We start from the raw sequence: 46,934 nt of genomic DNA on the forward strand, positions 1-46,934 counted from the left end.
ACCTTTATTTTATGATGAAATTAAAGCAAAAAAATTATATAATGAGCGTTTAAGCAAGTATGAACAAAAGGCAAATTTTATTTTAAATATAGAAAATAAAAATATAGATGAGCTTTTAAGCGAGATTAAAAAGGTGATAAAATGAGAGTATTAACAGGCCTTCAGCCAAGTGGCGATTTGCATATAGGTAATTATTTTGGTGCGATTAAGCAAATGGTAGATGCACAAGAAAAAAGCCAAATGTTTATGTTTATTGCTAATTATCATGCCATGACTTCTTCTCAAGATGGAGAAAAACTTAAACAAAATTCCTTAAAAGCTGCTGCGGCTTTTTTAAGCCTTGGTATAGATCCTCAAAAAAGCGTTTTTTGGTTGCAAAGTGATGTTAAGGAAGTTATGGAGCTTTATTGGATTTTATCGCAATTTACTCCTATGGGTTTATTAGAGCGTGCACATAGTTACAAGGATAAAGTTGCTAAGGGACTTAGTGCTTCACATGGGCTTTTTTCTTATCCTGTTTTAATGGCGGCAGATATTTTACTTTTTGATACACGAATTGTCCCTGTAGGAAAAGATCAAATCCAGCATGTTGAAATCGCACGCGATATTGCTTTAAAAATTAATAATGAATGGGGTGAAATTTTTACCCTTCCAGAAGCGAGAGTTAATGAAGAAGTAGCTGTGGTTGTGGGTACTGATGGAGCAAAAATGAGTAAATCTTATCAAAATACTATAGATATTTTTAGCAGTGAAAAAACCTTAAAAAAACAAATTTCTTCCATAGTTACAGATAGTACCGCTTTAGAAGATCCAAAAGATCATGAAAACTGCAATATTTTTAAAATCGCAAAGCTTTTTTTAGATGAATCAGGGCAAAAAGAATTACAAATACGCTATGAAAAAGGTGGTGAGGGTTATGGACATTTTAAAATATATTTAAACGAGCTTGTAAATGCTTATTTTAAAGAAGCAAGAGAAAAATATAATGAGCTTTTAGAAAAGCCTTCGCATTTGAAAGAAATTTTGGATTTTGGTGCGACAAAAGCAAGAAAAATCGCCCAAGAAAAAATGCAAAAAATTTATGAAAAAATCGGACTTTAAGGAGTAGAAAATGCTAGATTTAAAAAATTTGCAAAATAATTTTGATGAAGTGGCTAAAAAGTTAAAAAATAAAAAAGTTGATGAAAATATCTTAAAAAAACTTGCTGAACTTTTTGCAAGTTTAAAAAAAGAAAAAATAGCCTTGGAAGAATTTCAAGCTTTTCAAAATAAATTCAGTAAAGAGCTTGCTACAGCCGAAGATAAAGAAAGTTTAAAAGCAAAATTAAGCGAAAATAAAAGCAAAATTAATGAGCAAAGCGCTAAAGTAAATGCTTTAGAAAATGAGCTTGAGGAAATCGCTCATGCCATCCCAAATATCCCTGATGAATGTGTGCCTGTGGGTGAAGATGAAAATGAAAATGTGGAGCTTAAAAAAGTTTTAAATCCACCTAGCTTTGATTTTACTCCAAAAGAACATTTTGAATTAGGCGAGAGTTTAAATTGGCTTGATTTTATGCGTGGGGTAAAAATTTCACAAAGTCGTTTTTGTGTGCTTAAAAATGAAGGAGCTTTATTAAGCCGTGCTTTGGTAAATTATATGATAGATTTTAATAGAAGTCGTGGATTTGAATTTGTTAATGTACCTTTTTTGGTAAATGGTGCTACTATGTTTGGGACGGGTCAGTTGCCAAAATTTAAAGAAGATATGTATAAGGTAGATGATGAGGATTTGTATTTGATCTCAACTTCTGAAATTCCAGTAACCAATCTTTACAGCGGAGAAATTTTAGCGAGTGAAACTTTACCGATAAAAATGACTTGTTATAGTGCTTGTTTTAGAAAAGAAGCAGGCAGTGCAGGGCGTGATACAAGGGGTATTATAAGACAACACCAGTTTGAAAAAGTAGAGCTTGTAAGTATCACTAAACCTGAGCAAAGTGATAGTGTGTTTAATGAAATGCTTGAGTGTGCAAGTGATTTGCTGAGTTCTTTAGGTTTAGCGCATAGACATTTGATGCTTTGCACTGGAGATTTGGGTTTTAGTGCAGCAAAAACTGTAGATCTTGAAGTGTGGCTTCCAGGACAAAATAAATATCGTGAGATCAGCTCGGTTTCAAATTGTCGTGATTTTCAAGCAAGACGCGCTAAAATTCGCTATAAAAACGAACAAGGAAAAAATGAACTCGTCCACACTCTTAATGGCTCATCTTTGGCAGTAGGAAGAACCTTGGTAGCGATTATGGAAAATTATCAAGATAAAGAAGGAAAAATTCATATTCCTGATGTTTTGAAAAAATATTTTTAAAGAGTATAGATGGCTGAACAAGAAGATATAATACTAGAAAAACCCGAAGATGGCTTAAATCAACCAAGACTTGATGAGAGTTTAGAGGGATTTAAGGGGCAAGAGGGGCAAGCTCCAGAAGATGAAGAATTTGCATCATTGCCAGAAGAATTACCTCAAGAAAATAGTGATAGTGGTTTTAAATTTACAAGAGAAAGTGCGCCTGAAGATGTATCAACTTTTGAAGAAGTTGAAAGTCAAGAGCCTACGCCTTGGTATAAAGATCGTAAGTTTATGTCTCTTGTGGGTTTATCTTTGGGGATTATTTGTATTTTAGTTTTTACACTTTTTTATTTAACTTTTAGTGAAGGAAAAATTAAACCAGATATTATAGCTTCTAAGCCTTTAGAACAACCTGTTGTTATGCCTGATGAATCATATAAATACAATGATATGCAAAGAATTGATGGTATGATCCAAAAAGCAAATGCTTTATATTTAAAGGGTGAGGTTGAACAGGCTTTAAAAGTTTATGAGCAAGTTGCCGTATATAACGAATCTTTATCTAATTATAATTTAGGCGTTTCTCAAATGAATGAGAATAAATTCCAAGAAGCTTTTGAAAGCTTCAAGAAAGCTATAGCCAATGGAGAAAATCAAAGTGTAGCTGCTATCAATGCTGCTGTTTGTGCTTTAAAGCTTAATGATAAGGAAAAATTTAGATATTATATTGATTTAGCTCAAGTGTATCTTCCAAAAGAAGGAAAATCAAAATTATATGATTATTATTTAAGCTTGATTAATTATTACAAAGGATATTACCCTGAGGCCTTACAAATGTTACAAAGAACAGATGTGGAGCCGTATTCTGATGTTGCAAAGTATTTGTCTGCTAAAATTTATGCAAAAATGGACTTTGATTCCAAGGCTATACAGCAATTAAATTCTCAAGGCAATTTTGAATCTAGTTTATCTTTAGGTCTTTTATACGCTAGAATAGGAGAATATGCTAAAGCTAAAGTCGCTTTAAGTACAGCGATGAAAATTGAAAGAGATTTTAATCAGAGTTTGGCGGCTTTAACATTGGTTGATATTAAAACAGGAAATTATCAAGATATGTTAGCGCGCTTGCAAAATTCTTATGATAACGATAAAGATAGATATAAGATTTTAGATACTTATAAAATTCAAGTTCGTTTAAATAAGGATCTTTTTAATATAGCAGTTGCTCAAAATTCTTTTTCAAAAGATTTGCTAAAAAAACAAAAAGATCAATTCGATTTGCTTTTTTATTTTGCACCTTATCAGGTTTTTGATAGTAAGCAGGCTGCTTTATATATTAAAAAAGCTAATGTTACAGATTTCGTTGATGATAGTACTGATGTGGGAATTTATCTTAATATAAGCAAGGCTCTTTCATCTACCAATGTAAAAATTGCCAATATTATTAACTATGCATTAAATCAGAAGTTACGCCTTGCTAACCAAGAATTTCAAAAACTTATCAAGGATTATCCAGAACATAGTATTTTACATTATAATTTGGCTTTAACTTATGCCCAAATGCAAAATTATGAACTTGCTTATAAGCATTTTTCAAGTTCATATCATCTTAATCCTAAAAATTACTTAGCAGGTGCTTTTGCTATGTTTTGTGCAAAATTAATTGATATTGATACAACTAAACTTTACAATGAAATTCTTGATAATATAGCTGCTGATTCTAATTTTAAAGCTAATATGCAAAAAAGTATGTTATTTTTAGTTAATAATAATTATATTTCTATGCTTCCTTATTTAGATGAAACAAAAAAAGATACGCCTTTGAGTTTGATTTTTGAAGCTATTGTTGCTAAAAATAATAACCTTAATAATCAAGTAGATGTGAAAATTGCTAAATTGCGTTCAGAGTTGCCTGAAGATATTTTGGCAAATATTTTGTATTTTAATTCTTTAAATTCAAATTTAAATATTAAAGAATATGCTCAAAATGCTCAAATTCATTTTAAAAATTTAAAACTTGATTATCGTAGTGTTTTTGGTGGGCCAAATATAGCTAGGGAATTTTATGTTAATTTAATGCATATTGCAGGGCTTTTAAATTTAGAAAGACAGAAATTTAAAGAGTTGATTAATGTTTCAGGAGCAAAAGATGAGGGTATTTTACAAACTTTAGCTTATTTGGATATTTTTGCACAGCAATACGAGGAGGCTTATGCGCTTTATAATTCTTTGATTGATGATTATGGAGCTAAAGATACTAAAACTTTATTTTTAGCAGCCGTAGCAGCCGTAGGTGCAAATAATCCAAATTCAGCTATAGCGCTTTTGCAGCTTTCTAAACTTACAGATAAAAATAACAAAGAGAGTAAAGCAGCTCTTGGTATGTTGTATCAAGAAGTAAAGAACTATGAAGCTGCGATATCTCAGTATAAAACTTTACCTAATAATTTTAAGAGTGAATTTTTTACTTTTGATATTAATAACAACTAAAAATGCTTAGAAATTTCTAAGCATTTTTAGTTAAGCTTGAAGATCTAGAGTTTTTCCGCCTAGTTCATCGATGCGATCGCTAACTTTTTTAAGTGCCGCATCTATTGTATCTTGACTGATTTGAGGAAGTTCTCCACCCCACATTTTTTCTGCTTGCTCAAATCCTTTTTTCATACCTTCAAGACCTTTTTTTAATTTTTCAACATCATCGCCACCGCCTTTAATAACAAAATCCGCGATGCGATTGGCTGTATTTTCCACTCCAAAAAAACCATCTTCACTTACAAGTTGTTGAAGTTCATCTGTATTCATATCAAGTGGATTTTTGCCACTGTAGCCTAAGGATGCAAAATCAATATTTGTAAGTATAGATTTCGCAGTATCTAAATTGGCACCATTTAAAAGACTATCTAGTCCAGTTTGGGCATTGCTCGAACCTATTACAGCATTCATTGTTTGCTGTTGAAACTGAACTAGGTAAATTTGTGTAATGCCTTTTCCACCAAGTGCATTTAATTTTTCAAGGGTATTTTTATCTACATCCTTGCTAGAATTAGCACTTTGAACATTTTTGTCTTTTGTGTTTTCCTTAGCATCATCTGCCTTCTTATTGCTAACTTGTGTTTGTGCCATGCTAGCGATATTTGAAAAAGTATTCACTTGCATATTTGCTCCTTTGTGTGAGGCTTTAATTTATATCGACTTTTGACTTAAAAAATTTATAAGGACATTAAATTCCTTATTTTCAAAGGAATTTAATGTTTTATTGTAGATAATAAGCAATTTGCTCTTTATTGAGAATGCGGATAAGATTGCTAGTACCTTCTACTCCTGTTGGAAAGCCTGCAGTTAGAAGATAGCATTTATCTTCATCCATAAAACCTTTTTCAACACTTGATCTTACAGAGTCTTTTAATAATTCTGTAAGTTCATTACTTTTGTTAACCAAGATCGCAGGATTAACTCCCCAAACTATACTTAAAGAGTTTAAGGTTTTTTCAGAATGCCCTACTGCTATGATTTCTATATTTGGACGATATCTCGCAATCTTAATAGCAGATTTTCCGCTACTTGTTAAAGAAAAAATAGCATCAGCGTTAAGATCTGTTGCAAGATGAGCTGAAGAACGCATGATTTTATCTGTATTGTCTAAATCATTAAAATCATTAAATTTGTTATATGGATAGCGTTTTTCTGTTTCTATTATAGTTTGGCACATTATATCAACAGCGTTTGCAGGATCTATACCAACGGCACTTTCTTCACTTAGCATTACTGCATCTGTTCCATCTAAAACAGCATTTGCAATATCTGAAATTTCAGCTCTTGTGGCGGTTTTGCTTTTGGCTAATGAAAAAAGCATCTGAGTCGCAGTAATAACAGGCTTAGAGGCATTGTTTGCTTTTTGTATGATTTCTTTTTGGATATTAGGAACTTTATAATAAGGTACCTCAATACCTAAGTCTCCTCTTGCAACCATTATACCATCGCTAGATTTAATAATCTCATCAATATTTTCTACTGCATCAAATTTTTCAATTTTTGCAAAAATAGATATTTTTGCGTTATTTTGTGCTAAAATTTCACGAACTTCATCAATATCGTGCGCATTTTGTACGAAAGATATTGCTAAAAAATCTACTTCATTTTTTATACCCCAAAGTAAATCATTTTTATCTTTTTGTGTAATAACATCAATATTGATTTTAGTATTCGGAAAATTAATACCTTTATTTGAGTTTAAAAAACCATCATTTTCTATAATGGTTTCAATTTTTTGATCATCTATGTTTTCTACTTTAGCACGAATTGATCCATCATATAGATAAATATATTCATCAATTTTTAACATATCTAAAATAGATTTTTGATTAATACTGATTTTATAATGATTTTGAGCAATCTTCTCCCCTAAAATTGTTTCACGATAAAAATCAAGTCTATCACCCTTTTTTAATTCAAATGGTTCTTTAAGTTCACCTGTACGAATTTTAGGACCACTAATGTCTTGTAAAATTCCAATACGAGTATGCAATTCTTTAGCTACTCTTCTTATGGTATCTAAGTTTTTTTTATGATACTCATGTGTTCCATGAGAAAAGTTTAAACGGAAAACATTTACACCATTGATAATCATTTGGCGTAGAATTTCTTCCTTTTCACTTGCTGGACCTACTGTGGCTACAATTTTTGTTTTTTTAAGCATGGTAAACTCCTTTTGAAATTATTGTAGCTAAAAATAGAAACAAAATGATTACAATAATTCTGAAGAAAATTTATCTTCGTTAAATTCCATTCCTAGGTAATTACATATAAGCTTTGCATCTCTTTCAGCATTTCCTAAACAACTTGTTGCCCCAGGACTTGGAGTCATATTGAAAATAATACCAGGGGTTTCTGTGATGCTTGCTTCACCTAGCATTAATTCTCCTTTAGTTTTATCAATAACTTGTGGTCTTACGCCTCCAAAACCTTTCGCATAATAAATATCGCTTGCTTTAAGACTTGGGACTATTTTTTTGGCATCTTTAACAAATAAGCTTTTATCAATAAAAGGTAGTTCAAAAAGATAATTATAAAAGATGTAATTTCTAATTGTTGCATCTTTAAACATATTAAAAGTTACTTTTAAAACAGTTTTATCAAGTTTTAGTGCTTCAAAAAATTCTGGAACTGATTTTAGACCATGATAACGTTCTAGTTTTGGAATAACAAGTGCAGTAGGTCCAAAGCGAGTGTTCATATCAGCAAGCAAATCAGGATCTCCATGAAGGGCTGCAAATGGAAGTTTAGGATTTTGCACCATATAAACTTTGCCATTTAAAAGTTTTTGTTTGGTTAAATAAAAACTTCCTGCAACAGGCCAACAAGACTTATCCATACCTAAGTTCATTTTATGTGCTAAATATAAAGAGTGCGCCCCAGCATTGACAACTACGCTTTTGGCGTGGTATTCTTGATGATTTGAGGTTTTTAATATAAAAATATCATCTTTTTTTTCTATGTGAATAATTTCTTGATTAAAGGCAACGAAAGTATTTTTATTTTGTTTTTGGGCTTGTTCTATTAGATTTATACTCATTTTCCCAAAATCTACAGTTGTAAAAACCTCGCCGCTTTCAACACCCATGGCACAGATATTTTCAGGTCTATCTTGATTGCAATCTTCTCCTAAAACAACCTTGGGTTCAATTTGTTTGATTTTTGCTTTATCGAAAAATTTTATATAAGGATAAAGTTCTTTAAATTCTTCATAGCGTTTTTTCATATAATCACATTCTATATCTCCAACAGCTAGAGCCATTTTTTGATGAGAAAACATGAAATTATTTTGCGCATTTTGCATGAGTCCATATTTAACTATCATATCAGCTGTTCTTTTTACTTTTCGCGCTTTTTCTAAAGTATAATTGGTTTCAATATCTCCACAATGAATGGTTTGAGAATTACTCGTTCCCTTAGAATTTAATGTTGCAGCTGTATTATATTTTTCTATCAAAGCAATATTTTTAATATTTGTATATCTTGCAAGCTCGTAAAATAATGCTGCTCCCGAAATTCCAGCTCCGATGACAAGCACATCAAATTCTTGTTGACCCATTGTTTTTCCTTTTTTTATTTTAATAAACTTTTTTCTAAATAAAGTTTAATTGAATTTGTTTTACAAAAAGTTAAATTTCATTAAGGTTTGATATCAATGAGAATTTTTGTAACATTTTTAATAAAGTAAATTGGGATTTTCTTTTATAATCTTTTTCATTCCTCGAAAGATTAAAAGTTTATCATAAATTGCGTGATCGAAATAATTTGCTAAAAATTGTCCATCTCCACCAGTGAAATAAAGCTTTTTATTTTGAGCGGCATCTTTTATCAGTAGGTAAATTCCTTTAAAAACACCATAACTTAAAGCATCCATAGTTTTTTGCGGGAATGCATCAAGACTAACTTGAGTGTTAAATTCACTTTTTAATCGTGGTGAAATATGGCTATAATTTTTTTTATAATTTGCAATACCTGGTAAGATAAAACCACCAAGATGTATAGAATTAGAAATAATATCAATTGTAATAGCACTACCTGCATCTACAACAACCCCATCTTCAATAGTATAACAAGCTGCTATGCGATCGATTCCTAATCCTTGATAAATTGTATCAAATAAAAAATAAGGTTCAAGATTGATAAAATTTTTTTGATTTTTTAAATGTTCTTTGAGATGTTCATTGACATTGATATAAAAAATTTTTTGTTCATTTTTAAATTCTAAAAACTGATCTATACTAAGAGTAAAATATTTGTTATCATCTAGGAAATTAGCATTTGAATTCCCAATATCACAGAGCAACATAGATATTAAATCCTTTCATTTCTAGATGATTTTTTGCTTTAGAGCAAAGAGAAGCCATGCTAAAAAAATATTTGTTATTTATGTTAATTTGCTGTGCTAGATTTTCTAAAAATAAGGCATCTTTCATTAAAAATTTTGTTTTTCCTGTATACATAAAAAGAATGTTATTTTGATCTTTAGCACAAATATAACTTTTTTTTCTAGTCAACATACTTAAGTCATAGGGCTTTAAATTTAATTTTAAAGACTTTATTGTTTGTTCTAAAATTTTTATCATAACAAATCTAAAATTTTATCTCCGTAGTAAAATTTACCATTCTCCATGAAAGAAATTTTATCAACAGCTTCTGAAAGTTTAAATATTTGTGCATTATCTAAATTTAGATTCATTTTGATAAGATAGCCTGTTTTTTCAAAAATATATAAATAATTATTGTATATATTACTTTTTACAAAAATAGCAAATTCAAATTTTTTTTCCGCAATTTTTCTTAAGTTATAATCAGTTTTAATAATAGTGCCATCTTTTTCTAGTATAAAAATACCATCATCGCTAAGTGCAACATCTTTTATGTCAGCATCAAGATAAAGAGTTCTAGCGGGGCTTACAATAATGATTTTTTTAGCTGTTGCTGCTATAAGTTTATCTCCGATTACGCTTAGATGGATTACATTGTTGAAAAAATTTTCTGCCGAAATAACCACGTCTTTAATGACTTGAAGATTGTTTCTTGAAAGAATTAAAATTTTGCCATCTAGCGTTGGATATACGATGATATTGTCTAAAAATATAGGATTAGCGGTACGACTGTCTTGAGCTGGAGCTGAGGTTAGGGTTTGACTAAATTTAATACCCAAAGAACGATTTGCAAGAACTATAGTATTATTTGCAAGTACAAGGGCTAAATCATCTCCATTAGAAGCTACTCCTACAACACTAGCGTCAAATTGAAAATTATAAATTTCATTATAAGAATTGTCAAAAATTTTTAAATTTCCATTATTATCTGCAGTAAAATATTCCCCATCTTGATAAGCTAGAAGCATATAATTTTTAGGAAGTTTAAACTTGTCTATGGAAATATTATTTTTTAAGATAGCTGTATTATTGCTAAGTTTTGCAGAAACTAGATTCCAATCAACGATTTTACTTTTTAAATTGCTATTATGACTTAAATCTCCATCGGTTTGTTTTGGTTCAAAATATTGTCTTTTGGTGCCACAAGCACATAGAAATATTAAACAAAATAGTGTTAAAAATATTTTTTTCATTGTGTAATGCCTTGATAATGTTTGAGATTTTTAGCTATTTGATTTAAACTTGAATTTTCTTTTATCTGAGAAAGTAAAACATTAGCTTCTTCGATTTTATTTTGCTCTAAAAATTTGTAAGCTTCTAATAATTTATCATAATTTTTTAAAAATATCGATTTATCCCCTAAAGATAATGCGATAATATTTTTAAGTAAAGTGTTTGTTTGAGTATTACTGTAAATTTGTTTTAGTTCATTTTGGAGAGCTGTATTATTAAAATCATTAATATTTTCTTTTAGTAAAAAGATAGCGTAAAGATTGGTATTTTTATTTTTAAGTTGTTCTAAAAGATTTTTATTGCTAGGATCTTGTATTAGATTGGCATAAATTTCATTTGCTTCTTTTGTTTTATAATCGTTTATTTTTGAGATTATAAAATTTCCAGCAAACCAAGCAACTAAAATTATCACAACAGCAGATATATAAAATTTATACTTGCGTATAAATCTCTCTCCTTTGATAAAATTTTCTATAAATTGTTCTTCTGTGTTAAGTTCATTTTTAACAGCTTTTAAATTATCTTTTAGTCCCAAAATTTATCCTTGAAAAAATATTTTTATTTTTGTATAGAAAAATTATGATATTGTATCATATAAATTGCAAAATATCCTAAACAATTTAAAGCTTTTTATGATATAATTTTCAAAATTTTAACTTTTTTATTAAGGTTTAAGAAATGCAAATAGATGAGAAATTATTAAGCAAGCTTGAAAAATTAAGTGCTTTACAAATAACAAAAAACAGAAATGAAACCATTGCACAGTTAAGTGAAATTGTGAATTTTGTTGCAAAATTAAACGAACTTGATTTAGATTCCCAAGAGATTACTGTGAGTACTATAAAAGGTGGAGCTCCTTTGAGGATTGATGAAATAAGAAATAGCAATGTTATTGATGAGGTTTTAGATTGTGCTCCAAAAAAACAAGAACATTTTTTTGTTGTTCCTAAAATCATAGAATGATTAACTTAGCATTTAGTGCTTATTTGTAGAATAAATTTAAAACAAAAAAAATCAGAGAGTGATTGAAATGAATTTTTATTGGTTTGATGCTTTTATTTTAGGATTTACCTTGCTTTTAGGGCTTAAGGGTATTATCAATGGTTTGATAAAAGAAATTTTTGGACTTTTGGGTATTATTGGTGGTGTTTTTATTGCTTCAAAATATGCAACTCAAGCAGCTGAATTTATACAAAGTGCTTTTTATAAGATAGAAAATCAAAGCTTAGCTGGATTTGCTGGATTTTTGGCCATATTAATTATTTTTTGGATAGTTTGTTTATTGGTGGGTAATTTTCTTTCTAAGTTGATTAAATTAAGTGGCCTAGGTTTTTTAGATCGTATTGGTGGCTTTATATTTGGTGGAGCAAAAATCTTTTTAATTTTTGCAATTTTGGTTTTTTGTGTAGCAAGAATCGATTTTTTAAATGATAAATTAGATAATTTTGCTAAAAATAGCTATACTTTAAATTTACTTAAAGAAACGGGATCTTTTATTATGAATCAACCTTTAACAGAAAATAGTCTAGATCATGCTAATGAAAAGTTGCAAGATATTGTAAGTGATTTAAACAATACTCAAAAAGGGGAGTGATATGCTGATAGAAAATGTGGAATATGATGTTTTACTTGAGAGATTTAAAAAAATATTAAGACAAGGCGGACTTAAATATACTAAGCAAAGAGAAGTGCTTTTAAAAACTCTTTATCACAGTGATACTCATTACACACCCGAAAGTTTATATATGGAAATCAAACAAGCTGAACCTGATTTAAATGTAGGAATTGCAACTGTTTATCGTACTTTAAATTTGCTTGAAGAAGCAGAAATGGTAACTTCCATTTCTTTTGGTTCGGCAGGTAAAAAATACGAGCTTGCCAATAAACCTCACCATGATCATATGATATGTAAAAATTGCGGAAAAATTATAGAATTTGAAAATCCTATTATAGAAAGACAGCAAGCCTTGATTGCAAAAGAACATGGTTTTAAACTTACAGGGCATTTGATGCAGCTTTATGGTGTTTGTGGTGATTGTAATAATCAAAAAGCAAAGGTAAAAATATAAATGTTTGATAATATTTTAGAGCAGCAAAGAATAGAAAAAGCTAAAGAGTTAAAAAATTTAGGGATTAATCCTTATCCTCATTTTTTAGAAAAGGAAATGTCTTTAAAGACTTTTAAGGATAAATTTTCTTATATTTTAGAGCAAGTTGAAAAAAGAGATGAAAGTGTCAATGCTGTTGTTGCAGGACGTTTGAAACTTTTGCGTATAGCTGGGAAATCAATTTTTGCAAACATTGAAGATGAGGATACAAATTTACAAATTTATTTTAGTAAAGATAGCGTAGGCGAAGAGCTTTATACGATTTTAAAAAAGAATTTAGAGGTGGGTGATATTGTTTTGGTTAAAGGTTTTCCTTTTGTAACTAAAACAGGTGAATTTAGTTTGCATGCAAGCGAAGTAAAACTCGCTACAAAAGCTATTGTTCCTTTACCTGAAAAATATCATGGATTAACAGATATTGAGCAAAGATATCGTAAACGTTATGTTGATATGATAATGAATGTCGAAGTTAGAAAAGATTTTTTAGTGCGTTCTAAAGTGGTGAGTTTAATCCGTCATTTTTTTGAAAATAAAGGCTTTTTAGAAGTAGAAACTCCTATGATGCATCCGATTGCAGGTGGAGCAAACGCTAAGCCTTTTGTAACTTTTCATAATTCTTTAGGCGTAGAAAGATTTTTAAGAATTGCTCCAGAACTTTATCTTAAAAGACTTATAGTAGGTGGTTTTGAGGCGGTTTTTGAAATCAATCGTTGTTTTAGAAACGAAGGTATGGATTTAACTCATAATCCCGAATTTACAACTATAGAATTTTATTGGGCCTATCATAATTATAAAGATTTAATGGATTTAACCGAAGAACTTTTTGCTTTACTTTTGGATAAACTTAATTTAGGAAAAACAATAGAATTTGATGGAAAAATGATAAATTTTTCTAAACCTTTTGAAAGAATAACCTATAAAGACGCACTTTGTAAGTATGGTGGTTTAGATAGGGATTTAATCGAAGATAAGGAAAAAATTCTTACTAAATTAAAAGCAGATGGTTTTGAAGCGAATGAAAAGCTTGAACTTGGACATTTGCAAGCTGAACTTTTTGACAATTATGTGGAAGAAAAATTGATCAATCCTACTTTTGTGATTGATTTTCCTATTTCCATAAGTCCTTTATCAAGACGTAGCGATGAGGATTCTCAGATTGCTGAGAGATTTGAGTTGTTTATTTGCGGAAGAGAATTGGCAAATGGTTTTAATGAGCTTAATGATCCTCTTGATCAATATGAGAGATTTTTAAAACAAATTGAAGCTAAAAATGCAGGCGATGAAGAGGCTTGCGAAATGGATGAAGATTTTGTAAATGCTTTGGGTTATGGAATGCCTCCAACGGCAGGGCAGGGTATAGGCATAGATAGACTTGTTATGCTTTTGACAAATAAAAAATCTATTCGAGATGTGATATTGTTTCCTGCAATGCGTCCATTAAAATCAGAACTAAAGGAGAAAGAATGAGTTTAGAAATGTTTGATAAAGAAATTTTTGATTTAACAAACAAAGAGTTAGAGCGTCAATGCGAAGGTCTTGAAATGATAGCGAGTGAAAATTTCACTTTACCTGAAGTAATGGAAGTTATGGGAAGTATCTTGACGAACAAATACGCAGAAGGTTATCCAGGTAAAAGATATTATGGTGGTTGTGAATTTGTTGATGAGATTGAAACTCTAGCTATTGAAAGATGTAAAAAACTTTTTAATTGTAAATTTGCTAATGTTCAGCCTAATTCAGGTTCTCAAGCTAATCAAGGTGTTTATGCGGCTTTGATTAATCCAGGTGATAAAATTTTAGGAATGGATTTAAGTCATGGTGGACATTTAACTCATGGTGCAAAAGTAAGTTCTTCGGGTAAAATGTACGAAAGTTGTTTTTACGGCGTAGAACTTGATGGAAGAATTGATTATGAAAAAGTAAGAGAAATTGCTAAAAAAGAAAAGCCAAAATTAATAGTTTGTGGAGCTAGTGCTTATGCAAGAGTGATTGATTTTGCTAAATTTAGAGAAATCGCTGATGAAGTAGGCGCCTATCTTTTTGCTGATATAGCACATATTGCAGGTCTTGTTGTAGCAGGCGAACATCCAAGTCCTTTTCCACACGCTCATGTAGTAAGTTCAACTACGCATAAAACTTTGCGTGGCCCAAGAGGTGGTATTATTATGACAAATGATGAAGAGCTTGCTAAAAAAATTAATTCTGCCATTTTTCCAGGTATTCAAGGTGGTCCTTTGATGCATGTAATTGCTGCAAAAGCAGTAGGATTTAAATTTAATCTTAGCGATGAGTGGAAAGTTTATGCAAAACAAGTAAGAACCAATGCTCAAGTTTTAGCTAATGTTTTAATGGATAGAAAATTTAAACTTGTTAGCGATGGAACGGATAATCACCTTGTTTTAATGAGTTTTTTAGATCGTGAGTTTAGCGGAAAAGATGCAGATTTAGCTCTTGGAAATGCAGGTATTACTGCAAATAAAAATACCGTTCCAGGAGAGATTAGAAGTCCTTTTATCACAAGTGGATTAAGACTTGGAACTCCAGCCCTTACTGCCAGAGGTTTTAAAGAAAAAGAAATGGAAATTGTGTCAAATTATATTGCAGATATTTTAGATGATGTTAATAATGAAAAATTACAAAAGAATATTAAACAAGAATTAAAAAAACTTGCAAGTAATTTTATTATTTATGAAAGGGCTATGTTTTGATTTCACCAATGGATATGTCGCTAATTAAAATAATTGGCGATCATTATTATATAAGACGCGATAAAATTGTAAATAAAATTACACATAGAGGTCGCTTATTTTTTGATAAATTTGAAAGAGTTGATGCTCCTTTAAATTTAAATGTCATGAGAGAACACGCTGCTAAAAAAATTGTTGTCGCTCATGATTTAATAACAAAAGATAATAAAGTAGAAAATATTGTCTTTGATTATAATGGTTTTAATGCTGAAAGATTTTATCACCGTGCACAACTTATTTTAAGAGAAGAAGGTTTTATAAATTTCACAGCCTATAAGACTAAAACTCCAGGACATTTACATCTTTATATTCACAAAGGACACACGGCGTTAAACGAAGGTTATTCTTTAGCGTCTAAACTTTCAATGATGTTTGCAAGTAAAATGCCAGTAGAATGGAAGGTGTTTCCTAGTATGGATGTACCTAGGGAATTTAATATTTTAATATTGCCTTATGAGGTTTATCAAAAAGAACGAGGAAGTTCTTGGTCTAAGCATATGTAAGAAAGGACAAATTATGGAAAATCAAAAAAATGAATTTGATGATATTATTTTAGAAAAAAGTAATAAAAGTGAAAAAGTAAAAAAAATTCTTTTACGAGTTATTGCTTTAGTTATTTTGTTTTTAGCTATCATGATAGTTATGAAGCTTATTAATGGTAGTGGTGATGAAAATACGCAAAATCAAAGTGTATTGCCAAGTGAACCTATAGCAACTCAAGACAATAACAATGATACTTCTTTTGAAAGTATGCCAATTACAGATAATACTTCAGCAGAAGATCAATTTGAGGCATTAAGAAAACAATTTCAAGATGAACAAAATACAACTCAAAATACAACAGCCTCTAGTTCAAATAACAATGATAGTACAAATTTTGCTATGCCTGATCAAGAAGTTCCAGCAGAACCAACAGCAACTACTTCGGAAAATACCGCTCCGCAAGCAAGTGCTCCCAAACAAGAAGTAAAACAAACTGTAAAACCTAAAGAAGAAGCAAAAAAACAAATAGCTGTAAAAAAAGAAAAAGAAAGTGCAAAACAAACCCCTAAAAAAGAACAAAATGCAAATGATTTATTTAAAAATGTTGATGCTAAACCTGTACATCCAAGTGGTTTAGCATCGGGTATTTATGTGCAAATTTTCTCAGTAAGTAATTTGGATCAAAAATCAAAAGAACTTGCTTCTGTAAAGCAAAAAGGTTATGATTATAAACTTTATAAAACTACAGTTGGAGGTAAAGAAATTACCAAGGTTTTAATAGGGCCATTTGAAAAGGCAGATATTGCAGCAGAACTTGCTAAAATCCGTAAGGATATTGCAAAAGATGCTTTTTCTTTTACTTTAAAATGAAATTTTTAGCAGTTATAGGCGATCCTATTTCTCACTCTAAATCGCCTAGAATGCATAATAATGCTATTAAAGCCTTAGGGCTTGATAGCATTTATACACGCTATCATTTAAGAAATGCTAACTGTTTAAGAGAAGATTTTTTTAAATTAGGACTTAGTGGAGCTAATATTACTTTGCCTTTTAAGGAAAAAGCTTTAGATATTGCTGATGTGAAGGATGATTTTGCTAGAAATATTGGCTCTGCAAATACTTTATGCTTAAAAGAAGATAAAATTTACGCTTATAATACTGATGCTTTAGGTTTTTTAGAAGCTATTAAGGATTTTGATAATATAAAAAAAGCTTTGATTTTGGGTGCTGGAGGTACAGCTTTGGCGCTTGCTTATGCATTAAAACAAAAAGGCGTAGAAGTGTATATAGCTAATCGTGGTAAAGAAAGATTTAAAGATTTTTTAGCTTATCCAACTTATCTTTATAAAAACTTGCAAGATTTTGACTTTGATTTGGTTATAAATTCAACTTCTGCTGGATTAAAAGATGAAAATTTACCTTGTGATAGAGAGCTTTTAGATAGAATTTTACCTAAAGCTAAATTTGCTTTTGAGGTAATTTATGGCAGAGAAACACCTTTTTATAGATTATGTAAAGAGTATCATTTAAAAATTAAAGATGGACTTGATATGCTTTTATGGCAAGGAGTTTTTGCTTTTGAACTTTTTTTTGAAATACAAGATAAAAGAGAGATGATAAAAAATGCAATGCAACAGGCATTGATTTTAAAGTAGAATGATAGTTATTTTTCTTGTATAAGAAAATCTTATTTTTTGTGTGAGAAAGTTTAATTTTCCCACAAGTTTTATCATTCAAATATTTCTACCCCATCTTGATTTTTACTTTGATTATTTTGATTTGTTGAAGATGGATTTGTAGGAATATTTTGTGTAGGCGTGTTTTCAATTGTATTATTTTGATTAGAATTTGTTTGAGGTAAGCTTTCTTCAAAGGTAGCATCGCCATCAAAACTATTAAAACCACTGTTTGTATTAGGTATAGTTTTGCCTATGTCTGTTGCTTTTGGTAGATTGTTATAAAGTGTATTTAATGTATTTTTATAAAAAGCTAAAAAACTTTTATCAATTTCAAAAGCAGGTTGCTCTAAACCTTTATTGAGTTGAGTTGGTACGGTAGAGATAGTAGTTTTAAACATATTAACCCCATCATCATTTTTAATAGGATAGTTAAGCGCAACTAAAGAATCTAGTTTAGTGCTACTTGAAAGATTGGTTGAATTTTGTGGATTGTGTGCATCTATAAAATCTATTTTACCTTTAAAATTTATACCTAAATTGGATTTTACATAATCTCCACTCATAAAATTGCTTGTTTTTTGTGCATTTTTTTCTTCCGTATAAATACTGATTGAACTTTTAAGAGTGTAGTCTGGATTAGTAGTAACTATTTTATAGCCTTTTAGTTGAGCGATGGTTTTGATCTGCTCTTCTAAATTTTGTTTTAAAAGATCAATTTCTTTTTCTATGCGAATTTTAAGCACTGAATTTTCAAAATAATCAGAATAATTGTTATTTTGTTCTATATTAATAGGCTCAAGAGCAATGCTTACTCCAGAATCAATAGGTTCAACCTTTGTTGGAACTTGGGGTTTAAAATTTGGCATAGAAACATTGACAAAATTACTGCTTGTACCCCCACAAGCTGCTAAAATTAACATACTACTAGCAAGTAAAATATATTTTTTCATTTTTTACCTTTATTTAATGTGTTTGTGTTAATTATAGCAGGTTAAAGTTTTTTTGTTATATTTTTATAAAAGAAAATTAGGAAAGATATATGGAATTTTGGCAGCATATTTATTCAAATTTTAATGTTATAGCTTTTAGCATCTTTGGTTTAAAGGTGCATTGGTATGGCATTATGTATGTTATAGCTTTGCTTTTGGCTTTGCTTTTGGCTAAATTTTTTGTAAGAAAATTTCAACTAGACATTAATGAAAAACATTTGGATAGTTATTTTATATGGGTTGAAATAGGGGTTATTTTAGGTGCAAGGCTTGGATATATTTTGATTTATGATGCAAATACTATGTATTATATTACTCATCCTTGGCAAATTTTTAATCCTTATATTAATGGTGAATTTGTAGGTATTCGAGGTATGAGTTATCATGGAGCAATTATAGGATTTTTGATAGCTACTTTATTGTTTTGTAAAAAATATAAAGCAAATCCTTGGATTTTTCTTGATTTGGTTGCTTTAAGTGTTCCATTGGCTTATGTTTTTGGTCGTATAGGAAATTTTTTAAATCAAGAGCTTTTTGGTCGCATTACAAATGTGCCTTGGGGAATTTATGTTGATGGAGTATTGCGCCATCCATCGCAACTTTATGAAGCATTTTTAGAAGGTATTGTTGTTTTTATTATAGTTTATTTAGCAAGATTTAAGCAAAGTTTTCAAGGGGAATTGATTCTTGTGTATGCTGGTGCTTATTCATTGGCAAGATTTATATGTGAATTTTATCGCGAGCCTGATTTTGGTATAGGTTTTGTTTTATGGGGTATGAGTATGGGGCAAATTTTAAGTTTTATAATGTTTATAACAGCTTTGTTAGTTTATATTTGTATAAAGTTTAAAAAAGTAAATATTTAATCTATCTTAAAGACTTTTGTAATATAATGAAATGGATTTTTTTAATTTCTTTTTACAAAGGAGTAAAGATGCGTGAGCTTATCGAAGGTTATTTGGGTAAGAGCATTGAGGGCAAAAAAAGTAAAATGCCTGCGAAATTAGACTTTATCCAAAGCGCCTCAGGGCTTTTTTTAGGTCTTTTTATGTGGGTGCATATGCTTTTTGTTTCTACAATTTTAGTCAGTGAGGATTTTTTTAATTCTGTGGTACATTTTTTAGAATTAAAATTTGTTTACGATAATCCTGTTATGAGTTATCTTACTTCATTTTTAGCCGCCTGTGTTTTAGTGGTTTTTTTCGTTCATGCTTTACTTGCAATGAGAAAATTTCCTATTAATTACCGTCAGTATCAAATACTAAGAACACACAGTAAAAAAATGAATCACAGCGATACTTCGTTATGGTGGGTTCAAGCTTTTACAGGTTTTATTATGTTTTTCTTAGGTTCTGCTCATCTTATTTTTATTGTAACCAATGCAGATAAAATCAGCGGCGATATGTCAGGAGATAGGGTTGTAAGTCATTTTATGTGGCTTTTTTATGCTGTTCTTTTAGTCTGTGTTGAACTTCATGGAAGTATAGGGCTTTATAGACTTTGTGTTAAATGGGGTTGGTTTGAAGGAAAAAATGTAAAAGAAAGTCGCAAAAAGCTTAAAACTGCTAAATGGATAATCAGTATTTTCTTCCTAGTTTTAGGTGTGTTAAGTCTTGCAGCATTTATAAAAATAGGTTATGAAAACTACCAAAATCAAACCCAAACTACTGCGATGATAAAAAACTACAATGGAGCAAATTATGAATATACAATATAGTGATGCTTTAGTAATAGGTGGAGGATTAGCAGGTCTTAGAGCGGCTATTGAAGTAGCAAAGAGTGGCCAAAGTGTAACACTTTTAAGTATTTGTCCAGTGAAGCGTTCTCACTCTGCAGCGGTGCAAGGAGGTATGCAGGCAAGTTTAGCAAATGGGGCAAAAGGTGAGGGTGATAATGAAGATCTTCACTTCGCAGATACAGTAAAAGGAAGTGATTGGGGCTGTGATCAAGAAGTAGCAAGAATGTTTGCTCAAACTGCGCCAAAAGCAGTGCGTGAGCTTGCGGCTTGGGGTGTGCCTTGGACTAGAGTTACTAAAGGTCCAAGAACTGTTGTAATCAATGCACAAAAAACTGTGATTGAAGAAAAAGAAGAAGCGCACGGGCTTATTAATGCTAGAGATTTTGGTGGAACTAAAAAATGGAGAACTTGCTATATCGCAGATGCAACAGGGCATTGTATGCTTTATGGTGTAGCAAATGAAGCTATTAAACATCAAGTAAAAATTATTGATAGAATGGAAGCAGTAAGAATTATCCATGATGGTAAAAAATGCTTAGGTGTGATTGCTAGAGATTTAACCAATGGACAACTCATTGCTTATATCGCAAGAGGAACTATGATAGCAACAGGGGGCTATGGTAGAATTTATAAACAAACTACAAATGCGGTAATTTGTGAAGGAACAGGTGCTGCTATCGCTCTTGAAACGGGACTTTGTAGACTTTCAAATATGGAAGCAGTGCAATTTCACCCAACTCCTATTGTACCAAGCGGTATTTTGCTTACTGAGGGCTGTCGTGGTGATGGTGGAATTTTACGTGACGTGGATGGATATCGTTTTATGCCTGATTATGAACCAGAGAAAAAAGAACTTGCAAGCCGTGATGTGGTAAGTCGTAGAATGATGGAGCATATTCGCAAAGGTAAAGGTGTAAAAAGTCCTTATGGGGATCATTTATGGCTTGATATTTCTATATTGGGTCGTGCTCATGTGGAAAAAAATCTCCGCGATGTACAAGATATTTGCAAAACTTTCAATGGTATTGATCCAGCAGATGAAGGTCCAAAAGGTTGGGCGCCAGTTCTTCCAATGCAGCATTATTCTATGGGTGGAATTAGAACTAAACCAACAGGTGAAAGTCAATGGTTAAACGGACTTTTTGCTTGTGGAGAAGCAGCTTGCTGGGATATGCACGGATTTAATCGTTTAGGTGGAAATTCATGTGCTGAAACTGTTGTAGCAGGTATGATAGTGGGAGATTATTTTGCAGATTATTGTAAAAATAATGGTGAAGTAATTGACACAAATGTAGTAAAAGACTTCTTAACTAAAGAGTATCAATATTTAAAATCTTTAGTAGATAAAGAAGGTAAATATAATGTTTTTGAAATTAAAAATAGAATGAAAGAAATTATGTGGGATAAGGTGGCCATCTTTAGAACAGGTGAAGGTTTGAAAGAAGCAGTAGATGAACTTGAAAAACTTTATAAAGATTCTCAAGATGTTAAAGTACATTGTAAAGAACTTGATTGTGCAAATCCAGAGCTTGAAGAAGCGTATAGAGTGCCAAGAATGTTAAAAATAGCACTTTGCGTAGCTTATGGAGCGCTTTTAAGAACAGAAAGTCGTGGGGCGCATTATAGGGAAGATTATCCAAAAAGAGATGATTTAAATTGGATGAAAAGAACCAATACTTTTTGGGTAGAAGGCGAAACCTTACCACGCATAGAATATGAAGAGCTTGATATTATGAAAATGGAAATTCCACCAGCATTCCGTGGATATGGAGCTAAAGGAAATATTATAGAAAATCCTTTAAGTGAAAAACGCCAAGCTGAAGTGGATGCAATACGTGAAAAAATGGAAGCTGAAGGCAAAGGTCGTTATGAAATTCAAAACGCTTTAATGCCTTATGAATTACAAGCTAAATATAAAGCACCAAACCAAAGAATAGGAGTTGATTATGAGTAGAAAATTGACAATAAAGGCATTTAAATATAATCCTTTAAGCAAAATTTCTAAACCACATTTTGTGACTTATGAGCTTGAAGAAACTCCTTTTATGACGGTTTTTGTATGTTTGACTTTGATCCGTGAAAAAATGGATGCGGATCTGAGTTTTGACTTTGTTTGTCGTGCAGGGATTTGCGGATCTTGTGCAATGATGATTAATGGAGTGCCAAAACTTGCTTGTAAAACTTTAACTAAAGATTATCCTGATGGAGTGATAGAGCTTATGCCTATGCCTGCATTTAGACATATTAAAGATTTAAGCGTGAATACAGGAGAGTGGTTTGAAGACATGTGTAAACGCGTTGAAAGCTGGGTGCATAACGAAAAAGAAACTGATATTTCTAAACTTGAAGAACGTATTGAGCCGGAGGTTGCGGATGAAACTTTTGAACTTGATCGTTGTATAGAGTGTGGAATTTGTGTAGCTTCTTGTGCAACTAAACTTATGCGTCCAAATTTCATAGCTGCTACAGGACTTTTAAGAACAGCTAGATATTTACAAGATCCGCATGACCATAGAAGTGTGGAAGATTTTTATGAATTAGTGGGCGATGATGATGGTGTTTTTGGTTGTATGTCATTGCTTGCTTGCGAAGATAATTGTCCTAAAGAATTACCTTTACAAAGTAAAATCGCTTACATGAGAAGACAACTTGTCGCTCAAAGAAATAAATAAATCTTTCCCCTTTTTAAGGGGAAGATTATGAAAGAATTATTCCAAAAAATTTGGCAAAATGAACTTCAATTTTTAAATTTTGATGCTAAATTTCAAGATAAAAGCAAACTTGATACGGCCGAGTGTGCGATTATTTTAAGTGTCAATAAAGACAATTATGAAAGATATTTTCTCTTAAAAGAATTTCAAGAGCTTTGCAAAAAAATTGATTTAAGAGTGGATATTTTTAGTATACAAAATGCTCAAATTTGTATTTTAAATTTTTTTAAATCAGGTTTTATTTCAAAGCAAGATTTGCTTAAGGCTCTAAAAATTTTAGAAAAAATTTCAAAAAATACCGAAATGCTTGATTTTATTTCACAAGAAAAAGTTCAAAGTATAGATCAAAAAGCTTTATTTCAAAATGATTTTAAAGAATTAAACACCATTAATTTAGAGCTTCAAAAGCTAAGTTTTGATGAAAATTTAAAATCAAGACTTCAAAAAACTTTGGAAAAATTTCAAAATTTAGAGTTTAATATAGCCATCACTGGCGTGATGAATGCAGGAAAATCAAGTCTTTTAAATGCTCTTTTAAAAGAAGATTTTTTAGGGGTTTCAAACATACCTGAAACAGCTAATTTAACAGTATTAAGCTATGGTAAGAGTGAAGAAGCAAAGATATATTTTTGGGATAAAAAAGAATGGCAAAATATACTTGAAAGTTCGCACTTTAATGCAGATTTAAAAGAATTTATTGACAAGCTGGATAAGAGTGTAAATATAGAGGATTTTATCAAGGATAAACCTTTAATACAAAATATCGCACTTTGTGAACTTAAAAATTTCAGTTCAGCTAAAAATAAAATTTCAGCTTTAATTAAAAAAATAGAAATTAAAAGTCATTTAGATTTTTTAAAAAATAATATTTCCATAGTTGATACTCCAGGGCTTGATGATGTTGTAGTCCAAAGAGAAATTGTTACAAATGAGTATCTTAGAGAAAGTGATTTTTTAATTCATTTAATGAATGCTTCTCAAAGCTTAACTCAAAAAGATGCAGACTTTTTGGTGCATTGTCTTTTAAATTCAAGGCTGAGTAAGTTTTTAATTGTTTTAACTAAAGCGGATTTGTTAAGCAAAAAGGATTTAGAAGAAGTCATTGTTTATACCAAAGAAAGCTTAAAATCAAGACTTGTGGATTTAGATGAAAATTTGGTGGAAAAGATTGATTTTTTATGTGTGAGTGCTAAAATGGCAAGTGATTTTTATAAGGGTTTAGCACCTAAGGAAAGTTTGCAAAAAAGTGGTATGCAAGAATTTGAAAACTATCTTTTTAACGAGCTTTATGCAGGAGAAAAAAGCAAGATTGCCTTAAGAGCTTACAAAAAAGAATTACATTTGGAACTTAAAAATATTCTAAGCAAATATGAAATGCAAAATCGTCTTATTAAGGAGAATAAACAAGGTGTAAGTGAAGAAAATCAAAAGCTTTTACTTGAACTTCAAAAGCAAAATATCTTATTAAAAGAAGCACAAGATGAAATTTCAAATTTCATTGTAAAACTTAAAAATATAGATAATGGTATAGATAATCTTGTTTTACTTTTGGCTAAAAAATTAAAAGAACGCTTGATAGATGAGTTTAAATATTTAAAAAATAATGCACAAAAGCTTAATCTTTCTCGTATTTTAAATATAGTTGATATTACTACAAAAGATGGGATTAATGATATTTTAAGAGAAATTAAATTTGAAAATATTAAAAAAATCGAGGAGCTTAAAACAAATTTGTCTTTAAAATATGATTTTTTAAAAGATGATTTTGATAATGGTTTTGAAGGTTTTAAAGATGGAATTTCAAAAAATATAGATAGTATTTTTCAAAGTGAAAAATTTGCACTTTTAAGATTGAAAATTGAAAAATTAAGCAATTTAAAATCAGATTTATATGAGCTTGAAACGAATTTAGATATGGTTATTTTTGATACTTTTAAAGAATTTAAAATGAGCGAAATTTTAAATTCTTTAAATATCAATGGAGCATTTTTTGAGTTTTTAAATGATAAATTAAAACATTATGAAAAAAATCAAAAATCAAAATTAGAAAGTTTTGAAAAAGTTTTACAGAGTCTGAAAAATCAAGATATTAATATTTTAAATTCTTTTGAAGAAAATTTAGAAAAAATTGAAAAATTAAAACAACTTGAAATGGGGCTTTTAAATGCAGATTAATCTTTTAAATGATTTTATAAAAGCCTATGAAAATACTTATAGTGTGAGTTTTGATGATAGTTTTAAAGGGCGTATTCAAGAGCTTTGCAAGGAACTTAATGAGCCTTTTATGCACGCAAGTTATGCTTTAGAAAATGAATTAAAAGAGCTTGTGTTTTCTTTGGATAAGAATGTTAATATCGCTATTATAGGGCAGTTTTCAAGCGGTAAATCAAGTTTGCTAAATTTGATCTTAAGGCGTGATTGTTTGCCTACGGGTGTTGTTCCTGTTACTTTTAAACCTACTTTTTTACGCTATGCAAAAGAATATTTTTTAAGAGTAGAATTTGAAGATAGAAGTGATATTATCACAAATATAGAAAAATTAGCCTTTTATACGGATCAAAGAAATGAAGTAAAACAAGCAAAAAGTTTGCATATTTTTGCACCCATTCCTTTACTTGAAAAAATCACTCTTGTAGATACTCCAGGTTTAAATGCAAATGAAAATGATACTTTAACAACTTTTGATGAGCTTAAAAATATTCATGGGGCGATTTGGTTAAGTTTAATTGATAATGCAGGTAAAAAAAGTGAAGAAGATGCCATAAAAGCAAATTTAGAACTTTTAGGAGAAAATAGCATTTGTGTATTAAATCAAAAAGATAAATTAAACACAGAAGAGCTAGATAATGTTTTAAATTATGCAAAAAGTATATTTTTAAAATATTTTGATGAGCTTATTGCCATTTCTTGCAAAGAAGCTAAAGATGAGCAAAGCTATGAAAAATCTAATTTTCAATCTTTGCTTGATTTTTTAACTCAGCTAGATACAACAGCTTTAAAGGAAAAATTTGTTAAAAGAAAAATTTTAAATTTATGCGAAATTTTAGAAGATGAAAATCAACTTTTTGTAGGTATTTTTGATCGTTTATTAAATCAATTTCAAAGTTATGAAAAGCATTTACTTTTAGCGTATGAATTTTTTTTAAAAGAGATTGAAATTTTAAATCATCAGATTTTAGAACAGCTTAAAAGCATTAGCGAAAGAATTTCTAGTGAAATTTTTGCAAGTGTTAAGGAAAAAGATGCTTATTTTTACAAAGAAAGCAAAGGATTTTTAAAGAAAGATTTATACACAAGATATGATTATAAAGCACCTTATATTTCAAGTGACGATGCTTTTTTGGCGATGTTTTACAATAGTGATGCAATGAGTAAAGAGTTTAAAAAAATCAAAAATGAACTTTATAAATCTTTTGAAGAAATCAAGATGAAATTAAAAGGCTTTATAAACATACTCGAGAGAGAAATTTTACTTTTTAAAGCAGAATTTTCAAACATACAAAAAGATCATATTTTCCAAAGTGATAAAAATTTTAGTGAATTAAGAGCTTTTTGCAATGCAAGTGATGAGTACTTTTTGAAAGATTTTAAAGAGCTTTTATTTAAAAGTATTTTAGAACTTGATTTATTTTTTGAAAAATTAAATCTTAAGGCTTTTACAAATTATGAAAATGCTACAAAACTAAGCCTTGCATTTTTTAGTCGTAAAATCAATGAAAGCCGTGTTCTTTATGAGCTTGATAGTTCTGAATTTGTACTTTTTTATCCCAAAAAAAGTGAAATTTATGAAAGAGTTTTAAATGAATTAAATGTTTATGAGTTTGAAGCTTTGCTTATTAATAAGCCTATTTTGACAAAAATTGCAAAAAATTTTTTAGAACAAAGTCAAATTTTAATCCAAGAAAAAAGTAAATTTTTAGATCTTAAAAAAGCAGAACTTCGAAAAAGAAGAGTACAGATTTTAAATGTTAGAGAAAGTATAAAGGAAGATTGATGAGAATATTTTTAGCTTTATTTTTATTTTTTAATTCATTACTTGCATTAAGTGAATTAGAAGAAGGTTTAAAATTTTATGAAGCAAATAAATTTGATAAAGCTTATGAAATTTTTAAAAGCCTTTGTGAAAAAGATATTTCTAAAGCTTGTTTTTCTTTAGCTTTTATGTACGAAAGTGCTAAGGGTATGAGTAAGGATTTAAATCAAGCTTATAAATTTTATGATAAAGCTTGCAAATTAGGTTTAGCAAGTGCGTGTTCTAATATGGCTTTGCTTTTGCAAAATCAAGGTTATAAAAATGAAGCTCTTTTGGCTTTTAATAAAGCTTGTACTTTAGGAGAATCGTTAAGTTGTAATAATATAGCTTTATTTTATGAAAAAGAAAAAGATGGACAAATGGCCTCAAGTTTTTATAAAAGATCTTGTGATTTAAAAAATGCAAGAGCTTGTTATCAATTAGGGTCTTTATATGATAAAGGAGAGCTTGTTAAAGCAAGTGTAAAATCTGCCCTTGCTTTTTATTCTAAATCTTGCACTTTAGGTTTTGGTGAGTCTTGTTATTTGTTAGGACGCTATAATCAACTAGAAAAACAAGATTTAACAAAGGCAAAAAGATATTTTGGTATGGCTTGTGATCAAAAACATCAAGAAGCTTGTGCAGCTTATAAAGAACTTAATTCTAAAGATATAGAGCTTTATTAAAAGTTCTATTTTCATTACTTTCAAAGATATTCTTAAATAAAATTAAGAATAACACAAAATTTATCGCTTTTTAAAGTTAAATTTATATTAATAGGGCTAATATAGTCTTGTTTAAATTATTATCAAGGAGAAGTAATGCAAGACAATATTATTGATCGCAGAAGCTTTTTTAAACTAGGGCTTTTAGGTGGTTCTGTAGTAGCAGCTAGTACTATAGGTGGCGGTGCTGTTTTAAAGGCAGCAGAACTTACGCATTCGCATCAAGCTTCACAAGGAAAATCAAATAAAGTTAGAGGTAGAATGTTTTTTCAAACTCAAACTGAATTTGATACCTTAAGTGCAGCCTGTGAAAGAATTTATCCTAAAGATGAGCAAGGAGAAGGAGCTATAGGTTTAGGCGTACCTTATTTTATCGATAATCAGCTAGCTAGTGCTTATGGTTATAATGATAGAGAATATATGCAAGGACCTTTCATTGAGGGTAAAGCTGAACAAGGCTATCAAACTCCTATGCAACGCAAAGATATTTTTTTAGAAGGTGTGCATGCTCTTGAAGAAAATGCTCAAAAGCGTTATAAAAAATCTTTTTCTCTGCTTAAAGGTGGAGATCAGGATAAAATTCTAAGCGATTTTGAAAAAGGAAAAATTCAAACTACGGGTTTTAAATCTTCTTATTTTTTCACTCTTTTAAGAGATATGACAGTAGCTGGAGTTTTAGCTGATCCAATTTATGGCGGAAATGATAATAAAAATGGTTGGAGAATGATGCAATATCCAGGCGCACAAATGAGCTATGTGGATAAAATTGCAAGTGATGAATTTTTTAACATTGAACCTATGAGTTTAGCAGATATGGAGAGTTAAAATGGCTGAAGTATTAAAAAAAGTAGATGTGGTAACAGTTGGGGCAGGATGGACTGGAGGTATAGTGGCTGCAGAGCTTACTAAAGCAGGTTTGAATGTACTTAGTTTAGAACGCGGACATATGCAAAGTACTGAAAATTTTAATTTTATCCATGATGAGTGGAGATACGGGATTAATTATGGTTTGATGCAAGATTGCTCGAAAGACACTGTGACTTTTCGCCATGATCCTAGTGGTTTAGCCTTGCCTTATCGTAAAATGGGTTCGTTTTTATTGGGTAATAATGTTGGCGGTGCAGGGGTGCATTGGAATGGTTGGACTTTTAGGTTTATGCCTTATGATTTTGAAATTCAAACCCTAAGCAAACAAAGATATGGTAATAAATTAGGTAATGATTATACCTTGCAAGATTGGGGTGTGACTTATAAGGATATGGAGCCTTATTATGATAGATTTGAAAAAACCTGTGGGGTATCAGGTGAGCCAAATCCTTTAGCGGAAAAAATGGGAGCTTTTAGATCCAGTCCTTATCCACAAGAACCTCTTGAAAATACTAAAATGCTTAAACGATTTGAAAGTGCAGCAAAAAGTTCAAATTTACACACTTATCGTTTGCCAGCTTCAAATTCTAAAGGTGGCTATACAAACCCTGATGGTCAAGATTTAGCTCCTTGTCAATACTGTGCGTATTGTGAGCGTTTTGGTTGTGAGTATGGCGCAAAAGCAAGTCCTTTAAACACAGTAATTCCAAAGGCTATGAGCACAGGTAAATACACTATACGCACTTATAGCAATGTAACGCAAATTCTTAAAAAAGACGGAAAAGTAACGGGGGTAAAATTTGTCGATACTAGAACGATGAAAGAGTATATTCAACCTGCTGATATAGTTGTGCTTACAAGTTATATGTTTAACAATGCTAAGCTTTTAATGGTAAGCAACATAGGTGAGCAATACGATCCAAAAACAGGTAAAGGAACTTTAGGTAGAAATTATTGTTATCAAATGAACATGGGTACAACAGCTTTCTTTGATGAGCAATTTAACACCTTCATGGGTTCAGGTGCTTTGGGAACTACGAGTGATGATTTTAACGGAGATAATTTTGATCATTCTAGGGAAAAATTCCTTCATGGAGCTATGATTTATAGCGTTCAGCTTGGAACTCGCCCTATACAATCAGCCCCACTTCCAGCAGGAGCTCCAACTTGGGGTGCTGAATTTAAAAAAGCATTAAACTATAATTTCACAAGAGCTATTACCGTAGCAGGACAAGGTGCTTCTTTGCCTCATAAGAATAATTATTTAAGTCTTGATCCAACTTATAAAGATGCTTTTGGTATGCCACTTTTACGCTTAACTTATAATTTCACCGATCAAGATAGAGCTTTGCATAAATTTATCACAGATAAAACAGCTGAGGTAGCAAAAAGAATGCAAGGAGTAAAATCAATCAAAAAAGGTGCTTATCTTAAGGATTATAGCGTTGTGCCTTATCAATCTACTCATAACACAGGTGGAACAACCATGGGTGCAGATAGAGAAACTAGTGTGGTTAATACTTATTTACAACACTGGGATGCGGATAATCTTTTTGTTGTAGGAGCAGGAAATTTCCAACACAATAGTGGATATAATCCAACTGATACTGTAGGAGCTTTGGCTTATCGCTGTGCTGAAGGTATTTTAAAGTATCATAAAAGTGGAAAAAGCTTAGCTTGATAATAACTTGAGAGTTTTTGAAAACTCTCAAGATTATAAATTTTTAATTTTCTTCCGATATAGTATAATATCAAGGAAGGCAAAAATGATTAATGGTATAAATTCTTATTCGAGCTACAATTATACAAAAAGGCAAATGTAGTCTGCTCTTGGTGGTTGGAATCCAAGATTATTTTAATAAAATATCATAAAAAAAGGGTTTTCTATGGTAAATTTTGATACTCAATATACAAATATCAATTATCCAAATAATAACACAAGCAATAAAAAAGCTGTGCTTAAAAATGATGATGATGCTTATTATGAATCCATAATAAAAAAATTTGGAGATCTTGAAAAATTTAAAGAAGAAAATGGCTATAATGGATCTCCTGATGTAAAAGAAGTAGAAAACTCTTTATATAAAAGATATATGGAAGATAGACTAAGCAAGGATGAAATAAAAATACTTAATAAATTTGGCACAGACTATCTTACAGAAGGCGTAGATTTGTCCGCACTTCATAAACGAAAAGTTGATCTTTTAAAAACTCTTACAAGTATGAATGAATTTGAGAAAATATGGGGTGCTGAAAGGGCACAAAGAGAAAAACAATTCTTTAATGAACTTGGTAAGCCACTTACTCAAGAAGATATAGATAGGTTCTTAACTAATAAAAACAATCAAAAAGAAGACAAAGAAGCTTTCAAACCTATACAAGCAGAAAGTAAAAACAAAGAAACTTACAAAGATGATAATACAAGAAACGAGCTTGTAAAAAAACTATTAGAAGGTAAATTTAGCACTAGTAAAGAATTGGAAATTCTTTTTGGTGTGAAATTTAGTGATGATGATGCAGGAGAATTTAATAAAATTCTTTCTTTAAATTCTGCACCAAAAAGTATAGATATAAAAGCTTGAAAATGCAAAAATTTAAATTATAAAAAAGAAAAAATGTTAAATATCTTAACATACAAATTCAAGTCATCGTTTTTATAAGGAAATTTTTTATTTAAATTAAGAATTTTAAGATGCGATATTGAATTTAATGTCGTTATTTTGTGAGTTTTGTTGATAAGTTCTAGCAACAAAATTTTTAAAGTCTTTATCAAAATTTGAATTTTTATCGTTGTTTTTTGAATCTTTATCTGTTTTTTCTAAGCTATTTTCTGAATTTTTGTCATCTTTTTCTTTATTTTCTTCTTCTTTTTCTTTGGCTTCTTCGGCTTTAAGCTTCATTGCTTCAGCTCTTGCTTCAAATTCCATTTTTGCAGCATTTGCTGCAACTTTATAGTCTTGTGGGCTAGGATCAGCAGGAGCCATAGCTGCTGCTGCGATTTGTCTTGCATTGGCTATAGTTTCTTCTGGTGTGTTTCCTTTTTGCATGCTGATAGGAACTTCACCCGCTGTAGCATACATTTGATTATCAGGGCCTCTTGTATAAGTAAAACTTGCAGCACCTGCTAAGCCGCCACCCGCTGCTTGATGCGCAGCTTCATGAGCCTTTACATTTCTATCGATACTTTGGAGTTCGCGAACTTGAGCTACTTCTTTTTGGCTTAGCTCTACGCCATTAACCATTTGGGTTTGTTCGCCATTTTTTTCTTTATCATCTTTATTTTCACTAAGATTTTTTTCATCTTTTTGAGTGGAATCAGATTGATTTGTTTTATCAAAAGAAGGTTTGCTAGAGTAGTAATCATAAGAGTTATAACTTGAACTAATTTGCATTTATCCTCCTTTTTGTTTTTTAAATTTTTAGGAATTTTAACGCATTTTGACTTAAAAATTTGATAAATTTTGTAAAATAATCATAAATACAATTTCAAAGGAATGTAATGATTTATGAAAATGATTTGATTTATATAGAGAAAGAGGAGGCTCAAGTGCCTTGGCTTAAAATTTTTACTAAAGAAATTTATAAAGAATTTAGCGATTGTCCTTTAGAGTTGCAAAAGGAACTTTTTGAAAAAATTTTACTTTGTGAAAAGGCTATGATAGAATTTTACAAACCTGAAAAAATCAATATCGCCTCTTTTGCAAATTATGTGCCAAGGGTGCATTTTCATGTTATGGCAAGATTTAAAGAAGATGCGTTTTTTCCAGAGTGTATGTGGGGAAAACAGCAAAGAGAAACAATAAAGCTTGATTTGCCTAAATTTGAAGAATTTGTAAAATTTTTAAATAGTAAAATTTTTTGATTTTTATTAATGATTTGTTATGTTTTATCTAATAAAATTTTTATATTGAAAATTACTATAAAAAAGGAAAAAAATGAAAAAAGTTTTATTGAGTTCATTGGTTGCGGTGTCTTTGTTAAGCACAGGTTTGTTTGCTAAAGAATATACTTTAGATAAAGCACATACAGATGTAGGTTTTAAAATCAAACATTTACAAATTAGCAATGTAAAAGGAAATTTCAAAGATTATTCTGCGGTGATTGATTTTGATCCTGCGAGTGCTGAATTTAAAAAGCTTGATGTAACTATAAAAATCGCATCTGTAAATACAGAAAATCAAACAAGAGATAATCACTTACAACAAGATGATTTTTTCAAAGCAAAAAAATATCCTGATATGACTTTTACAATGAAAAAATATGAAAAAATCGATAATGAAAAAGGCAAAATGACAGGAACTTTAACTATAGCTGGAGTTTCTAAAGATATCGTTTTAGATGCTGAAATCGGCGGTGTAGCTAAAGGCAAAGATGGAAAAGAAAAAATAGGATTTTCTTTAAATGGAAAAATCAAACGCTCTGATTTTAAATTTGCAACAAGTACTTCAACTATTACTTTAAGTGATGATATTAATTTAAATATCGAAGTTGAAGCGAACGAAAAATAATTTTTTAGTCTAAGAGTCTTGCTCTTAGACTTTGTAAATTTTTATCCAAATTTTCTTCACTTTCTTGCCAAATCAATTTAAAATCCGGTTTAAAATTTTCATTTTCTAAATTAAATTCCGTGTTTTTCAAGGTGGATTCTAAAAAAGCAAGATGATTTAAAGCTTGATTTTTATCATTAAAAATTAAAATAAAATCATTTTCTACGATAAAAATTTTTGCTCTAAAGCGTTTTAAAATTTTTGCAATTTGTTTTAAAATGAGTTTGGTATAGCTTTCTTTGGTATCTTTTAGTTCATTAAAATGAAGCAAGGCAATGATATAGTTGTTTTTTCCTTTTGTAAAGCGTGTAAGGCTTTTTTCATTGGGTAGCTTTGTTAAGGTGTCAAAAAAAGCTAACCTATAAGCGTGATTTAAAAGATAAAAACAAAAAACCAAACTTGCAAATTCAAAATATCTTATTCCTGTTCCTTCTTGGAATAAAAACTGAAAATATGCAGCAAAAAATGCGATAAGAAGATAATATTCTTTAGTTTTAAAAGTTTTGATAAAAATGAGTATTAAGCCGACTAAAAAAAATAAAAATCCTAATTCACTCACAGGTTTAAAAAAATTTAATGTAATAAAATGGAATTCTAAACCAGCGCTATTGAAAGTAGTATTTCTAGGTAAAATGATGCTTAAAACGCCTATAAAAATAAGGGTTGTAATTGAGGCGATATTTTTTTTATTTAAAATTAAAACATGATGTTTTCCAAGGCAAAATAGAGTAAAAATCATAGGTAAAAACAAAGCCACAAATAAATTAGCTTGAAAAAAACTTGTATAAAAATAAGGCAGCTTAGCTCCTAGTAATACTAAAGTCAAAAAGAAAATTTTTGAATTTTTAAAGTAAAAGGATAGCACAAGAGCTGAAATTTCAAAAATAAAACTCAATGATATTAAAAAATCTAATAAAAACATTTCAAATCCTTGATTTTAATAAAAGTGATAATTGTATAGAAAAAAGCTTAAAAGCGGGTTTTATTTAAATTTAGCAATTTCATCTTGTATGGTTTGTTCTATATGAAGCAATTCTTCATGAGTTTTTTTGCTATTTTCTAAAAGTTCATCAAATTTAAAGCCAAGCATAACAATACGATATAAATTGGGTTTATATTTTCTCCAATTATATAAAGTGCTAACATCAATGTCTAGTTCATATGCCATATCACGCTTGCTCTTTTTTGTCATTTTTTACCTTAAAAATTTAGCCTTTAAAAAATTTTACATTAAAATTTCTTTATTAAAAACACTTGAAATATTCAATCTTTTATATAAAATATATTTAATATTTCAATATTAATTAAGTTATAGTATGGAATAATTCGAGATATTTTTTAATTTTCAAGGAGAAGTTATGGATTTTAATTCAGTTCTTTCTAATATTGGCGATAAGTTACCAAGAGATGGTTTAGCGGCAATTACGCTAAAAGAAAAATTTGAACGCTTAAGCGAAGAAAGAAAAAAAGATGTGTTAAATCAACTTCCTATGCTTAAACTAAAAAGCCCTGCTTTGGTGTTTTGGGTAGGAACTTTTTTATTTGGCCCTTTTGGAGTAGGGCGTTTTATGATAGGTGATATGGTTTTAGGTTTTGTGCGTTTAGCATTTGTGATTATTCCAATAATTTTTAATATTGTTGCAAGTAAATCTTTGCAGAACATAGCATATATATTAGTGATAGTCAATTGGACTATTTGGTGGATTGTAGATATGTTTTTAGTAGGTAAAAAACTTCGCAAACAAAATTATGAAAAAATTGCAAATATCATACAGTGATGATTATTTTATTTTAAAACCAATGAAAGAATGGAGATGAAAATGAGTGAAAAATATACACCTTTTGAAGTAGAGCCTACCTTACTTTATGAGAAAGATACCTATCAAATTGTTGCAGGAAAAGCATACACAAATAAAGATGAACAATTTTGCATAGGCTTAAAATCAAATGGTTTTCCAATAAATTCTTATCTTATATTTCCTCCACAGCTTAGCTCGGATTTACTAAAAAGTCTTTTGGGGCAAGATGGTGCTAAAAATGATGAAATCATAGAATTTATTAAAATAATAATGGAGAAATAATGAAAAATATTTTATTAAGTTTGATGTTTGTTTTTTTATTTACAGGATGTTTTAACAATAAGCCAAAATGCGATGATGAAGATGTTAAGCTTACACTAAAAAGTATTTTGGATAATGATGAATGGGTTTATGTTGAATACGGTTTAAATGAACAATCCTTAAGGGCGTTAAGGATAAATTCTAATGGTATGGATATAAGGGATTTAGAGGCTGCATTATCTACAGATACGCTTGGGGTTTTAAGGGCGCATTTTAAACCTTTGCTTGATTTGAAAGATTATGCCAATGAAGTGGTTTATACTTCTTTTGAAAGTTTTATAACCAAAGATAGCAAGGATAAAAAAACTAGTTTTTGTATGGGTCAGTTAAAATTTACTTATCCACAAATGCCTAATGAAATGCGAGAAAAATATTCAAGAGGTACTTTAAAAGGAGTTTTATTTGATGGAGGGGAATGCGAAACTCAAATTTCTTATAGTGCTAGATTTAGTGATGATAAAAAGCAAGTTTTTGTAGAACTTTTAGATTATTAATTTATTTTGACAATGAAATTTTATTTTCATTGTCTATATAAAATTTATACTTAATTAATTTCAAGTCTTTTTTTGATACAATTTCTTAAAAATTTTTATAAGTAAAAAATTTAAGGAAAATCATGGTTGAAGTAAAAAATCTTACTATGCGTTTTGCAAATCAGCTTTTATTTGAAAATGTTAATTTAAAACTTGTTCGAGGACAAAGATACGGACTTATCGGTGCTAATGGTGCGGGAAAATCGACTTTTTTGAAAATTCTTTCAGGAGAAATTGAGTCGAGTAGTGGTGAAATAGTATTTGATGAAGGTTTAAAAATCGCAGTTTTAGGACAGGATCAATTTGCTTTTGAAAACTACACCATCAAAGATGCAGTGATGTGTGCAAATAAGCGTTTATATGAGACCTTAAAAGAAAAAGAAAAGCTTTATATGAGCGAGGAATTTACAGATGAGATCAATGAGCGTTTAGGTGAGCTTGAGATAATAACGGCTGAAGAAGATCCAAATTATGATTGTGAAACGCGTTGTGAAAAAATTTTAAGTTCTTTAAAGATTAAAGATTTTGATGCTTTGATGAGCACCTTGCAAAGTGCGGATAAATTTAAAGTCTTACTAGCTCAAGTTTTGTTTTTGGGTGCGGATGTGCTTTTTTTAGATGAGCCTACAAATAACCTTGATTTAGAGGCGATTTTTTGGCTTGAAAATGAGCTTTTAAGACATGAAGGAACTTTGGTTGTTATCTCTCATGATAGACATTTTTTAAATAAAATTTGCACAAGGATTTTAGATGTGGATTTTAAACAAATTCGTGATTTTGCGGGAAATTACGATGATTGGTATATGGCTTCAACGCTTTTGGCAAAACAAGCTGAGCTTAAACGTGATAAAACCTTAAAAGAAAGAGAAGAATTAGAAAATTTCATTCGCCGTTTTAGCGCAAATGCTTCTAAGGCAAAACAAGCCACAAGCCGTGCTAAGGCACTTGAAAAACTAGAGCTTGAAGAGATTAAAATTTCAAGCCGTAGAGATCCTAGCATAGTTTTTAGAACCAATCGTGAAATAGGTAATGAAGTTTTAGAATTTAAAGGTATAGGCAAGGCTTATGATAAACAATTGTTTTCAAATTTGGAGCTAAAAATAGAAAAAAATGATAAAATCGCTTTGATCGGGGCAAATGGTGTGGGCAAAAGTACTTTGGCAAAAATCATCGCCAATGCTATAAATCCAGATAGTGGATCTATACATCTTGGGGCAACTATAGAGCTTGGATATTTTCCTCAAGATGCAAGTAATTTAATTTGTGAAAATTTGAAACTTTATGAATGGCTGATGAGTGAAAAATTTAAAGATCTAGATGAAATCCGCAAGTGTTTAGGTAGAATGCTTTTTAGTGGCAGCGATCAAGAAAAAATGGCAGCAAGTTTAAGTGGGGGTGAAAAACATCGTTTAATGCTTTCTCGTTTAATGCTAGAGCGTCCGAATTTCTTGCTTTTAGACGAACCTGATAACCATTTAGATCTTGAAAGTATTATTGCATTAGGTGAAGCTTTGTATAATTTCAAAGGTGTAGTGCTTTGTATCAGCCACGATAGGGAGTTAGTTTCTGCTTTTGCTAATAGAATTTGGCATTTAGAAAATGGTAAGCTTACAGATTTTCGTGGAACTTATCAAGAATTTTTAGGAGAAAATGATGGCTAAATTTAGAATTCAATACAGCGCAGGTTTTGGGCACTATACGCAAAATCACAAGGGTTTTGGGCCTACGATTTATATAGAAGAAGTCGTAGAGTTTGATAATGGCAAGGATTATTTTGATTATATAGATTTTTATAAAACTTATTCAAAGAGCGATGATACTTATTTTCATATCAGTTTTTTAGAAGATAGACCTCTAAGCGATAAAGAAATCACGATTCGCAATGAATACCGCAAAATGCGTGATGAAAACTGTAAAAAAGCCAAGGAAGAATTTATAGCCAATAATGAGCTTGATGTGGAGCATTTGCCTACTCATCATGATTGAAAAACATTAATTTTTACATAAAAAAAGGAATACTTTTTGCTTGTATAGTTTTTGCATATTTTGAAAGGAGAAAACTATGCAGGTAAATTATAGAACGATCAGCTCGTATGAATACGATGCTATTAGTGGTCAGTATAAACAGGTGGATAAACAGGTTGAAGATTATTCTTCATCTGGAAATTCTGATTTTATGGATATATTAAATAAGGCGGATGAGAAGTCAAGCGGAGATGCTTTAAATTCTAGCAATAGTTTTCAAAGCAATGCGCAAAACTCAAATTCAAATTTAAGTAATTATGCTCAAATGTCAAATGTTTACGCTTATCGTTTTAGACAAAATGAAGGCGAGTTGTCTATGAGAGCTCAAAGTGCTAGCGTTCACAATGATCTTGCGCAACAAGGTGCAAATGAACAAAGTAAGAATAATACTTTGTTAAATGATTTATTGAACGCAATTTAATCAAAAGCTCCATTTTGGAGCTTTTGTATTTACTTGCAAGAATTTATAATTTCTCTATTTCAAAAGGTGCAAAATTTTTACAAAAAATTTCAAATTCTTGCTCCTCTTTTTCATTTAATTTGATATGTAATATAGCTTTGCAATCCTTAAAATCTTTTGTGAAATTAAAAGAATAAGTTTTTAAAAAATGTTCAAAACGATTTAAATTTTTTAAATCAATAGCAATGGTTATATTTTTTTTCAATTCAAATGAAAGTAAAGAAGAATTATTGATCACGGCATTTGCCGCATCACTATAGGCTCTTACAAGTCCCCCTGTACCAAGTTTTATACCGCCAAAATATCTTACAGTGATTAAAGCCGCATTGATAAGATCATAGCCCCTTAGAACATTTAAAGTTGGCATTCCAGAAGTTCCTTTAGGCTCTCCATCATCACTTTTATCTTCTGCAATTTGATTAAAATCATTTAAAACACGATAAGCATAGACAAAATGAACGGCTTTTGGATGTTCTTTTTTTAGTGTTTCTATTAAAAATTTAAAATCTTTAAAAGGGCAAAGAAAAGATAAGAAAGTAGATTTTTTAATATCGATTTGTGTTTGAAAAATTTGATCAATAGTTTGCATTTTTGCCTTTTTTGTTTAAAATTATACTTATAAAAACTAAAATCAATTTGATGTTAATTTTTAAGATATTTGATATTTGTATGATTTGCATTGATATTTTAAGTTTAATTTTGTAAAATTTTCATTATGGAAAAAATCAAAAATTATAAACTTATCATCATTTTACTTAGTCTTGATTTGTTGGCTTTGCTTTATGGAATTTCAACACTGAGTATTAGTGCTGATGAAGCTGATATTTATTTTGGTGAGCAGGGTAAATCACTTATTTTTTCCCATAGTTTGCTTTATTATATATCTCATTTTGGAACTTTTATTTTTGGGCAAAATGATTTTGGTTTAAGGCTTCCTTTTTTATTTTTTCATTTTTTAAGTTGTTTGCTTTTGTATTTGCTAGCTTTAAAATATACTAAAACTAAAATTGATGCTTTTTTTTCTTTATTGTTATTTGTTTTATTGCCGGGTACTGTTGCAAGTGCTTTACTGGTTAATGCCGCATCTTTGGTGATTTTTTTAACCCTTGCTATATTATGTGCTTACGAATATGAAAAAAAATGGCTTTTTTATATATTATTGATTATAGTATTATTTGTTGATAAATCTTTTAATATTTTATTTTTAACTTTTTTCTTTTTTGGGATTTATAAAAGAAATGCTATTTTATTTACCTTATCTCTTGTTTTGTTTGGAGCGAGTATCAGTTTTTATGGTTTTGATACAGGTGGTCGTCCAAGAGGTTATTTTTTAGATACTTTAGGAATTTTTGCTGCATGTTTTTCTCCTTTGGTTTTTGCGTATTTTTTTTATACTATTTATCGTTTGACTTTTCAGAAATATAAAAATTTATTATGGTTTTTAATGAGCGTAACATTTGTATTTTGTTTGTTGCTTTCTTTAAGACAAAAACTTTTTTTAGATGATTTTTTGCCTTTTTGTGTTATTTGCACTCCTTTGCTTATAAAAACTTTAATGCAAAGTTATAGGGTGAGATTACCAGTTTTTCGATTAAGGTATAAAATCTTTATAGAATGTTCTATAATTTTTTTGATATTTTGTTACTTTTTAATCGTCGCTAATCAATTATTGTATTATTTTATAAACAATCCAAATCGTCATTTTGCCAATAATTATCATTTTACTAAAGAATTGGCGCTAGCATTAAAAAAACAAGATGTTTTAGAGCTTGCAACAGCCCCAAGTTTGCAAAAAAGATTGCGATTTTATGGAATAAAAAATAGCAATAAGTTTTATTTAAAAGCTTTAAAACAAGCCGATAAGTATGATATGGACAAAAAAATTGTTAAAGTAAAACTTGGAAAATATGAAAAAGTATATCAGATTTTAAACTATGATTAAAGCTTTCAGTTTGTTAGAATTTGTGTTTATAATTCTTATTTTAGGTATAGTTTTTAATTTAGGCAGTCTTTACTTAAAAAAAGACAATTTACTAGAAGGCGCAATACAAATTCTTAATGATATCCAATATACCCAAAGTTTAGCCATGATGCAAGAAGGTATAAGAGTTGATGAGTTGGCTATCGCAAAAAGAGAGTGGTTTAAAAGTAGGTGGCAGATTTATTTTATAAAATCAGCTGCCACAGGTTATGATCAAACATATACTATTTTCTTGGATAAAAATGGCGATGGAAATGCTAATTTAGGTAAAACTGAAATCAATATAGATAGAGAAATTGCTGTTGATGTAATCAATCATAACAAATTAATGAATTCAGGTCAAAGTGGAGTTATTAGTAAAGATGATGAAAAAACTACACAAAGATTTAATCTTACAAAAAGATTCGGAATAGAAAAGGTTGAATTCAAAGGATCTTGTTCAGGATTTACTAGATTAGTATTTGATGAAATGGGCAGAGTGTATTCTCCGTTAAAAAATGCCAATTATGCATATGAAAAAACTTTAGCAAAGAATAATTCAGATTGCATTATACGTTTGTTATCAAAAAAGCATGCTCTTTGTATCGTTATAGATACGCTTAGCGGTTATGCTTATATTCCAGATTTTAAAACACTTAAAAGTCAATTTGTTAGTATAAAAAATAAAAATTACGAGTGCTCTAAAATATAGCCCCCATTATACTTAATATAAATACTTACACAAATATTTATACTATTTAATCCTTTGTTTAATCCCCTTTTAAGTTTAATTGGTTATACTTTCATTTCCTTTTTTTGAAAAAAGGACTTAAAATCTTTTAAATTATAAAGTTTCACTAGCTTAGTAGATTTTATAAATTAACTCTTTTGGTTTTTGTCTTATAAACTAAAAGCTTTTTTATAAATCTTGTTTTTTAATTTAAAAACTTTTCTTTTAAAAATGATTTTTTGTTTTGTTCTTTTAACTTAGTATTGTTATTCAAATCTTATTAGTCAATCTTTGAAATCTAAATAAGTGATCGATTGAGCCAGAAAGATTTAGGCATAAGTAATTATGTAAAATCTATTCAATCTAATAATTAAAAAGATTAAAAGTTTTTCTTTTAATCTTTCATAACTTTTTCTTTGAAGAAAAAGATTAAACTATCTATAATTTTTATGGAGAGTTTGATCCTGGCTCAGAGTGAACGCTGGCGGCGTGCCTAATACATGCAAGTCGAACGATGAAGCTTCTAGCTTGCTAGAAGTGGATTAGTGGCGCACGGGTGAGTAAGGTATAGTTAATCTGCCCTACACAAGAGGACAACAGTTGGAAACGACTGCTAATACTCTATACTCCTGCTTAACACAAGTTGAGTAGGGAAAGTTTTTCGGTGTAGGATGAGACTATATAGTATCAGCTAGTTGGTAAGGTAATGGCTTACCAAGGCTATGACGCTTAACTGGTCTGAGAGGATGATCAGTCACACTGGAACTGAGACACGGTCCAGACTCCTACGGGAGGCAGCAGTAGGGAATATTGCGCAATGGGGGAAACCCTGACGCAGCAACGCCGCGTGGAGGATGACACTTTTCGGAGCGTAAACTCCTTTTCTTAGGGAAGAATTCTGACGGTACCTAAGGAATAAGCACCGGCTAACTCCGTGCCAGCAGCCGCGGTAATACGGAGGGTGCAAGCGTTACTCGGAATCACTGGGCGTAAAGGGCGCGTAGGCGGATTATCAAGTCTCTTGTGAAATCTAATGGCTTAACCATTAAACTGCTTGGGAAACTGATAGTCTAGAGTGAGGGAGAGGCAGATGGAATTGGTGGTGTAGGGGTAAAATCCGTAGATATCACCAAGAATACCCATTGCGAAGGCGATCTGCTGGAACTCAACTGACGCTAAGGCGCGAAAGCGTGGGGAGCAAACAGGATTAGATACCCTGGTAGTCCACGCCCTAAACGATGTACACTAGTTGTTGGGGTGCTAGTCATCTCAGTAATGCAGCTAACGCATTAAGTGTACCGCCTGGGGAGTACGGTCGCAAGATTAAAACTCAAAGGAATAGACGGGGACCCGCACAAGCGGTGGAGCATGTGGTTTAATTCGAAGATACGCGAAGAACCTTACCTGGGCTTGATATCCTAAGAACCTTTTAGAGATAAGAGGGTGCTAGCTTGCTAGAACTTAGAGACAGGTGCTGCACGGCTGTCGTCAGCTCGTGTCGTGAGATGTTGGGTTAAGTCCCGCAACGAGCGCAACCCACGTATTTAGTTGCTAACGGTTCGGCCGAGCACTCTAAATAGACTGCCTTCGTAAGGAGGAGGAAGGTGTGGACGACGTCAAGTCATCATGGCCCTTATGCCCAGGGCGACACACGTGCTACAATGGCATATACAATGAGACGCAATACCGCGAGGTGGAGCAAATCTATAAAATATGTCCCAGTTCGGATTGTTCTCTGCAACTCGAGAGCATGAAGCCGGAATCGCTAGTAATCGTAGATCAGCCATGCTACGGTGAATACGTTCCCGGGTCTTGTACTCACCGCCCGTCACACCATGGGAGTTGATTTCACTCGAAGCCGGAATACTAAACTAGTTACCGTCCACAGTGGAATCAGCGACTGGGGTGAAGTCGTAACAAGGTAACCGTAGGAGAACCTGCGGTTGGATCACCTCCTTTCTAGAGTACAAAGTAATAAGTCTCACAACTATTACTTCAATATATAAACTCAATTGATTCTTGTTTAGATTTCAAAGATTGATGATAAAGCTAATTGTTTATGGGGAATTAGCTCAGCTGGGAGAGCGCCTGCTTTGCACGCAGGAGGTCAGCGGTTCGATCCCGCTATTCTCCACCATTTATTAAGGGCCTATAGCTCAGCTGGTTAGAGTGCACCCCTGATAAGGGTGAGGTCACAAGTTCAAGTCTTGTTAGGCCCACCATAAAAAAGATTTGAATAAAGAAGCTTTAAAATCTAAAGCAAGTATATAAAATAGATTAAATATAAAATATAAACTCTATACTTAGATTTATTTTTTATCTTTAACTATAAAAGAATATACTTTAATAGATATAAGTAGCATATACATTATGCATTTATATTTATAATGATTATGTTAATATATATACTTCCTTTAGGTTTTAAACCTAAATGTTCTTTTTAATTATCATTGTTAAGAGTCACAAGCAAGTTTTAATAAAAACAATTTTACAGGACTTGTTAAAGGATAAAACCTATTTATCTTTTCTTTAGTTTAACTTACTTTTAGCTGTCTTCTCTTCTATGAATAAAGAGAATATTAGATTTAAGGATTATAAATTAAAGACAAGTTTCAAACTCACTGCTTAGTTGAGACTAAATCATTTAGTTTTATATTAAGTGTTTGAATGCTTTCCGTCTTAAGATAAAGAAGTCTTATCATAAAAACTTTAACAAGGAAGTGATGCGTTTTAGAATCAATAATAAAAGGTAAAAAAGGTAAGCTACTAAGAGCGAATGGTGGATGCCTTGACTGGTAAAGGCGATGAAGGACGTACTAGACTGCGATAAGCTACGGGGAGCTGTCAAGAAGCTTTGATCCGTAGATTTCCGAATGGGGCAACCCAATGTATAGAGATATACATTACCTATATAGGAGCGAACGAGGGGAATTGAAACATCTTAGTACCCTCAGGAAAAGAAATCAATAGAGATTGCGTCAGTAGCGGCGAGCGAAAGCGCAAGAGGGCAAACCCAGTGCTTGCACTGGGGGTTGTAGGACTGCAATGTGCAAGAGGTAAGTTTAGCAGAACATTCTGGAAAGTATAACCATAGAGGGTGATAGTCCCGTATGCGAAAAACAAACCTTAGCTAGCAGTATCCTGAGTAGGGCGGGACACGAGGAATCCTGTCTGAATCCGGGTCGACCACGATCCAACCCTAAATACTAATACCAGATCGATAGTGCACAAGTACCGTGAGGGAAAGGTGAAAAGAACTGAGGTGATCAGAGTGAAATAGAACCTGAAACCATTTGCTTACAATCATTCAGAGCCCTATGTAGCAATACAGGGTGATGGACTGCCTTTTGCATAATGAGCCTGCGAGTTGTGGTGTCTGGCAAGGTTAAGCAAACGCGAAGCCGTAGCGAAAGCGAGTCTGAATAGGGCGCTTAGTCAGATGCTGCAGACCCGAAACGAAGTGATCTATCCATGAGCAAGTTGAAGCTAGTGTAAGAACTAGTGGAGGACTGAACCCATAGGCGTTGAAAAGCCCCGGGATGACTTGTGGATAGGGGTGAAAGGCCAATCAAACTTCGTGATAGCTGGTTCTCTCCGAAATATATTTAGGTATAGCGTTGTGTCGTAATATAAGGGGGTAGAGCACTGAATGGGCTAGGGCATACACCAATGTACCAAACCCTATCAAACTCCGAATACCTTATATGTAATCACAGCAGTCAGGCGGCGAGTGATAAAATCCGTCGTCAAGAGGGAAACAACCCAGACTACCAGCTAAGGTCCCTAAATCTTACTTAAGTGGAAAACGATGTGAAGTTACTTAAACAACCAGGAGGTTGGCTTAGAAGCAGCCATCCTTTAAAGAAAGCGTAATAGCTCACTGGTCTAGTGATTTTGCGCGGAAAATATAACGGGGCTAAAGTAAGTACCGAAGCTGTAGACTTAGTTTACTAAGTGGTAGGAGAGCGTTCTATTTGCGTCGAAGGTATACCGGTAAGGAGTGCTGGAGCGAATAGAAGTGAGCATGCAGGCATGAGTAGCGATAATTAATGTGAGAATCATTAACGCCGTAAACCCAAGGTTTCCTACGCGATGCTCGTCATCGTAGGGTTAGTCGGGTCCTAAGTCGAGTCCGAAAGGGGTAGACGATGGCAAATTGGTTAATATTCCAATACCAACATTAGTGTGCGATGGAAGGACGCTTAGGGCTAAGGGGGCTAGCGGATGGAAGTGCTAGTCTAAGGTCGTAGGAGGTTGTACAGGCAAATCCGTATAACAATACTCCGAGAACTGAAAGGCTTTTTGAAGTCTTCGGATGGATAGAAGAACCCCTGATGCCGTCGAGCCAAGAAAAGTTTCTAAGTTTAGCTAATGTTGCCCGTACCGTAAACCGACACAGGTGGGTGGGATGAGTATTCTAAGGCGCGTGGAAGAACTCTCTTTAAGGAACTCTGCAAAATAGCACCGTATCTTCGGTATAAGGTGTGGTTAGCTTTGTATTAGGATTTACTCCGAAAGCAAGGAAACTTACAACAAAGAGTCCCTCCCGACTGTTTACCAAAAACACAGCACTCTGCTAACTCGTAAGAGGATGTATAGGGTGTGACGCCTGCCCGGTGCTCGAAGGTTAATTGATGGGGTTAGCATTAGCGAAGCTCTTGATCGAAGCCCGAGTAAACGGCGGCCGTAACTATAACGGTCCTAAGGTAGCGAAATTCCTTGTCGGTTAAATACCGACCTGCATGAATGGCGTAACGAGATGGGAGCTGTCTCAAAGAGGGATCCAGTGAAATTGTAGTGGAGGTGAAAATTCCTCCTACCCGCGGCAAGACGGAAAGACCCCGTGGACCTTTACTACAGCTTGACACTGCTACTTGGATAAGAATGTGCAGGATAGGTGGGAGGCTTTGAGTATATGACGCCAGTTGTATATGAGCCATTGTTGAGATACCACTCTTTCTTATTTGGGTAGCTAACCAGCTTGAGTTATCCTCAAGTGGGACAATGTCTGGTGGGTAGTTTGACTGGGGCGGTCGCCTCCCAAATAATAACGGAGGCTTACAAAGGTTGGCTCAGAACGGTTGGAAATCGTTCGTAGAGTATAAAGGTATAAGCCAGCTTAACTGCAAGACATACAAGTCAAGCAGAGACGAAAGTCGGTCTTAGTGATCCGGTGGTTCTGTGTGGAAGGGCCATCGCTCAAAGGATAAAAGGTACCCCGGGGATAACAGGCTGATCTCCCCCAAGAGCTCACATCGACGGGGAGGTTTGGCACCTCGATGTCGGCTCATCGCATCCTGGGGCTGGAGCAGGTCCCAAGGGTATGGCTGTTCGCCATTTAAAGCGGTACGCGAGCTGGGTTCAGAACGTCGTGAGACAGTTCGGTCCCTATCTGCCGTGGGCGTAAGAAGATTGAAGAGATTTGACCCTAGTACGAGAGGACCGGGTTGAACAAACCACTGGTGTAGCTGTTGTTCTGCCAAGAGCATCGCAGCGTAGCTAAGTTTGGAAAGGATAAACGCTGAAAGCATCTAAGCGTGAAGCCAACTCTAAGATGAATCTTCTCTAAGCTCTCTAGAAGACTACTAGTTTGATAGGCTGGGTGTGTAATGGATGAAAGTCCTTTAGCTGACCAGTACTAATAGAGCGTTTGGCTTATCTTTAATAAAGCATCACTTCCTTGTTAAGGTTTTTAAGAAGACTTTGAATATAGATAATATTTAGAGTTTAATAGAAATCTTTCAAGTAAAGTTTGTATTAGAACTTGCTCTTAACATTGTTTTTTAAGTATTCTATATAAAAACTTATCAAAGATAAAAGATAAGAAAAGAAGAAAGAGAATAAAAGATTAAGTTTTATTCTTAAATTCAATTTTTCAAAGAATATTTAAATAACAATGTCCGTGATTATACAGATGTGGAAACGCCTTGCTCCATCCCGAACCAAGAAGCTAAGCACATCGTGGGTGATGATACTACGCCTTACTGGCAGGGGGAAAGTAGCTCATTGCGGACTTGTTAA

General features: G+C 31.5%; 44 protein-coding genes, 2 tRNA genes and 3 rRNA genes (1 of these 49 running past the window's edge). 37 read left to right on the forward strand and 12 right to left on the reverse strand.

Annotation, left to right across the window (positions count from 1 at the left end; translation table 11 throughout):
• The 4 genes in view from AJ889_RS08370 to pflB are tightly spaced (at most 10 nt apart) and all read left to right on the forward strand, a layout consistent with a single transcriptional unit that may run on beyond the window.
• Window positions 1-145, forward strand: partial view of a shikimate kinase gene (locus AJ889_RS08370; protein ID WP_072227258.1) — the final stretch only. Its footprint begins 353 nt before the window's first position; 145 of the gene's 498 nt are visible here — the last part of the coding sequence; its start codon lies beyond the left edge, outside the window; it ends in the stop codon at window positions 143-145.
• Window positions 142-1,101 carry a tryptophan--tRNA ligase gene (gene trpS / locus AJ889_RS08375; RefSeq protein WP_002860279.1) on the forward strand — a complete coding sequence of 320 codons (960 nt, stop codon included), beginning with the start codon at window positions 142-144 and terminating at the stop codon, window positions 1,099-1,101. Before AJ889_RS08370 ends, trpS begins: the two co-directional genes overlap by 4 nt.
• A gap of 10 nt (window positions 1,102-1,111) precedes the next feature.
• The gene (gene serS / locus AJ889_RS08380; RefSeq protein WP_002858681.1) at window positions 1,112-2,347 is read left to right on the forward strand and encodes a serine--tRNA ligase; all 1,236 of its coding nucleotides are present in this window, start codon (window positions 1,112-1,114) and stop codon (window positions 2,345-2,347) included.
• Window positions 2,348-2,356: 9 nt separating this feature from the next.
• The gene (gene pflB / locus AJ889_RS08385) at window positions 2,357-4,819 is read left to right on the forward strand and encodes a motility protein PflB (protein WP_002873349.1); all 2,463 of its coding nucleotides are present in this window, start codon (window positions 2,357-2,359) and stop codon (window positions 4,817-4,819) included.
• A gap of 30 nt (window positions 4,820-4,849) precedes the next feature.
• Here pflB and AJ889_RS08390 read toward each other — a convergent pair whose 3' ends face one another.
• The 7 genes from AJ889_RS08390 to AJ889_RS08420 form a co-directional block, all read right to left on the reverse strand.
• A complete protein-coding gene (locus AJ889_RS08390; RefSeq protein ID WP_002860276.1) occupies window positions 4,850-5,485 on the reverse strand; it encodes a hypothetical protein in 636 nt (211 codons plus the stop codon).
• A gap of 97 nt (window positions 5,486-5,582) precedes the next feature.
• Window positions 5,583-7,025, reverse strand: a complete 1,443-nt coding sequence (gene pyk / locus AJ889_RS08395) for a pyruvate kinase (protein WP_002908486.1) — start codon at window positions 7,023-7,025, stop codon at window positions 5,583-5,585.
• A 48-nt stretch (window positions 7,026-7,073) separates the two neighbouring features.
• Window positions 7,074-8,420, reverse strand: a complete 1,347-nt coding sequence (locus AJ889_RS08400; protein ID WP_002902577.1) for an FAD-dependent oxidoreductase — start codon at window positions 8,418-8,420, stop codon at window positions 7,074-7,076.
• Window positions 8,421-8,537: 117 nt separating this feature from the next.
• On the reverse strand, window positions 8,538-9,167 hold the full coding sequence (locus AJ889_RS08405; RefSeq protein WP_002908485.1) for a type III pantothenate kinase: 630 nt from the start codon (window positions 9,165-9,167) through the stop codon (window positions 8,538-8,540).
• A complete protein-coding gene (locus AJ889_RS08410; RefSeq protein ID WP_002859475.1) occupies window positions 9,154-9,444 on the reverse strand; it encodes a hypothetical protein in 291 nt (96 codons plus the stop codon). The genes AJ889_RS08405 and AJ889_RS08410 overlap by 14 nt, the downstream gene beginning before the upstream one ends.
• Entirely contained in the window at window positions 9,441-10,439 is a 999-nt protein-coding gene (locus AJ889_RS08415; protein WP_032584624.1) for a hypothetical protein, read from the reverse strand. Before AJ889_RS08415 ends, AJ889_RS08410 begins: the two co-directional genes overlap by 4 nt.
• Window positions 10,436-11,014 (reverse strand): hypothetical protein, encoded by a 579-nt coding sequence (locus AJ889_RS08420; protein ID WP_032580912.1) that lies wholly within the window; start codon window positions 11,012-11,014, stop codon window positions 10,436-10,438. Before AJ889_RS08420 ends, AJ889_RS08415 begins: the two co-directional genes overlap by 4 nt.
• 143 nt (window positions 11,015-11,157) lie before the next feature.
• Here AJ889_RS08420 and gatC point away from each other — a divergent pair, with 143 nt between their 5' ends.
• The 8 genes from gatC (at window position 11,158) to AJ889_RS08460 (ending at window position 17,472) form a co-directional block, all read left to right on the forward strand.
• On the forward strand, window positions 11,158-11,442 hold the full coding sequence (gatC, locus tag AJ889_RS08425; protein WP_002860269.1) for an Asp-tRNA(Asn)/Glu-tRNA(Gln) amidotransferase subunit GatC: 285 nt from the start codon (window positions 11,158-11,160) through the stop codon (window positions 11,440-11,442).
• A 67-nt stretch (window positions 11,443-11,509) separates the two neighbouring features.
• Window positions 11,510-12,073 carry a CvpA family protein gene (locus AJ889_RS08430; protein ID WP_002860268.1) on the forward strand — a complete coding sequence of 188 codons (564 nt, stop codon included), beginning with the start codon at window positions 11,510-11,512 and terminating at the stop codon, window positions 12,071-12,073.
• Window position 12,074: 1 nt separating this feature from the next.
• Window positions 12,075-12,548, forward strand: coding sequence for a Fur family transcriptional regulator (locus AJ889_RS08435; RefSeq protein ID WP_002854230.1), 474 nt, complete (start codon window positions 12,075-12,077; stop codon window positions 12,546-12,548).
• Window positions 12,549-14,054 carry a lysine--tRNA ligase gene (gene lysS / locus AJ889_RS08440; RefSeq protein WP_002858694.1) on the forward strand — a complete coding sequence of 502 codons (1,506 nt, stop codon included), beginning with the start codon at window positions 12,549-12,551 and terminating at the stop codon, window positions 14,052-14,054.
• On the forward strand, window positions 14,051-15,295 hold the full coding sequence (locus tag AJ889_RS08445; protein WP_002859480.1) for a serine hydroxymethyltransferase: 1,245 nt from the start codon (window positions 14,051-14,053) through the stop codon (window positions 15,293-15,295). Before lysS ends, AJ889_RS08445 begins: the two co-directional genes overlap by 4 nt.
• The gene (locus AJ889_RS08450; protein WP_002859481.1) at window positions 15,292-15,837 is read left to right on the forward strand and encodes a DUF1882 domain-containing protein; all 546 of its coding nucleotides are present in this window, start codon (window positions 15,292-15,294) and stop codon (window positions 15,835-15,837) included. The genes AJ889_RS08445 and AJ889_RS08450 overlap by 4 nt, the downstream gene beginning before the upstream one ends.
• 13 nt (window positions 15,838-15,850) lie before the next feature.
• The gene (locus tag AJ889_RS08455; RefSeq protein ID WP_070293364.1) at window positions 15,851-16,687 is read left to right on the forward strand and encodes an SPOR domain-containing protein; all 837 of its coding nucleotides are present in this window, start codon (window positions 15,851-15,853) and stop codon (window positions 16,685-16,687) included.
• A complete protein-coding gene (locus AJ889_RS08460; protein ID WP_032584626.1) occupies window positions 16,684-17,472 on the forward strand; it encodes a shikimate dehydrogenase in 789 nt (262 codons plus the stop codon). The genes AJ889_RS08455 and AJ889_RS08460 overlap by 4 nt, the downstream gene beginning before the upstream one ends.
• 74 nt (window positions 17,473-17,546) lie before the next feature.
• Here the strand turns inward: AJ889_RS08460 and AJ889_RS08465 are convergent, their stop codons facing one another.
• On the reverse strand, window positions 17,547-18,446 hold the full coding sequence (locus tag AJ889_RS08465) for a membrane lipoprotein lipid attachment site-containing protein (protein WP_002859484.1): 900 nt from the start codon (window positions 18,444-18,446) through the stop codon (window positions 17,547-17,549).
• Between the two features lie 89 nt (window positions 18,447-18,535).
• On the opposite strand from AJ889_RS08465, the gene lgt reads away from it, so the two are divergent.
• The 10 genes from lgt to AJ889_RS08515 all read left to right on the forward strand — a co-directional run bounded on the left by lgt (window position 18,536) and on the right by AJ889_RS08515 (window position 31,120).
• Window positions 18,536-19,351 (forward strand): prolipoprotein diacylglyceryl transferase, encoded by an 816-nt coding sequence (lgt, locus tag AJ889_RS08470; RefSeq protein WP_002867788.1) that lies wholly within the window; start codon window positions 18,536-18,538, stop codon window positions 19,349-19,351.
• 68 nt (window positions 19,352-19,419) lie between these two features.
• Window positions 19,420-20,202: a fumarate reductase cytochrome b subunit gene (locus AJ889_RS08475; RefSeq protein ID WP_002854660.1), complete on the forward strand. Its 783-nt coding sequence runs from the start codon at window positions 19,420-19,422 to the stop codon at window positions 20,200-20,202.
• The gene (locus AJ889_RS08480) at window positions 20,186-22,177 is read left to right on the forward strand and encodes a fumarate reductase flavoprotein subunit (RefSeq protein ID WP_002861159.1); all 1,992 of its coding nucleotides are present in this window, start codon (window positions 20,186-20,188) and stop codon (window positions 22,175-22,177) included. The genes AJ889_RS08475 and AJ889_RS08480 overlap by 17 nt, the downstream gene beginning before the upstream one ends.
• Window positions 22,170-22,895 (forward strand): fumarate reductase iron-sulfur subunit, encoded by a 726-nt coding sequence (locus tag AJ889_RS08485; protein WP_002854302.1) that lies wholly within the window; start codon window positions 22,170-22,172, stop codon window positions 22,893-22,895. Before AJ889_RS08480 ends, AJ889_RS08485 begins: the two co-directional genes overlap by 8 nt.
• A 27-nt stretch (window positions 22,896-22,922) precedes the next feature.
• Complete coding sequence (locus AJ889_RS08490) at window positions 22,923-25,109, forward strand: dynamin family protein (protein ID WP_002867789.1); 2,187 nt, start codon at window positions 22,923-22,925, stop codon at window positions 25,107-25,109.
• Window positions 25,099-26,928: a dynamin family protein gene (locus AJ889_RS08495; RefSeq protein WP_002867790.1), complete on the forward strand. Its 1,830-nt coding sequence runs from the start codon at window positions 25,099-25,101 to the stop codon at window positions 26,926-26,928. Before AJ889_RS08490 ends, AJ889_RS08495 begins: the two co-directional genes overlap by 11 nt.
• On the forward strand, window positions 26,928-27,632 hold the full coding sequence (locus AJ889_RS08500) for a tetratricopeptide repeat protein (protein ID WP_002867791.1): 705 nt from the start codon (window positions 26,928-26,930) through the stop codon (window positions 27,630-27,632). Before AJ889_RS08495 ends, AJ889_RS08500 begins: the two co-directional genes overlap by 1 nt.
• Before the next feature lie 135 nt (window positions 27,633-27,767).
• Window positions 27,768-28,496: a gluconate 2-dehydrogenase subunit 3 family protein gene (locus AJ889_RS08505; protein ID WP_002855611.1), complete on the forward strand. Its 729-nt coding sequence runs from the start codon at window positions 27,768-27,770 to the stop codon at window positions 28,494-28,496.
• Between the two features lies 1 nt (window position 28,497).
• On the forward strand, window positions 28,498-30,219 hold the full coding sequence (locus tag AJ889_RS08510) for a GMC family oxidoreductase (RefSeq protein WP_002867792.1): 1,722 nt from the start codon (window positions 28,498-28,500) through the stop codon (window positions 30,217-30,219).
• 205 nt (window positions 30,220-30,424) lie between these two features.
• Window positions 30,425-31,120, forward strand: a complete 696-nt coding sequence (locus AJ889_RS08515) for a hypothetical protein (protein WP_002867793.1) — start codon at window positions 30,425-30,427, stop codon at window positions 31,118-31,120.
• Window positions 31,121-31,225: 105 nt separating this feature from the next.
• Here the strand turns inward: AJ889_RS08515 and AJ889_RS08520 are convergent, their stop codons facing one another.
• On the reverse strand, window positions 31,226-31,930 hold the full coding sequence (locus AJ889_RS08520) for a putative metalloprotease CJM1_0395 family protein (RefSeq protein WP_002859493.1): 705 nt from the start codon (window positions 31,928-31,930) through the stop codon (window positions 31,226-31,228).
• 107 nt (window positions 31,931-32,037) lie between these two features.
• Here AJ889_RS08520 and AJ889_RS08525 point away from each other — a divergent pair, with 107 nt between their 5' ends.
• Both AJ889_RS08525 and AJ889_RS08530 read left to right on the forward strand, forming a co-directional pair.
• Entirely contained in the window at window positions 32,038-32,400 is a 363-nt protein-coding gene (locus AJ889_RS08525) for an HIT family protein (protein WP_002855609.1), read from the forward strand.
• A gap of 73 nt (window positions 32,401-32,473) precedes the next feature.
• Window positions 32,474-33,046: a YceI family protein gene (locus tag AJ889_RS08530; RefSeq protein WP_002855621.1), complete on the forward strand. Its 573-nt coding sequence runs from the start codon at window positions 32,474-32,476 to the stop codon at window positions 33,044-33,046.
• Between the two features lie 4 nt (window positions 33,047-33,050).
• Here AJ889_RS08530 and AJ889_RS08535 read toward each other — a convergent pair whose 3' ends face one another.
• Window positions 33,051-34,007 (reverse strand): membrane protein, encoded by a 957-nt coding sequence (locus tag AJ889_RS08535; RefSeq protein WP_002859494.1) that lies wholly within the window; start codon window positions 34,005-34,007, stop codon window positions 33,051-33,053.
• Window positions 34,008-34,067: 60 nt separating this feature from the next.
• Window positions 34,068-34,277 (reverse strand): transcriptional regulator, encoded by a 210-nt coding sequence (locus AJ889_RS08540; protein ID WP_002778401.1) that lies wholly within the window; start codon window positions 34,275-34,277, stop codon window positions 34,068-34,070.
• Window positions 34,278-34,443: 166 nt separating this feature from the next.
• On the opposite strand from AJ889_RS08540, the gene AJ889_RS08545 reads away from it, so the two are divergent.
• From AJ889_RS08545 to AJ889_RS08570, 6 genes are all read left to right on the forward strand, one after another.
• The gene (locus AJ889_RS08545; protein WP_002867939.1) at window positions 34,444-34,863 is read left to right on the forward strand and encodes a hypothetical protein; all 420 of its coding nucleotides are present in this window, start codon (window positions 34,444-34,446) and stop codon (window positions 34,861-34,863) included.
• Window positions 34,864-34,905: 42 nt separating this feature from the next.
• Window positions 34,906-35,166, forward strand: coding sequence for a hypothetical protein (locus AJ889_RS08550; RefSeq protein ID WP_002867938.1), 261 nt, complete (start codon window positions 34,906-34,908; stop codon window positions 35,164-35,166).
• Entirely contained in the window at window positions 35,166-35,699 is a 534-nt protein-coding gene (locus AJ889_RS08555; RefSeq protein ID WP_032584628.1) for a hypothetical protein, read from the forward strand. Before AJ889_RS08550 ends, AJ889_RS08555 begins: the two co-directional genes overlap by 1 nt.
• Window positions 35,700-35,821: 122 nt before the next feature.
• On the forward strand, window positions 35,822-37,399 hold the full coding sequence (locus AJ889_RS08560; protein ID WP_032584629.1) for an ABC-F family ATP-binding cassette domain-containing protein: 1,578 nt from the start codon (window positions 35,822-35,824) through the stop codon (window positions 37,397-37,399).
• Complete coding sequence (locus AJ889_RS08565) at window positions 37,389-37,724, forward strand: hypothetical protein (protein WP_002859498.1); 336 nt, start codon at window positions 37,389-37,391, stop codon at window positions 37,722-37,724. The genes AJ889_RS08560 and AJ889_RS08565 overlap by 11 nt, the downstream gene beginning before the upstream one ends.
• Window positions 37,725-37,800: 76 nt before the next feature.
• Window positions 37,801-38,184 (forward strand): hypothetical protein, encoded by a 384-nt coding sequence (locus AJ889_RS08570; RefSeq protein WP_002860258.1) that lies wholly within the window; start codon window positions 37,801-37,803, stop codon window positions 38,182-38,184.
• Window positions 38,185-38,227: 43 nt separating this feature from the next.
• Here AJ889_RS08570 and AJ889_RS08575 read toward each other — a convergent pair whose 3' ends face one another.
• Complete coding sequence (locus AJ889_RS08575) at window positions 38,228-38,812, reverse strand: YigZ family protein (protein ID WP_002860257.1); 585 nt, start codon at window positions 38,810-38,812, stop codon at window positions 38,228-38,230.
• Window positions 38,813-38,938: 126 nt separating this feature from the next.
• Between AJ889_RS08575 and AJ889_RS08580 the strand changes: the two genes are divergently transcribed.
• The 7 genes from AJ889_RS08580 (at window position 38,939) to rrf (ending at window position 46,928) form a co-directional block, all read left to right on the forward strand.
• A complete protein-coding gene (locus AJ889_RS08580) occupies window positions 38,939-40,165 on the forward strand; it encodes a membrane protein (RefSeq protein WP_032584630.1) in 1,227 nt (408 codons plus the stop codon).
• Window positions 40,158-40,895: a hypothetical protein gene (locus AJ889_RS08585; protein ID WP_002867936.1), complete on the forward strand. Its 738-nt coding sequence runs from the start codon at window positions 40,158-40,160 to the stop codon at window positions 40,893-40,895. Before AJ889_RS08580 ends, AJ889_RS08585 begins: the two co-directional genes overlap by 8 nt.
• Before the next feature lie 464 nt (window positions 40,896-41,359).
• Window positions 41,360-42,872: ribosomal RNA gene (locus tag AJ889_RS08590) — 16S ribosomal RNA — on the forward strand.
• Between the two features lie 102 nt (window positions 42,873-42,974).
• Window positions 42,975-43,050, forward strand: a tRNA-Ala gene (locus tag AJ889_RS08595).
• An 8-nt stretch (window positions 43,051-43,058) separates the two neighbouring features.
• Window positions 43,059-43,135: transfer RNA gene (locus AJ889_RS08600), tRNA-Ile, on the forward strand.
• A 534-nt stretch (window positions 43,136-43,669) separates the two neighbouring features.
• Window positions 43,670-46,576: ribosomal RNA gene (locus tag AJ889_RS08605) — 23S ribosomal RNA — on the forward strand.
• Between the two features lie 235 nt (window positions 46,577-46,811).
• A 5S ribosomal RNA gene (gene rrf, locus AJ889_RS08610) occupies window positions 46,812-46,928 on the forward strand.
• Together the 16S, 23S and 5S rRNA genes with 2 tRNA genes alongside form the textbook arrangement of a ribosomal RNA operon.
• Window positions 46,929-46,934: the final 6 nt, after the last annotated feature.

Origin of the sequence: Campylobacter sp. BCW_6468 (genome assembly GCF_001762865.1) — a bacterium.
Lineage (GTDB): Bacteria > Campylobacterota > Campylobacteria > Campylobacterales > Campylobacteraceae > Campylobacter_D > Campylobacter_D jejuni.

Coding starts and splice junctions, on each gene's coding strand:
- AJ889_RS08560 (WP_032584629.1), top strand. CDS start 35,822: ATGGTTGAAGTAAAAAATCTTACTATGCGTTTTGCAAATCAGCTTTTA.
- AJ889_RS08460 (WP_032584626.1), top strand. CDS start 16,684: ATGAAATTTTTAGCAGTTATAGGCGATCCTATTTCTCACTCTAAATCG.
- lysS (WP_002858694.1), top strand. CDS start 12,549: ATGTTTGATAATATTTTAGAGCAGCAAAGAATAGAAAAAGCTAAAGAG.
- AJ889_RS08415 (WP_032584624.1), bottom strand. CDS start 10,439: ATGAAAAAAATATTTTTAACACTATTTTGTTTAATATTTCTATGTGCT.
- AJ889_RS08390 (WP_002860276.1), bottom strand. CDS start 5,485: ATGCAAGTGAATACTTTTTCAAATATCGCTAGCATGGCACAAACACAA.
- AJ889_RS08550 (WP_002867938.1), top strand. CDS start 34,906: ATGAGTGAAAAATATACACCTTTTGAAGTAGAGCCTACCTTACTTTAT.
- AJ889_RS08475 (WP_002854660.1), top strand. CDS start 19,420: ATGCGTGAGCTTATCGAAGGTTATTTGGGTAAGAGCATTGAGGGCAAA.
- AJ889_RS08510 (WP_002867792.1), top strand. CDS start 28,498: ATGGCTGAAGTATTAAAAAAAGTAGATGTGGTAACAGTTGGGGCAGGA.
- AJ889_RS08430 (WP_002860268.1), top strand. CDS start 11,510: ATGAATTTTTATTGGTTTGATGCTTTTATTTTAGGATTTACCTTGCTT.
- AJ889_RS08540 (WP_002778401.1), bottom strand. CDS start 34,277: ATGACAAAAAAGAGCAAGCGTGATATGGCATATGAACTAGACATTGAT.
- pyk (WP_002908486.1), bottom strand. CDS start 7,025: ATGCTTAAAAAAACAAAAATTGTAGCCACAGTAGGTCCAGCAAGTGAA.
- AJ889_RS08535 (WP_002859494.1), bottom strand. CDS start 34,007: ATGTTTTTATTAGATTTTTTAATATCATTGAGTTTTATTTTTGAAATT.
- AJ889_RS08445 (WP_002859480.1), top strand. CDS start 14,051: ATGAGTTTAGAAATGTTTGATAAAGAAATTTTTGATTTAACAAACAAA.
- AJ889_RS08480 (WP_002861159.1), top strand. CDS start 20,186: ATGAATATACAATATAGTGATGCTTTAGTAATAGGTGGAGGATTAGCA.
- AJ889_RS08435 (WP_002854230.1), top strand. CDS start 12,075: ATGCTGATAGAAAATGTGGAATATGATGTTTTACTTGAGAGATTTAAA.
- lgt (WP_002867788.1), top strand. CDS start 18,536: ATGGAATTTTGGCAGCATATTTATTCAAATTTTAATGTTATAGCTTTT.
- AJ889_RS08570 (WP_002860258.1), top strand. CDS start 37,801: ATGCAGGTAAATTATAGAACGATCAGCTCGTATGAATACGATGCTATT.
- AJ889_RS08580 (WP_032584630.1), top strand. CDS start 38,939: ATGGAAAAAATCAAAAATTATAAACTTATCATCATTTTACTTAGTCTT.
- AJ889_RS08410 (WP_002859475.1), bottom strand. CDS start 9,444: ATGATAAAAATTTTAGAACAAACAATAAAGTCTTTAAAATTAAATTTA.
- serS (WP_002858681.1), top strand. CDS start 1,112: ATGCTAGATTTAAAAAATTTGCAAAATAATTTTGATGAAGTGGCTAAA.
- AJ889_RS08405 (WP_002908485.1), bottom strand. CDS start 9,167: ATGTTGCTCTGTGATATTGGGAATTCAAATGCTAATTTCCTAGATGAT.
- AJ889_RS08495 (WP_002867790.1), top strand. CDS start 25,099: ATGCAGATTAATCTTTTAAATGATTTTATAAAAGCCTATGAAAATACT.
- AJ889_RS08575 (WP_002860257.1), bottom strand. CDS start 38,812: ATGCAAACTATTGATCAAATTTTTCAAACACAAATCGATATTAAAAAA.
- gatC (WP_002860269.1), top strand. CDS start 11,158: ATGCAAATAGATGAGAAATTATTAAGCAAGCTTGAAAAATTAAGTGCT.
- AJ889_RS08485 (WP_002854302.1), top strand. CDS start 22,170: ATGAGTAGAAAATTGACAATAAAGGCATTTAAATATAATCCTTTAAGC.
- AJ889_RS08490 (WP_002867789.1), top strand. CDS start 22,923: ATGAAAGAATTATTCCAAAAAATTTGGCAAAATGAACTTCAATTTTTA.
- AJ889_RS08500 (WP_002867791.1), top strand. CDS start 26,928: ATGAGAATATTTTTAGCTTTATTTTTATTTTTTAATTCATTACTTGCA.
- trpS (WP_002860279.1), top strand. CDS start 142: ATGAGAGTATTAACAGGCCTTCAGCCAAGTGGCGATTTGCATATAGGT.
- AJ889_RS08530 (WP_002855621.1), top strand. CDS start 32,474: ATGAAAAAAGTTTTATTGAGTTCATTGGTTGCGGTGTCTTTGTTAAGC.
- AJ889_RS08565 (WP_002859498.1), top strand. CDS start 37,389: ATGATGGCTAAATTTAGAATTCAATACAGCGCAGGTTTTGGGCACTAT.
- AJ889_RS08555 (WP_032584628.1), top strand. CDS start 35,166: ATGAAAAATATTTTATTAAGTTTGATGTTTGTTTTTTTATTTACAGGA.
- AJ889_RS08545 (WP_002867939.1), top strand. CDS start 34,444: ATGGATTTTAATTCAGTTCTTTCTAATATTGGCGATAAGTTACCAAGA.
- AJ889_RS08515 (WP_002867793.1), top strand. CDS start 30,425: ATGGTAAATTTTGATACTCAATATACAAATATCAATTATCCAAATAAT.
- AJ889_RS08400 (WP_002902577.1), bottom strand. CDS start 8,420: ATGGGTCAACAAGAATTTGATGTGCTTGTCATCGGAGCTGGAATTTCG.
- AJ889_RS08455 (WP_070293364.1), top strand. CDS start 15,851: ATGGAAAATCAAAAAAATGAATTTGATGATATTATTTTAGAAAAAAGT.
- pflB (WP_002873349.1), top strand. CDS start 2,357: ATGGCTGAACAAGAAGATATAATACTAGAAAAACCCGAAGATGGCTTA.
- AJ889_RS08520 (WP_002859493.1), bottom strand. CDS start 31,930: ATGCAAATTAGTTCAAGTTATAACTCTTATGATTACTACTCTAGCAAA.
- AJ889_RS08505 (WP_002855611.1), top strand. CDS start 27,768: ATGCAAGACAATATTATTGATCGCAGAAGCTTTTTTAAACTAGGGCTT.
- AJ889_RS08585 (WP_002867936.1), top strand. CDS start 40,158: ATGATTAAAGCTTTCAGTTTGTTAGAATTTGTGTTTATAATTCTTATT.
- AJ889_RS08525 (WP_002855609.1), top strand. CDS start 32,038: ATGATTTATGAAAATGATTTGATTTATATAGAGAAAGAGGAGGCTCAA.
- AJ889_RS08465 (WP_002859484.1), bottom strand. CDS start 18,446: ATGAAAAAATATATTTTACTTGCTAGTAGTATGTTAATTTTAGCAGCT.